We start from the raw sequence: 54,492 nt of genomic DNA on the forward strand, positions 1-54,492 counted from the left end.
AGGAAACGATGGTCTTCTCGTAGCGGGTGGCCAAGCGGCGATACTGCTTCATGCGTCCGAAAAAGCGTTCGATTTTGTTGCGGTCGCGGTAGGCATTCTCGTCCAGGGGCAGCGGTTGGGTGCGGTTGGGGTGGCTGGGGATGACGGCTTGAATACCGCGTTGAGCGCAATAGGCGCGGGTTTGGTCGCTGTCGTAGGCCGTGTCGGCCACTACCTGGCCCACGTCGAGGCCGTCGAGCAGGGGCAGCGCCTGCGGGCTGTCGCCGGCCTGGCCGGGGGTGGCGAGCAGGCGCACCGCGTTGCCCAGCGACTCGACGCAGGCGTGAATTTTGGTGCTCATCCCGCCCCGGCTGCGGCCGAGGCACTCGGTCTGAGCGTCGCTTTTTTTTGGCCCGCCGCGTGCTGGTGCGCCCGCACGATGGTCGAGTCGAGCAGCACCCAGTCCAGCTCCGGCGCTTGGACGACCTGGAAAAGGCGGCGCCAGACGCCTTTTTCGGCCAGCCGGCGGAAGCGTTTGCGGGCCGTGTCGGACTTGCCGAAGCGTTCGGGCAGGTCGGCCCACGGGCAGCCGGTGCGCATTATCCACACCACAGCGTTGAAAAACAGCCGGTTATCGACGGCCGTCGCCCCGCCATCGGCGGCCTTGCCGGAGAGGTGCGGGGCAACCAGGGCCCAGGTAGCATCAGAAATTTCGTGACGGCGCATGCTGAAAAGTAAATAAGCAGTAAACATATAGCTGATTTCTTATTGTCCTCACGCCCTAATGATAGGTCAACGGCGGGAATATGCCCGCAAAGGCAGCAAAAGGCTGCTATCAGGTAGTAGTAGGTACGGCAGAATGACGGGAGGCGGCCACACCAGCAGCTGAAATACTGACTTCACGCGGCTGCTTAGGCCACGTAAAGCTAAACGTAGCGCCCTGTCCCTCCGCCGATTTCACCCCAATACGCCCCCCCTTGCGCTCCACAATTTTTTTCACAATGGCCAGTCCTACGCCGGTGCTTTCCAACGTATCCCGCTCGGTCAGGGTCTGAAAAATAACAAAAATCCGGTCGTGATATTCGGGGTCAATACCCGGCCCATCGTCTTCCACCGAAAAAAGATAAAACTCACCCGCGTCGTCGCAGGAAATTTTTACGGTACCGGTTTCCGGATGGTCGTGGTACTTGAGCGCGTTGCTGATGAGGTTAGTAAACACCTGTTGCAGCTGCACCGCGTTGGTCGTCAGAGTGGGCAGGAAAAAAGGTAGCTCAACGTGGAAGCCGGGCGGTGGGTTGAGGCTGTCGATGACTTCGCGCAGGAGCGTGCGCACAAACACAGTTTCGTCGGCCTGCGTGTTCCGGCCGATGCGGGCCAGGTCCAGAATGCCGGTAATGAGTTTTTCCATGCGCTGCACGCGCTGCCGCATCAGCTTCAAAAACTCGCGGATGGCCACCGGCAGCTCCTCTTTGCCCATGTCTTCCTCTATCCATCGGGAAGCGCTTTCGATGCCGCGCAAAGGAGCTTTCAAGTCATGCGACACAACATAGGCAAACTGGTCCAGCTCCTGGTTGCGGCTTTCGAGCTGGCTGATGTTGGCCCCCACGGTGCGCGCCATCACGTTGAGTGCGGTGGTGAGCTCGCTCACTTCGTCCTGCTCGTTGTCCACAATCTGGCTGCTGTAGTCGCCGTTGGCCATTCGGTGGGCCAGGTCCAGCATGCTGCGCAGGCGCCGCGAAAAGATGCGTACGATGTAAAAGGCCCATGCCAGGCCAAACACGAGCGCGGCCACCGCCAACCCCGCCGACAACCACTTTGCCCGCGCAATGCTGCGGTCCAGATTATCGCGCAACAGCTCCCGCTTCTTCGCTTCGCGCAGCTCGAAAGTAGCCAGCCGCTGCCGGATGTTGTCCATCACTTGCTTTCCGGAAAGGCCCTCGGCCAGGCCGCGGTGTGCCATGCCTTCGAGGCTACTCTGCTGGGGGTTGAGCCGGCGCACCTCCCGCTTCTCCAGTATCAGCATGTGGCTGTAGCCCGACCATTGCTGAAGCAGCCGCTGGGCCTGGTCAATCAACTTCACCTGCTCCGGTGAGCTGCTTACCAAGGTCCGAAGCTCAGCAAAACGGCCAATTTGCTGCCTTTGGCCATCATAGTAAGTACTCAGCGCCGCCTCATTACCAATGAGCAGGTAGCCGCGAAATCCGGTTTCCATATTGATAATGTTGCGCATCACATTCGACGCGTGGTTGGTGACCCGCTGGGAGGCTTCCACTTTGTGCGTATTCTGCAAAACCTGCCCGGCCAGCTGGTAATAGAAGAGCACCACTACCGCAAAAAGCGCCAGCAACATCACAAATCCGGCAAAAAGCTTCGTTGTAAGCGTAATTTTCATGCATTCACACGGAGATGTAGTGTTAAGGCCTGCCTACGTAGCTGAGCTTTCATGGTTGGCAGCAGGGCCGAAATCCGGTCATTTTGGGCGCCCCAATACCGCGCTTTGACTGGCCGTTTTGAGTCGTTCGTTTAAATCAGGACCGACTGATTCCTGTTTCTCACAAGGGTTGCGGACGTGAAATGAGGAAATACACGGAGGGCCGGAAGCAAAGCCTACGAACCGCTGTATTTCACTTCCGCGAACCCTTGCGAGAGAACCCGTTAGAAAGTCGGCTGCGTAAATCCAATTCAAAAAAAGCAGTCCTTTGGACCGAGCAGTGGCATGACGGGGCAGAATTCGGTACTTTCGTGCTCAATCCCACTCGTTGGGAGCGGCTCAGCCGCGTTTTAAGGCCCTCGCGCCTCCACCCTATTTTTCCACCATGACTCAGGACCAGATTAAGGACTTGAAGGGCCGCGTTGAGGCCCTGAGGAGGTATCTTTGACTACGATGCCCGCAAAGAACAAATAGCCGCCGCTGAGGCGCAAACCACGTTGCCCGGCTTCTGGGACGATTCCAAGGCCGCCGAGGTCACGCTACGCGAAATCAAGGCCATCAAAACCTGGACCGACGATTTCGAAGCCGTTCAACAAGCATTGGCTGATACTGAGGTGCTCTTCGATTTCCATCGGGAGGGCGACGTGCCGGAAGCCGAAATGCTGGCCGACCACGCGCTGACACTCAAAAAAGTAGAGCAGCTGGAGTTCAAACGCATGCTCTCCGACGAGGAAGACCAGCTCTCGGCCATCATCGATATCAACCCCGGCGCCGGTGGCACCGAAAGCCAGGATTGGGCCGAAATGCTCATGCGCATGTACATCATGTGGGCCGAAAGCCACGGTTTTAGCGTGCGGCAGGTCAGCTACCAGCCCGGCGAAGGCGCGGGCATAAAATCCGCGTCGTTGGAAATCGACGGTGACTTTGCTTACGGCTACCTCAAAAGCGAGATTGGGGTGCATCGCCTGGTGCGCATGTCGCCGTTCGACAGCAGCGGGCGGCGCCACACGTCGTTCGCATCCGTTTTTGCCTACCCGGTAATTGACGACACCATCACCATCGATATCAACCCGGCCGACATCTCCTGGGATACGTTCCGAGCGGGCGGTGCGGGCGGGCAGAACGTGAACAAGGTCGAAACCGCGGTCCGGCTCACGCACGCGCCATCCGGCATCATCATCGCGGTGCAGATTGAGCGCAGCCAGCTCATGAACAAGGAGCACGCCCTGCGCATGCTCAAGTCGCGCCTCTACCAAATTGAGATGGACAAGCGCCATGCGGAACGCGACAAAGTGGAAGCCACCAAGAAACGCATCGACTTCGGCTCCCAAATCCGCAACTACGTGCTGCACCCCTACAAGCTCATCAAGGACCTGCGCACCGGCATCGAGCGCACCGACGTGCAGAACGTGCTGGATGGGGATTTGGATGAGTACATCAAGGGCTTTTTGATGCAGAGCTGATTTTTTTCAGAAGCTGCATGGCATTTGCGGAAGCAGCGCGATGGGCTTATCCTTATCTTAGCCTTATTGCCTTGACAGCCAATTACCAAGCTACTTGGTAAACTGCTAGTTTAATCGAATAGAAATAATCTGTTAATGAATTGATTATGTGCCATTAAAGACATTTGTCAAATCCTGTTTGCAAGTATTTGACTCATATTTTCGTTATACTTGCCGGTAACTTCCACACTTTAAGTTTTTGTTTCCACTCACTTTTTACTCTTTTTCTCTTTTCACTCACCAAACTTCAGTACGCATGAAAAAATCATTATTGTTGGTTTTTGCGCTTTTTATGGCCCTGTTGCAGCAGGTCCAGGCGCAGGACCGCACCATTTCTGGTAAGGTGACCGACCGGTCAACTAATCAAGGATTGCCCGGCGTGACGGTGCTTGCCAAAGGCACTACCGTGGGCACCAGCACCAATGCTGACGGCGGCTACACCCTGACGGTGCCTGCAACTGCCAATGCACTGGTTTTTAGCTTCATTGGTTACGCTTCGCAGGAGTCGGCCATCGGCAACGCCAGCTCCATCAACATTACCCTCGCTACCGACTCCAAGCAGTTGAACGAGGTGGTGGTAACGGCACTGGGCGTTGAGCGGAATCGCAACACGCTGGCTTTCTCCGCCACGCAGATTGACGGCTCCGACATCACAGTGGCCCGTAACCCTAACCCAATCAATGGCCTTTCGGGCAAAGTGGCCGGTCTGGCCATCACCCAGAGCAATACCCTGGGTGGTTCGAGCAACGTGGTTATCCGGGGCACGAAGTCGCTGTTTGGCAACAACCAGGCCTTGTTTGTGGTCGATGGCGTTCCCATCAGTAACCTGAACTCCAATGGCACTGCCCAGCAAACCGGTGGCTCCGGCTACGACTATGGTAATGCGGCATCCGACATCAACCCCGATGACATTGCCAGCACCACTGTGCTGAAAGGCGCGGCTGCCACGGCCCTCTACGGCGAGCGGGCCGCCAACGGCGTTATCCTCATTACGACCAAGAAAGGCCGCAAGGGCCTGAACGTGACGGTGAACACCGGCGTAACTGCCGCCCGCATCGACAAGAGCACCTTCATCAAGTACCAGAAAGAATACGGCGGTGGTTATCTGCAGGCTTTCCGTACTGCTGCCGACGGCTCGAAAGTGGTACGCACCGGCGACGACGCCTCGTACGGCCCCAAGTTCGACCCAGCTTTGCAAGTAAAGCAGTGGGATGCCTTCACGCTCGGTTCGCCCACCTTTGGCCAGGCCCGCCCTTGGGTTGCAGCCGACAGCGGCCCCGAAGATTTCTTCGAAACCGGCGTTTCGACCCTGAACAGCCTCTCGCTGGACGGTGGCAACGACAACGGTACGTTCAAGCTCGGTTACATCAACGACGTTCAGCGCGGGGTATTGCCGAACAGCAAAATCACCAAAGACATCGTCAATTTCGGTGGTTCCTTGAATTTAACGCCCAAGCTGACTACCAGCGCCTCGGTTAACTTCACCCGCATCAAAGGCCTGGGCCGTTATGGCACTGGCTACGGCTCCGAAAACCTCATGTCTAACTTCCGTCAGTGGTGGCCGGTCAATGTTGACATCAGCGAGCAGGAAGATGCTTACAACCGCAACCAGAGCAACGCGACCTGGAACTTTGCTAACCCAGTAACGAACCGGTTCAACGCCATCTACTGGAACAACCCTTACTTCACGCGCTTCGCTAACTTCGAGAACGACACGCGTTTCCGCACGTTCGGCAACGTTTCAGCTACCTACAAGCTGGCTGACTGGTTCAACATCGTGGGTCGGGTATCGCTCGACACGTACGACGAGCAGCAGGAAGAGCGTTCGGCTGTTGGTAGCACCACCGTCAGCTACCTGCCCTACTACTCGCGCTTCAACGCCACCTACCGCGAATCCAACTACGACCTGCTTGGTAACTTTAAGTTTCAGCTGAACGACGCTTTCTCTTTCGCGGGCCTGATTGGTACCAACGTGAACCGGATTCGTCGGGAGAGCATTTTTGCCAGCACCAATGGTGGCCTGGTTGTACCAGGGTTGTACTCCCTCAGCAACACGCAGGACCCCTTGACGCCTCCTATCGAGAACCTGTCGCAAATCGGTCGTGATGGCGTCTTCGCCAGCACCACGTTTGGCTTCCGCGACCGGGTGTATCTGGACCTCACCGTTCGTCGGGACAAGTCTACCACCCTGCCCACTGCCAACAATTCCTACGTTTACCCTTCGGCCGCTATCAACTACGTTTTCTCCGAAGACCTGAAAGAGAAGGCCACTTGGCTTTCCTATGGTAAGGTGCGAGCCAACTATGCACAGGTAGGCGCTGGTGCACGGGCACTCGCCGTGAACGACGTATATGCCAAGCCAACTGCTTTCGGCTCTATTCCGCTCTTCTCGCTGCCCGCAACCAAGAACAACCCCGACCTGAAGTCGGAGCAAACCCGCAGCGGCGAGATTGGCATCGAGGCTGCCTTCCTGGATAGCCGTATCGGCTTCGACGTGACGGGCTATCAGTCGAACTCGTTCGACCAGATTATTCCGGTTAACATCTCGACGGCTACCGGCTACGATTCCCGCTTCGTTAACTCCGGCGAGATTCGCAACCGTGGCGTGGAAATCGCTGCTTTCGTGGTGCCCGTAAAAACGGCTAGCTTCAACTGGCGCGTTAGTGCCAACTACACCCGCAACCGCAATGAAGTGCTCTCCTTGTACGACGGGGTAACCAGCGTTGAGTTGGCTAGCTACCAGGGCGGCGTTTCGTCGAACCTCACGGTGGGCAGACCTACTGGTATGCTGCGCGGCACCGACTACGTGTACCATGAAAATGGCCAGCGCATCATTGACCAGGAGACGGGAATCTACGCTACGACCAGCGCCGATGCCGAAATTGGTGACCCAAATGCCGACTGGCGCGGTGGCCTGACCAACGCACTTACTTTCAAGAACGTCTCACTGTCGTTCCTGATTGACGTGAAGTCCGGCGGCGACGTTTTCTCGCTCGACCGTTACTACGGCTTGTCCTCGGGCCTGCAGCCCGAAACCGTTGGCTTGAACGATTTGGGCAACCCTTCGCGTAACAGCATTGCAACCGGTGGTGGCATTATCCTACCCGGCGTGGCCGAAGACGGCACTGCCAACACGATACGTATTGAGAACAACGGCAACCAAGCTCCTTACGGCTACGGTGGCAACCCTAATGCTGGTTTCGTTTACGATGCCAGCTTCGTGAAGCTCCGTGAAGTAAACCTGTCGTACTCGTTGCCCTCGGCACTTGTTACCCGCTTTGGCTTCGTGAAGGGTGTTGACCTTTCCATCATCGGCCGTAACCTGTGGATTATCCACAAGAACCTGCCTGATGCTGACCCCGAAGAGGGTTTGAGCTCCGGCAACCTGGGCCAGGGTTACCAGTCGGGTTCGTACCCAACTGCCCGCACCGTTGGCGCAAACATTCGTTTCAGCTTCTAATCTCATTCGCTTAATTATATGAAAAGAGCCTTTTATTTGCTATCAAGCCTGATGTTGGTATTCACCACCAGCTGCGTTGATAGCTTGGACGAATACAATGTGGATGCCAAACGGCCATCCAACGTGCCTGCTGTTACCCTCGTAACTACGGCTGAGCGGGCGCTGACTCGTGCCGTTGTCACCCCCAACGTGAATAACAACCCCTTCCGTCTTTACGTCCAGTACTGGACCGAAACGACGTATACGGATGAGTCAGACTACCTTATCCAGCCGCGCCAAATCAACGACCAGTTCTGGAATGCGTTGTACCGCCCGGCATTGGGCAACCTCAATGAAGCCAAACGGCTGATTGCGGCCGATGCAACGGTTACTGACAAAGTGAAAGCCAACCGGCAAGCCTGCGTCGAGATACTTTCCATCTATGCCTGGAAGACCCTCGTTGACACCTACGGCAACATTCCGTATACGGAGGCACTGGACTTTAACCAGCCTCAGCCTGCCTACGACGACGCCAAAACCGTTTACACCTCGCTCTTCACCCGTTTGGATGCCGCGCTGGCCTCCATCGATGCCGCGAGCGCTGGCTTGGGTGGCGCCGACATTATCTACAATGGCAACATGCCTAAGTGGGTTAAATTCGGTAATTCGCTGAAGTTGCGCATGGCGCTTACCATCGCGGATGTTGACGCGCCCAAAGCCCAAGCCGCTGCCGTGCAAGCCGCTACAAACGTATTCAAGTCGAATGCGGACAACGCGCAGTTCACCTTCCTCGAAGCTCTTCCCAACCAGAATCCAGTATTCGAGGACTTGGTGAACAGCGGCCGTGAAGATTTCGTTGGTGTGGACTTCTTCATCAACAAACTCAATAGCTTGAACGACCCTCGTCGTGATTTCTACTTCAAAGAAGCTCCAGGTGGTGTCTTCAAAGGTGCCCCCTATTCGATAGTAGTCGACTATGGCGATTTCTCCGCTCCCGGCGAAGCCTTGGAAGACCCGACGCTGCCCGGCATGCTGCTTTCTTACTCGGAAGTTGAGTTTCTTTTGGCTGAAGCCGCAGCACGCAGCTTCGCAGTTGGGGGCACTGCTGCTTCCCACTACGAGGCCGGCGTTACTGCGTCTATCCTCAATAACGGGGGCAGCGCCGCCGATGCTACTGCGTACCTGGGACAAGCCAGTGTAGCTTATGCTACTGCCAGTGGCAGCGACTATAAGGAGAAAATCGGCATTCAGAAGTGGATTTCTCTTTACAACCAGCCGGTAACGGCCTGGACGGAGTGGCGCCGCCTGGATTTCCCGAAATTGACCCCACCTGCTACCGCTGTGAGCGTTATCCCGCTACGTTTCCCCTATCCTACTCCTGAACTCAACATCAACGGTGCCAATGCGAAAGCTGCTGGCACTGCTATTGGTGGTGATAAGGTTGACACGAAAATATTCTGGGACAAATTCTAGGTTCGTTTCCAAGAATTAAAAAGGGCTGCCAGTTATGGCAGCCCTTTTTTTGTGGCAGCAAACCGAAGTAGCAGGGACTTGCTTCCGCATTCGGCAGTTTAGACCAACCCTGACGATTATGACTTACAACCAGTATTCGCGCCCATGCTAACCCAAGATGCAGACTACAAACCAACATGATGGTAGGCGTTGGCAAAAAATAGAAAGGGCATTTTTTAAAGCGAAGTCGGCTGCTGTTACGGCATGACTCTGCTTAAGAAAGCGCGCGGCTAGGCGGCTGGCGGTGGTCTCGCTACCCTTGCTCAAGTAATTAGAGCAGAAAGTTCTGGGCCGGATGGTGAGGCCGCTTGCTGTTTTTGTGCCGCGCACTCTACTGGCGACTGCTGCTCGCTTCTTCAAACACGTCCTTGGCTAAGTAGTTCGAGTAGCCCGAATCGGTGTGAGTACGTTGCCTGGGGGCAGGTTCAGAGGCAGCTCCGCAAGCCTTTGTTGTCGGCCTCGCCTCCGGCGTGGAGATGAAACTTGACGGGGACACACCCGTGCTGGTGACCACAACCTAGACTCTGAGGCCGTAAAATCAATAGGGCTTGCTGGTGCAACGCCCATAGTACGCCTTGCCTCGCAAGAGCTTACACCGCGGGATGTGCGTATTATGGCACATGGCCACGGGGGCTAATCCACGGCGCAACGGGCCTCGGAACGCAGGTTTTTGAGCAGGTAGTCGAAAGTAACGAAGAGCGTGTGGAACGTGTCGCTCAGCGCGTGCAGCCGCTCTTGTGCAGGCGGTTATACTCCAGTGGTACCCGGTTAAATATTCGATTATAAATATTTTACTTTCAAAAAAAGAAAATGGCCACCAGTGCCGTGTTAAGCACTTGGGCATCGGTCAGGCGTCGGCCCGAAGGCGGGACAGGCATCGCCGCGGGTAAAACGAATTGAATCATCGAGCACACAGTAATTGCACTGGTCTTTTCGCGCATGGCAAGTAGAAATAGAGGGCGTCGAATACCTCAGGCTTAGACTGTTCACGCAGAACAGACTTTTTTTTTGCCCTTAGTCAATACCACGCAATCTGGGTTTATTAGTTGGCTTTTGGCTGAATTCGGGTTGTAAGGCAGGTCTTCTCCAAAACCGAATCACCATTGTCTGACTTATTTTAGTATCGCCAACCATACACTAGACGCGGAGCAGGCCACCTGCTTGGTTTGCAACCCAGTATGCGGCTCTGAAAACAAAAGACAACGTCGGCTAAGAAAAATTCTATCTGAAGCAATACATGCCCCAACGAGGTACCCGATAGGATAGATTAACTAAGCACACGGCTCAGACCAATTTGTAGTTAAAATTCCGATTTTATGCGTTCTAAACGTGCCGTAAGTAGTGAAATCAGCCTATTTGGTGCTACTTTTAGCCCGGAAGTTTTGAGGAGGGCAAATTGATAGGTTTAAAGCATCATTTGTGTAACTCATACTTTTGCGGTGAACCACTTTTTTCGGCACAGTTTCGGTGCTTTTTATTAACCTTTTTTTTTACCAGATGAAAAAAACCCTACTCATGGGCTTAGTGCTCATGTTTACCCTCTTCCAAGTGGCAATGGCGCAAACGCGAACCATCTCGGGACGGGTAACTGACCAAAAAACAGGTGATGGCCTGCCAGGCGTCACCATCCTCGAAAAGGGAACAACTAATGGCGTTTCGAGTAACTCGGATGGTAGTTTCACCATGAGCGTGCCAACAAGCGGGGGTACGCTTGTAATCAGTTCAGTGGGCATGGCTACGCAGGAGCGTGTCATTGGCACTGAGTCGCAATTCAGCATCGCGCTGGCGCAGGATGCTAAACAATTGGCAGAGGTGGTCGTAACGGCCTTTGGCCGCGAACAGGAGAAAAAAGCACTGGGTTTTTCGGTTTCCGAGGTTAAAAATCAGGAACTAACTCAGGCCCGTGCCACCAACATCTCCAACTCGCTGACGGCCAAGGTGGCAGGTGTGCGGGTGCAGGGTGCCAGCGGCATGGTGGGCGCTTCGTCGAGCATCTTCATTCGTGGCTTAACGACTTTCACGGGCAGCAACCAGCCCCTATTCGTGGTAGACGGTATTCCAATTGATAACGGTGGTGGTACCAATGCCCTGCAAAATGGCGTGGCCAACTCCAACCGTGCCATTGACCTCAACCAAGACGACGTGGAAAGCATCTCGGTGCTGAAAGGCCCGGCCGCAGCCGTACTTTACGGTTCACGGGCTGCTTCGGGCGCCATTCTGATTACGACCAAAAAGGGCGCTACGCTGGGTACCAAGAAGCAGAGCGTTTCGGTGAGCTCCAACTACAACATTGTGAAAGTGGGACGCCTGCCTGAGTACCAGAATACTTACGGCCAGGGCAACCGGGGCAACTTCAGCGCGGTGAGTAACGCCTCGTGGGGGCCTCGCGTAACGGGCCAGACGGTACAGAACTTCCGCGGCGAAGATGAAGTGCTGACCATTCAGCCCGACAACGTGAAGGACATCTTCAAGACCGGCTCCAACTTTCAGAATAACATTGCCCTGTCGGGAGCAACTGAGAAAACCCGCTATTACGCGGCGTATGGCAACCTCAACGAAACGGGCATTCTGGACAACAACAACCTGAAGCGTAACACCCTTACCTTCAACGGCAACGCCCAGCTTACCGAAAAGCTGCGCACAGGTGTTAACCTGGTGTACACCAATAACCGCTCGGAACGCACGCCTCAGGGCAACGCGCTGGTAAACCCTTTCTTCCGCACCTGGTTTCTGCCCCGCACCTACGACCTGAAGCGTTACCCCTTTGAGCTGCCCAATGGCGGCCAGCAGGGAGCTGCCGTATTTGGCATTCTCCCCGATAACACGTGGTATAGCAACGATGACAACCCCCTGTGGACCATCAAAAACAACACGTACAACGACCAACTTAACCGCATCGTAGGCAACGCCAGCATTGGCTATGACTTCACGGATTGGCTGTCGGTCGACTACAAGCTCGGCACTGACACTTACAACCAAATCATCAAGTCGGTGAACGCCCTCGACAGCCGCGGGTCGAACATTGCTAACGGGGCCGGTGGTGCAGTTGGTAATATTCTGGACGAATCGTTCAGCCGCACCGAAACCAGCTCTTATCTGAACCTGACGCTGAAGCGTGATATCACCGAAGACTTCAACGCGCGCCTGCTCTTAGGTAACGAAATTAACCAGCGCGCTACTACCGACATCGGCACCGTAGGTACCGAAATTCAGGTACGCGGCTTTGATAACATCACTAACACTAAATCCTATCTGCCCTTCGGTGATAAAACCAAGCGCCGTCTGATTGGATTCTACGGTGACCTGCAGTTGGGTTTCCGCGACTTCGCTTTCCTGGGCCTTTCCGGCCGGAACGACTACTCTTCGACCTTTGGGGCAAAACAGCGGAGCTATTTTTACCCCGGTGCTTCGCTTAGCGTGGTGCTCAGCGATGCCATTCCCGTGCTGAAACAAAGCACCGTGGTGAACCAGGTGAAGCTGCGGGCAGCAGCGGCACAGGTTGGGCGCGAGGCCCCTACCTACGTAACCGATACGTACTTCTCCTCAACCAATACGCCGGCCGACGGCTTTGGTCCGCAGTTGACTTTCCCTTTCCGCAACCAGCTTGGCCAGTCGTTGGATAATACCGGCGGCAACGCCAGCCTGGGCCCGGAATTCACGACCAGCTACGAATTTGGTACGGATTTGCGATTCTTTGGCGGACGTGTGGCAGTGGAGGCGACCTACTACGAGCAGAAAAGCAAGGACATCATTTTCGCAGTTCCCGTGGCGTCGGCATCCGGCTTCACCAACGCGTTCCAGAACATCGGCAAATCGGAGGCTAAGGGCGTTGAGTTCATGATTAGCACCATTCCGGTCAAGCTCAGCAACTTTACCTACAGCAACTCCTTCAACTTCTCGCGCGTGCGCAACAAGGTTCTGGAGCTGGCTCCGGGCGTAACCCAAATCACCCTCGGTGGTTTTGTAACGCCTAGCACCCGTTTGATTGCCGGCCAACCTTACGGGGTTATTTTCGGCAGCGTGTTTCAGCGCGAAAGCGTAGACGAGAAGGGTCGCCCTACCGGCCGCTTGCAGGTGACGCCTCAGGGCCGCGCAGTATTGGCATCCGACAACCAGATTGTGGGCGACCCCAATCCAAAGTGGACCGGTGGCTTCACCAACAACTTCACCTTCAAGGGACTAACCCTGAGCACTTTGCTTGACATCCGTTATGGTGGCGACGTCATTTCGCGCAATATCAGCGACGTTCGTCGCCAGGGCGCAGCCGTTGAAACTGGTGACCGTGAGAAAACTTTCATCATCGATGGGGTAATCGCCAACGTTGGAACCGATGGCCGCCCTAATGGCACATTCCGCACCAACGACGTACAGATTTCGGCAGAAGATTACTACAACGACCTGTACGGTTTTGGCCGGGCTGAGTTTGTGGTGTTTGATGCCTCGTGGATACGCCTGCGTGAGCTGGCACTGACGTATTCATTGCCAAAGACACTGACCGATAGAACCTTCCTGGGTGGTGTAGAACTGGGCCTCAATGCCCGCAACGTGTTCCTCTACGCACCGAACATTCCGCACATCGACCCGGAGGTAAACGCCCAGGGCCAAAGCAATTCGCAGGGCCTGGAGTTCAACGCTCTGCCACAGTCGCGCACGTACGGCGGTTCGATTCGGCTCACTTTCTAACTTCTACTTTCTTCAAAATCATGAAAGTTAATAACCGGACCACTTCGTTCGCACTGGTAGCAAGTCTTCTTGCACTGAGCTCGTGCGACAAATTCCTCGACGTCAACCAAAACCCGAACGCTGTACTGGAGGCCCCGGCCCCCAACGTACTCGTTGCCGGCCAGGCGCACCTCGGCTTCCTGATGGGGTCGGACCTGCACCGCTATTCTGCCCTTATCGTGCAGCAGTTTGCCGGGCAGGGCGGCTCGGGAATTCAGACGGCTGAGTACGACCGTTACAACATCACGGCCACGGACCTTAACAATGCGTGGCGGGGCAACATTTTTGGCGGGGCGCAGGCCGATTTGCAAAAGCTAATCGACCAGTCTGCAGCCACTAGCCCTGCCTATTCGGGCGTGGCCAAGATTATGCAAGGCTTCTTGTTTTCGGTAACCACGGATGCTTTTGGCGATATTCCTTTTACAGAAGCGCTCAAATTCGACCAGAACCTACAGCCCAAGTACGATGCCTCGGCTGCTGTGTATACCGGTATCATCGAGTTGCTCAACTCAGGTATCGCGGACCTGAAGAAGACGTCGGTTACTAGCCCGGCTGATGACGACCTGATATACGCCGGCGACCTGGTGAAATGGGAAAAGTTTGCTAACACCTTGAAGCTGCGCTTGTACCTGCACAACTTCCCCAAATTATCGCAAACCTCCGATGCGAGCTTTGCGGCCGTTCTGGCTGCGGGACCGGTGATGACTGGCAACGAGGACAATTTCGAACTCGACTTCGAAGCGGCAGCTAACAAAAACAATTCCATCGACCAGTTCGAAAAGTCGCGTCCCAGCACCTTCTTCCCCAGCACCACGCTGGTGAACCTGATGAATGCGAAAGAAGACCCCCGTCGTACGACTTTCCTCACCGAACAGCCCAGCTTGGCTGCACCAGCACCACAGAATCCTGCCGGTACCTACGTAGGGGCACAAAATGGCACCGGCGCGGCTGGAGCTCCCCAGATACGGTTTTCGCGGATGGGTACCTATTTGCGGGGCATTCGCACTGGTACCGGTATCAACAGTTACGACGGTTCGGCACCCATCCGGATGCTGACTTTCGCCGAGCACAACTTCATTCTGGCCGAGTATTACGCCCGCACCAATAATCTAGCGCTCGCTCAAACATCATTCAACGCTGGCATTACGGCTTCAATGACTGCCGCCAGTGTTGCCGGTAGCGACGCTACGGCCTACATCGCAGCCCGCCCGCCATTGACGTCCGCCAACGCCATTCAACAGATTATCGAGGAGAAATTTATTGCCAATTTCGGTGTGGCGGTAGAACCCTGGACGGACTACCGGCGCACGGGCTTTCCCGTGCTGCCGCTGCCAGTAGGTGCTTTGCAGCCGCAGGTACTGCGCGTACTACCCTACCCCGACCTGGAGCGCGTGGCCAACCCAACCAACACTCCAGCCCGGCCTGACCTGACGGCTCCCACGGTATTCTGGGACCCAGGCCGCTAACCGATAATTTCCGGGGACGGGAAGGCAACAGCTGCCGTCCTCGGATTTTTTCCTCTTTTCAATCTTTCTCATGAAAAAAATCTCATTAAACCTGTTGCTTTTACTGCTGAGCATAGTCACTTTGTCCAGCTGCGAAAAGGAGGAGCCCAACTTTAACGTTGGCTCCAAGTTTAGCATTATCTTCGATGATGCTATTAATAAAACCACCGCCGACTACATAGTTGGCAGCACCATAACACTCAAAGTTGGGGCTGCTGGTGCCAGCACGGTAAACGTTATATCCAATTATACCACTGGCACGGTTAGAACGGTCAATCTGGGTAGCTTTCCGGTAACCAACGGCGTGGCTACCATTACTATTCCTGCCAACAGCCTGCGTGCTGATGCCGATGGTGCCCCTATTGGCGCGGGTACTGCCCCGGCCTCGTCGCGTGGTGCCAACACCTACACGCTAACGGTGGAAGCAGTAGGAGGTGGTACTACAGAGCGGCGCTTTTTCACAGCGGTTCTCGTGCGGTAGTACGTTTATCGCTCTCGGCTGAAATAACCGTGTTATACAAAAAAAGGCCCAATCTTAACGATTGGGCCTTTTTTTGTATAACATATCGCTCTGGGACGTAGCATCATATCCGCACCCAGTGTTACGCTTGCTATCCTCTTCAAAAAGCTTATTGGTATATCAGAATATGAGGAGAGGCCGTATTGACCTCACTCTGGCGCACACAGCTCACCTGACACAATTAACTCCCTGCGGGACGCTACGCTGTCTGTTAAAAACTATCGGCTTGCTCCCACCCTGCTGGAGCTCACCCCTAGGTAAAGCTCCAGCGCTGTGGTCCGGCACCTAATAGGTACGCCATGATGCTGTATCAAAATGCACCATCAGTTTTACAGCCAACCGTGCACCGGCCAGCAACTGCATAAGGTCCGCGCTCGGCGCACAAAGCGCCAGTAGAACCAAATTAATGCGGTAGCTAGCCGCCCGTTATCCACAAGCAATAAAAATCCGGTTGGCCCAAGACATCCTTAATGTCCATACCTGGAGCACAGTTTACAACTATTTGCCTGCTGCCGACAAGGCCCAACGTATGGCGGAGCGGTTTGAGGTCGACGATAGTTTCAGGTGTGGCTCTTAGCTTAATCTGATTGAGAAGGCTCTTGCTACCTCGCCAAATTTTATGGAAAGCACATGCTAGAGGATATACTGGCTCAAATCCCGGTTTTTTACCATGTCATTCAGCCGCTCGTTCACGAGGTCGGCGGTGATGAGGATGCGGGCGTTGGGGCCAATCTTGTCGGGCACGTCGTACAGAATGTCGTTGAGCAGGCGACTCATGACGGTATGCAGGCGACGGGCGCCGATGTTTTCCACTTCCTCGTTGACCTGCGAGGCGATTTCGGCAATACGCTCCAGCGCTGCGTCATCGAAAGTCAGCTCCACTTCTTCGGCCTTGAGCAGTGCCTCGTATTGCTTGGTAAGCGCGTTTTTGGGGTCCTTGAGGATGCGGAAGAAGTCGTGTTTGGTCAGGCTTTGCAGCTCGACGCGGATGGGGAAGCGGCCCTGCAGCTCGGGAATCAGGTCGCTGGGCTTGCTGACGTGGAAGGCGCCAGCGGCAATGAACAGAATGTGGTCAGTGTTGACGATGCCGTACTTGGTGTTCACGGCCGAACCTTCCACGATGGGCAGCAGGTCGCGCTGCACGCCCTGGCGGCTCACGTCGGGGCCGCCGCCGCCGTTGCGGCTGCCGCTGCTGGCCACTTTGTCAATTTCGTCGATGAAGATGATGCCCGCGTTTTCAGCCTGCCGGATGGCTTCGTCCTTCACCTCATCCATGTCGATGAGCTTGGCTGCCTCTTCGTCGAGCAGCAGCTTGCGGGCTTCGGCCACGGTCACTTTGCGCTTGCGGGTTTTCTTGGGCATCATGTTGCCCAGCATGTCCTGCAGGCCCGAGAGCGTGCCTTCGTCCATGCCGGGAGGCGCACCCATCACGCCAAGGCTGGGCCCGGCCTGCGCCACTTGTATCTCGATACGACGGTCTTCGAGCTCGCCGTTCTTGATTTTCTGGCGGAACCGCTCGCGGGTGCGCTCGTTAAGCTCGGCGTCGGACTGCGGCATGTCGTCGGCCCCACCGCCGCCAAAGCCGAGGCCGGACTTAGTGCCGGCGGGGCGGGACACGGCGGGAATCAGCGCACCCAGAATCAGCTCTTCCACGGCGTCGGCGGCCTGGGCTTTCACTTCTTCTTGGCGACGGGCCTTCACGCGGTTCACGCTTTGCTCGGCCAGGTCGCGCACCATGCTTTCCACGTCGCGGCCCACGTAACCAACCTCGGTGAACTTGCTGGCTTCCACTTTCACAAACGGAGCATCGGCCAGGTGCGCGAGGCGGCGGGCAATTTCGGTTTTACCCACCCCGGTGGCCCCAATCATGAGGATGTTGTTGGGCACAATTTCGGCCTGCATGTCGGCGGGCGCGTGCAGGCGGCGCCAGCGGTTGCGCAACGCAATGGCCACGTAGCGCTTGGCATCGTGCTGGCCGATGATGTATTTATCAAGCTCGGCCACAATTTGGGCCGGAGTCAAAAAATCCTGGTTGAGCATGTAGTTGAAATGAGATAAAGCACAAAAGACCGGCATGCTCATCCGGCGGCCGCTTGCCGAAGCATTCCCACCGCGCAAGCAATTTATTTTACTGCTACGATAGAGCTGCTTCGGCAAGCAGCCGCCGGATGAGCATGACGTTTTAGCTGTTAACAAAGAATGGGCTATTCCTTCTTCTTAAACAACGAATCGAGGTTGCGCGACAGCGTGAAATACTCGCTGGACCCGGCGGCCTGCAGCACCGCGTGCGTATAGTCAAGCTGAAAGCCGCTGATTTTCAGCATCACGCCGAAGCTGAGGCCAGCGCTACCGCTGGTGTTTTCGAGGCGCAGTTCGCGGCGTTGGAGGTGGTTGTAACCCACGCGCAGGTTGAAGTTGTTGCTGAGCACCAGGGCAGCGCTCGCTGTGAAGTGCCGGGCCAGGTTGTCACCAAAACTCTTTTTGGGCTTTTGCTCCACATTGTTGCCATCAATCGGGCCGCGCTGGTTGGGGTCGAGGTACTGAATGTCCCACTGTTGCAGGTGGTGCGCGGTGAGGGAAATGCGCAGCGGCATGTGCTCGGGCTTGATGGTGGCGCCCAGCTGCACATCGAGCGGCAGCGGGCCACGGTCGGTGCCGGGGTAGGGCGAAAACTGGAACCCCAGGTTTTTGGCCGCCAGTCCCACTGTAAAATCCTGCGTGGGGTTCTTAAACACAACGCCCACGTCGCCCACGCCGGCAAACGAGCGGTCGCCGGCAATGCTGGACACGGCCAGCTTAGCGGTGGCGCCAAACGTAAACTTGCCCTTGGTGTAGGCGTCCGACACGCCCACGGTATACTCGTTCACCCCAAAAGTGCCGAGGCTGTTGCCGGCCGCGTCGTAGCTCTCCAGGCTGCCGTAGTTGAGGTAGGTGATGCCCACGCCCAAACGACCGTACTTCTCGGTATTGAACACGTAGGCACCGGTGCTTTGCTTGATGTCGGCCACGTAGGCCACGTAGCTCAGCGCCAGCCGGCCGTCCATGTCCGGGTTTAGCAGGGCCGGATTGGCAAAGAGCATGCTCGGGTCGTCGTTGCGACTCGACACGTTGTGCCCGCCCAAAGCGGCTTGCTGGGCGCCCACGGGCAGGTCGAGAAACGGAAAAACCTTGCCGCCGCCCAACTGCTGCGCGGCGGCGGGCTCCCACCCGACCATTCCCAACAATAAGCAAAAACCGGCCAGCCGGTATGCGAAAATGTGCTTCATATGGCTAAGTTAAGCGGCAAGGAGCCCTTGCAAAGGCACCAAACGCTCGCGAACGGGCAGAAAGTACTTCGGAACGGGAATTAACCCGTTCCGAAGCACTTTCTGCCCGTTCGGAGCAATTGAAAAGAGGCTCGGAACGGGTTATTGCTCCCTCGGAACGGGTTACTACTCCCTCGGAACGAGCAACAGGCAGCTCAGACCACCTAATAAGTCACTCCGAGGGAGTAATAACCCGTTCCGAAAGAGCAATCGGGTGCTCGGAGCAACTAATCGGTTTTTTTACTGCACTTCTACGCTGGGGCCGGCGGCGGGCACGGGCTCGTCGCGCACGGGCAGCTTCTGCGGGCGGGGCACCAGCTCGTCGAGCAAGGCCACACGCAGCACGTCATCCACGCGGTCGGCATAGTGAATGGTGAGGCCCTTGAGGTATTCCTCCTGAATTTCCTCAATGTCCTTGCGGTTTTTGGGGCACAGAATAATGTCCTTCATACCCGCGCGGCGGGCGGCCAGCAGCTTTTCCTTGATGCCGCCCACGGGCAGCACCTTCCCGCGCAGGGTAATTTCGCCAGTCATGGCTAGGCGCGGGCGCACCCGACGCTGCGTGAAGGCCGAAGCCATGCTGGTGAAAATGGCGATGCCCGCGCTGGGGCCGTCTTTGGGCACGGCGCCCTCGGGGAAGTGAATGTGCAGGTCGTACTGCTCGAACAGGCGCCAGTCGATGCCGATTTCATCGGCCCGCGAGCGCAGGTAAGACAGCGCGGTAATGGCCGATTCCTTCATCACGTCGCCCAGCTGGCCGCTCAGCGTGAGCTTGCCCCGACCGCGGCTCAACAGGCTTTCCACGAAGAGAATATCGCCGCCCACGCTGGTCCAGGCCAGGCCCGTGACCACGCCAGCGGTTTCGTTGTCCTGGTACTGGTCGCGGTCGAAAATGGCCGCGCCGAGGATTTTGCGGATTTCGGCCGGCTCCATCACGGCGGGCAGCGGCTCTTTGCCGGCCTTGCGGCGGGCCAGGTTGCGCGTCACGGCGGCCAGCTTGCGCTCCAGGCCACGCACGCCGCTCTCGCGGGTGTAGTCGTCGGCCACGCGATGCAGGGCGGCGTCGGTTATTTTCACTTCGGCTTCGCCCAGGCCGTGGTCCTTCAGCTGCTTGGGCCAGAGGTGCTTGCGGGCAATCTGCACCTTTTCTTCCTGGGTATAGCCGGTTAGGTCGATGATTTCCATGCGGTCGCGCAGGGCGGGCTGAATGGTATCGAGCGAGTTGGCCGTGGCAATAAAGAGAACCTTGCTCAGGTCGTACTCCACTTCCAGGTAGTTGTCGGTGAAGGTGGCGTTTTGTTCGGGGTCGAGCACTTCGAGCAGGGCCGAGCTGGGGTCGCCGCGGAAGTCGGTGCTCACCTTGTCAATCTCATCGAGAATGATGACGGGATTCGACACGCCCACCTTCTTAATCTGGGCAATAATGCGGCCGGGCATGGCGCCCACGTAGGTTTTGCGGTGCCCGCGAATCTCGGCTTCGTCGCGCACGCCGCCCAGGCTCATACGGATGTACTTGCGGCCCATTGCTGCCGCGATGCTGCGGCCCAGGCTGGTTTTACCCACGCCGGGCGGGCCGTAGAGGCACAAAATCGGCGCCTTCAAATCCTGCTTCAGCTTGAGCACGGCGATGTACTCCAGAATCCGCTCCTTCACTTTTTCCAGGCCGAAATGGTCGGCGTCGAGGATTTTCTTGGTTTGCTTAAGGTTGAATTTGTCCTTGGTAAACTCGCCCCAGGGCAGGTCCAGCAGAAACTCCACGTAGTTCAGGCTCACCGAATAGTCGGGGGCCATGGGGTTGGTGCGGGCCAGCTTCTCCATCTCCTTTTTGAAGTGGAGGGCCACGCTCTCGGGCCATTTCTTGGTTTCGGCGCGGGCGCGCAGGCGGCTCACGTCCTCGTCGGGGCCTTCCTGGCCCAGCTCGTCCTGCAGGGTTTTGAGCTGCTGGCGCAGGAAATACTCGCGCTGCTGCGCATCAATCCCAGTGTGGGTTTTGGAACGGATATCCTGCTTGATTTCGAGCAGCTCGGCCTGGCTGAGCAGGGCTTCGAGGAGTTGGCGGGCTTGCTGCTCGGGGTCGGCCAGCTCCAGCAGCTTCTGCTTGGCGGGCAAATCAAGCTGCACATTGCTGGACAGAAAATGGGTGAGAAAGGCCGGCGACTGAATGCCATCAAGCATGGCCCTGGCTTCCATCGGAATTTCGGGGCTAAGCTCCAGCACCTTGGTGGCGGCTTCGCGCAATGCTTGCAGCAGCCCAAACTCGCCCGGCACGTCGGGGTTGAGGGCCACTTCCGGGAAGTAGCTCACGCGGGCCGTGAGCAGCGGCGTGAAGGTGAGCTGCTCTTCAATGGTGAAGCGCACCTGCCCCTGCAAAATAATGGTCACCTGCCCGTCGGGCTGTTCCAGTAGCTTGAGAATGCGCGCCAGCGTGCCCACAGGGTGCAACTCCTCGGTGGTGGGCTCGGCATCGTCGGGGTTGCGCTGGGTTACTACGCCCAGCAGCTTGTCGGCGGTGTAGGCCTTGCGCACCAGTTTGATACTCTTTTTACGCGTGACCGTGACCGGCAGCACCACGCCCGGAAACAGCACGGTGTTGCGCACGGAGAGCAACAGCAGCGAAGGCGGCGCGTCGTCGCCGCGCAGGAGGTGGTCGGGGTCGGCGGCCATAATGGCGATGGCTTCGGGTTGAGAATTAGAGTCGCTGCCACTCCGCATAGGAGTTAGAACAGAAGAGTGAATTGATGCCAGACGCATGGAAGAGGATAAGGCCAAAAGCAGGGCGGGCAAATGCCACATTGGCAGCCCACGGCTCCGGGAAAGGGCCTGTACAAGGTACAGCTTCCCGGCCCGATTTCGCGTCAAGGGCCGTGCCAGCGGGGGGCCACCCGCCAAAGCGGCGCACCGGCGCGTTCCCACCAGCGCAAGTATTGTTAATAAATCCCTAATTTTTTGGCAACTTGCGCATCTTTATATTTTTAGTACTCTACCAATGTCCCTATTCTTGCGCCGATGCCAGTTTATTTTCCTGGTGATGCTGGGAATGGCTGCCGCGCCGCGCGTGCAGGCCCAGCGCCGGCCGACGAAACCGATTCCTGCCGCCGCCTCGCCATCGGCCGATACTACCAGCGGTGGCGCCTCGGCCACGCCCGCCACCAGGCCCGCTCCCGCCGCCGCTAAAACCCCGCCGGCCGCCAAGCCCGCTCTGCCGCCCACCGGCATCGGGGGAAACTACCGCGTGCGGGCCCTAAATAGCCGCCAGAGCCGCAAGCTGAGCCTGCGGCCCGACGGAACGCCCGATTTCGTCAACATCAACCAATACCCTTACTACGAAAACAAGAAGGAACTGCGCGACATTTCCAAGGCTGAGCGCCGCCGCCAGTACCACCAGGCCCGGCTGCTGCTCGAAGACTACGTCGCGCACTTCGGGCCCGTCAATTTTGCCCGCAACACCGACATGCTCTGGCGCCTGGGCCAGCTGCTGGAGCGCGACAGCCAGCAGGTGAAGGCCAAAGCCTACTACCGCCTCGCCCTCAAGCACCACCGCACCGACATCAAAAAGGTGCAGTTGTATTATGACTCACTGGAGCAAAAAAACCAGGACCTGTACGTGCCCCTGAAAACGTACTACGACCTGGTGGAGTACCGCAAAAACCTCAACACCTTTCATCCGCCCCGCGGCGTGTACACCACCATGGGCGACGCCGTGAATACGAAATCGCCCGACTACGGCCCGGCCATGGGCGGCAACGACTCCCTTATCCTCTTCAGCAGCAAACGCAAGCGCCGGGGCCTGACCGGTGTGCTGGATGAGGACCTGTACTTTTCGCGCCGCGAGGGCGTGAGCTGGAGCGACGCCGAGCCCATGCCCAAACCCATCAACTCGCCCAACAACGAAGGCTCGGCCTGCCTGAGCAAAGACGGCCGCACCATCTTTTTTGCCCGCTGCGAATGCACGACCTGTCGCGGCAACTGCGACCTGTTTACGGCCACCAAGGGCCCGGATGGCAAGTGGAGCGCCCCCAAAAGCCTGGGCAGCGCCGTGAATTCGCCGGCTTGGGACTCGCAGCCCACGCTGTCGCAAAATGAGGACACGCTGTATTTTGCCTCGGACCGGCTGGGCGGGTTCGGCTTGTCGGACATCTACTTCACCCACAAGCTGAAAAACGGGCAATGGAGCCCCGCCCAAAATGCGGGGCCGGTGGTGAACACGCGCGAGAGCGAGGTCAGCCCGTTCTACCATCCACTCTACCACGTGCTGTATTTCAGCTCGCGCGGGCAGCTGCTGAACTTTGGCGATTTTGATATTTACAAGACCTACAAAGTGGGCGGGCGCTGGCAGGAGCCGCGCAACATCGGGCCGCTCGTGAACGGCAAGGGCTCGGAATATTACTTTACCATCGACCGTGACAGCAAAAACCTCTACTACGCCCGCTCTGAGGCGGAGGACCTGAACAACCTGGACCTTTATTCCTTCCCGCTGCCCATGGAAGCGCAGCCCCTGGCCACCACCCGCGTCGAGGGCACGCTGCTCGATTCGGTGTCCAGCAAACCGCTCAAGGGCATCGTCAGCATCATCGATTTGGACAATGGCGTGGAAGTCGCCAGCAAATTTATCCGGCCCGACGGCACGTTTGATTTCGAGCTGATGGAAGGCTCCCGCTACGCCATGCTCATTCAGAGCACCGATTTTTTTAGCGTGGAGAAGCAGTTTGAGCTGAAAGGCGACACGGTAATGACCCTGCTCACCAACAGCATTGATTACAAGCTGCCGCTGATTTTCAAAAACATCGAGTTCGAGCAGGGTAAGTATGCCATTTTGCCGGCCATGCACACCACCCTCGACCGCATCGCCATTTTTCTGGTCGACCACCCCACGTTCCGGCTCAACATCGGCGGGCACACCGACACCAGCGGCGACCCCGACGTGAACGAGCGGCTGTCGCAGGACCGCGCCGAGGAAATTCGCAAATACATCGAGCGCAAGGGCAAGCTCCAGTCCGGCCGCATCGAAAGCCTCGGGTATGGTGCTTCGCGTCCCCTCAAAGATGAGATAACCGACGCCGACGCCAAAGTGAACCGCCGGGTCGAGTTCCGCCTCGTGAAACCCGACAACGAGGCGCCCGCCGACGGTGGCGGCGACTGGAAATAGACGGGGCGCACCGAGAACTTCGCGACGCCTGCCCTGGCCTGCAACCGCAACCATTGACCCCGCAAATCTGAAGCACGTATTTCCATCCGAAGGCATCGAAGATGCGTTATTTTGATAATCAGTAGCATTCCCGATTTTCGTTTGCAACACGATGAGGTCCTGGGTCTGCTACGGCTCGAATGGGTTTCCGGGGCGGCCACGCACACACTGCGAGCCAGCGCCACGCAACTGCTGGCCCTGGCTCGTGAGCGGGCGGTACGTGTGTTGCTGCTCGACATGAACAGCGTGCCCAATATTTCGCTGGAAGATGAATGGTGGCTGGGGGCGCACTGGATGCCCGAAATAGTGCGGCTGCCGCTGGCGCACCTCATCCTGGCCATCGATAGCACTAGGCTGCACAATCAACTGGCCATCGACGCGCTCCACGACCTGATAAAGCCCGCCATTAGGTTCGAATCGCACTATTTCGACGATACCACTTCGGCCGTGCAGTGGCTCGCCGAAGGCAGCGGCCGGCTGCCCGCCCTGCAAGCAGAGTGGCTGGCCCGGTAGGGCAACTCCGCTCCTACTCCACGGCCAGCACCCGCACGGCTTTGCCGTTGAACACGGCTTGCTCGCCGGCCCGCAGCCCTTTGAGCGCCACGGCCACCGGCGCGGCCGGCGACACGGCAAACACCTCGGACCCCGGCAGCTGCCCGGCGCTGATGCTGATGTAGAACTGCCCCATGCTCGTGGCTACCAATGCGCCAAGGCGCACGCTGTCGCAGGCTGCTTCGGGGTTGAGGCGCGCTAGCTCGGCTTGCAGCTGCTGAGCCTGCTGCATGTGGGCGGCGTTGCGGTCGCGCTCGGCGTTGGCCATTTCGCGGCCGGTTTCATACTTGTCGCCGGCACTGCTCTTGGTTTCGGAGCTGGACGACTCCTGGGCCGCCTGCATGGCGGTGCGGGCGGCGCTGATGCGCTGCTCGATGAAAGCGTGGCAGAGGACGTGGAGGGCGGATTTGGTCATAGCTATTTCAGAAAGTCCCATTCTACGAGCAGAAAGTTTTCGGGCTGCAATCCTGCTTTCAATCCTGCTTCCAGCCAAGCAGGTTGCGTGGTTTGCAGCCGGTCTTTTTTGAGGCGTTTCAGTTCAGCAAAGATGGCCGTATCGTTATGCCAGCCCAGCACGTCCCAGCAGCCGCCGTAGCGGCCGTTATTGTGCGCGGCAATAGCGGCCAGCAACTCGGCTACCCAAGCTTCGGTCAATGGCTGGTGTTGCTGTTGGCTCCGGTGGGTGTTGAGCCAACTGGTGAACATTTTGGGGCTTTTGGCGGGTGCACCATAAGTTTCAACCCAGCGAGCATCCCAGCCGGAAAGCCGGAACAGCTCGTAAACACACAACTCGGCAAAAACCGGACGGCCACCGAAATCAATCAAGGGCTTGTTACCGAACGTATCCTCAAGCGCCGGTCCATCCCAAGCCCGAAACTGAAGCTGCGCTTTGGGTACCGCTACGGTTTGGCCCCATACGATGAGTATTTCAGTGCAGGTCGGCAGCAACAAGCTGGGGTAGTTCGGCATTAGGTAAAAACAAAAAAGCTTTGGCAGCAAGGTAAGTTAGAACGAATCCAGCGCGGCCCGTACCTTCTCCGCCCACTGCACATCCTCCGGCCGCACCACCAGCACCCGGAAGCCGTGCCGCTCGCCTTCGATGCGTACGCCCTCGGAGTCGTCAATCAGTAAGTCGATGCTGAAGCTGGGCGGGTGCTTAGTGCAGCGGGCGCGGGCTTCGCGCTCGTGCCGCTGCTGGTTCACCACACCATCGAGCCGGATGCCATGGAGCCAAAACAGCCGCCGGATGCGCCAGGCACTGCGGTACGACGTGGTGCACACCCACACTTCCCAGCCGCGCTGCCGGCAGTAATCGGTCAGTTCTTTAATGCCGTGACGGAGACGTTCATTACTCAGCAGCCTGGCCAGCATGCGCCGTTGGGGCGTTGCGAGCGGAAAGTAGTGGCCGCAGCGAATAAGGGTGTTATCGAGGTCGAAGGCGAGGCGCATTATTCCTCATTGGGTTTTTCTAAGCTTAGCAGCCGCAAATCTTCCTGGTTTTTAGCACGGCCGGTACTGGCTTTGTTACGGCGCAGGTCGTGGATGCTGATGACAGCAAGGGGCACTCCATCTAGCACCGATTCCTGCCGGTTGGGGTAGCACTCCTCAAAGCTCACCCCATCAATAACCGTAAGTACAGCAATCCGAAAAGGCTGAAACCCAAGTTGGACGATAATATCTTTTTCCATAAAATCGTCAACAGTATAACCCAGACTAGTCAGGCCAAAATCGGCCAGCACCTGTACCAGCCGCGCCGCATTTTTCGGCGTCTGCCGCATCCACACATCAATGTCACCGGTGTTGCGCACTACCCCATACCGCGCTACGGCGAAGGCACCGACAATCAGATACTCAACTTCGTGGGCGTTTAATAATTCGACAAACTCTTTGAAGTCGGGGCTGAGCTGATTGGCCTTCATCGGTGTTGAAGAGGTGAAATGCGAATGTCTGTTGGCGAATGGTTTCAATAGCTGCCATGCGCTCCTCGGGGGTTTTAGTCAGCCAGAACAGCACATCTTCCGCATCCTGGTTGGCGTGCAAAGTGGTTTTGCGGGAAACAGTTTTATCGAGACGAAGCATCCTACAAGTTACGGATTTTACCCCGCAAGCAGCAGCCCTTCGGCCACCTTTCTATCGTTGCCCAGGCGCGGCACTTTGTTTTGCCCACCCAGGCGGCCCAGACTTTTCATGTAGCGCCGAAACGCCCCGGCCGGTAGCGCTGTGAGTTGCAAAGGCACCAGGATGCTGCCCTTCCGCAAATCGTCGTAGTAAGTGTTGCGGCGGCGCAGCGCGGCATCTAGCGCGGCGGCGAAAGCGGCGGCATCGTGCGGCGCGCGGGCAAATTCCACCAGCCATTCGTGGCGTGAGGGCATGGCGGGGTCGTCGCTCACGAGCGGAGCTACAGTGAATTCGGTCACTTCCACTTCGGGCGTTTGGGCCATTACCTCGCGCAGGGCCTGCTCCACCTCCTCCCCTATCACGTGCTCGCCGAAGGCCGAGAGGAAGTGCTTGATGCGGCCGGTGACTACCACGCGGTGCGGCGCCAGGCTCACGAAGCGCACGGTGTCGCCCAGCGAGTAGCCCCACAGGCCGGCGTTGGAGGTGAGCACCACCGCGTAGTTGCGGTCCAGCTCCACGTCGGCGATGGTAAGGCGGGGCGCGCCGGGCTCGAAAAACCGTTCGGCGGGCACGAATTCGTAGAAGATGCCGCTGTTCAGCAGTAGCAGCAACCCGGGGTTGCCGGGCTCGTCCTGAAAGGCCAGGAAGCCTTCGGAGGCCGGAAACAGCTCGATGCTGTCTACCGGCCGGCCGATGCTTTCGAAGAGTTTAGCGCGGTAGGGCTCGAAGTTGACACCGCCGTACACGAACAGGTTGAAATCGGGAAAAATGTCCTTGATGGGCCGGGCGGTGCGGGCCGTGAGGCGGTCGAAGTACATCTGCACCCAGGGCGGAATGCCGGAAATCAGCGTCATTTTTTCGCCCAGCGTTTCATCTACGATGCGCTCCAGCTTGGTTTCCCAGTCTTCGATGACGTTCGTTTCGTAGCTGGGCAGCTGGTTGCGGCGTAAGTATGCTGGCACGTGGTGGTTGGCAATGCCCGAGAGCCGGCCGGTGCGCAGGCCGTGGTGCATTTCCAGTTCCGGCGAACCCGACAGAAATATCAGCTTGCCATCCAGAAACTGGCTACGACCGGTGCGGAAGATGTAATAAAGCAGCGCGTCGCGCGCGCCATCGATGTGGTTGGCAATGCTGGCCCGCGTGATGGGAATGTATTTGGTGCCACTGGTGGTGCCGCTGGTTTTGGCCAGGTACAGCGGGTGGCCGGGCCAGAGCACGTCGGCCTCGCCGGCCTGGGTGCGGTCGAAATAAGGCTTGAGGGCTTCGTAGTCGCGCACGGGCACTTGCCGGGCCAGCTCGGCAGGCGTGCGAATGCCACCCAGGTCGTGAGCGCGGCCAAAAGCCGTGTTGGCCGCCGTAGCCGCGAGGGTTTGCAGCAGCGCCAGCTGCGTGGCTTCGGGGCGGTGCTGCCACCGGTGGTACCGTCGGACAATGTAGCGGGCCAGCGGCTGGCTCAGGGTTGCTTTCAGTCCCATAATTCCGAAGTAAAGGGCCGTTGGAAGGGCTGCGAAGGTACGTTGGCCGAATCCGGCGGGTAGCGTGGCGGCAACCTGCGTAGCGGGCTCGCGTTAAGCTTTGGGCTGGCCGTATGGCGGCAAGCCAACGCCTACCTCACAATTTCACCAATTCACCAACTCACTACATCATGGCAGACCACAAAGGCACCGCCGCCTGGACCGGCGACATCAAAGGCAGTGGCACGCTCAGCACCGAAAGCGGCGCGCTCAATGCGCCCTATTCCGTTGGCAGCCGCTTCGAAGGCAAAGGCGGTACCAACCCCGAAGAGCTGATTGGCGCGGCCCACGCCGGCTGCTACACCATGTACCTGACCAGCGTGCTCACCAAGCACGGCCATCAGGTGGAAAGCATCACCACGACCAGCACCGTCACGATGAACCCCAACAACGGCCATCCCGTCATTGAGCGCATCCACGTGAGTACCGAAGGAAAAGTGAGCGGCGGCAATATCACGGCCGAAGACTTCCAGCAGCACGCTGAAGATGCCAAGGCCAACTGCCCCGTCTCGAAAGCGCTGGGCGCCGTGCCCGAAATGACGCTCGACGCGAAATTCGTTGGCTAGGTTTCTGGTGCCTTAACCTCCCCAGAACGTCATGGCTTCCCTTGCGACTACGCAGTTGTAGGGAGAGCCATGACGTTCTTTTTAAGCCTGACAGCCGACAACCAACAACTAGCTACTAAATTTGCCTTCATGCCCACTGGTACCACCCGCATCCGCCTCCGCCCCGCCAACACCTCCCGCGTCCCTTTTTGGGGCCAGCTCGCCATCGGTTTATTTTGGCTGGCCTACGTGCTGTTTGGGATATTGAGCGATACTGGCGCGCAGGACTACCACTTCCTACATTGGGTGTTTCTGGTGTTCACCTTCGTGTACCTCGGCTACGTGCTGGTCAACAACGCCCCCATTTTCGGCACCCAAAGCTACCTGGAGTTTACGCCCGGCTACATCGTGCACAAAAACGGCCTTTTCCGCCCCAAACAGGTATTCGCCGCCGAAAACATTGCCGGCCTGGAGCTGAGGACGGGCGCGCTGCGGGTGCGTCAAAAAGACGGCGAAATCTACTCCCTCAACCTCCGCGAGGTGAAGGGCAAAATGCGTAAGCAAAGCTTTCGCGAGCAGGTGCGACAGTTTGCGGCCACTCACGGTGTGCCTTTGCAGGAAATAAGCCCAACAGCCACGACGGCTTAGAGCTAGTCAAACAGCTGGCTTACCACAATTTCGGCCCCTGTTACCGGGTCGGCCAACGTCTGGCCGTTGTAGAAATACTTGTATTTGCCAGGTTCGGAGAATACGGCCACGGCCCGCAATTCGGGCACCACCAACCAATACGACTGCACCCCGGCCGCGAAATAGCGCGCGGCTTTCTCCAGCAGCTCGGCAATCAACTGCGTGGGCGAGAGGATTTCGATTGCCGTGCGCGGCACTTGCGCCACGGCAATCTGCTCAACCGCCAAATCAAGCGCTGCACGCAGGAAAACGGATACATCGGGCACCGCTTTCTGGGCATCCAGCGCCAGACTAAGTTCGGGCAGCACCAGATAATCATTACCCAGGTTAAGGCGCAGAAACTGAATTAAATTTCCTTGAATGAGTGCATGTTTCAGGCTGGGACTGGGCTTGCCGCGTTCGAGCTCGTAGTCGGAAATTTCCGGGGCAAGGGTTTCCATAAGGCAGAGGCTTTCCCAAATGTAACGACGCAGCCCCGGAAACGGTGCCGCTATTTCTTCGCGAACTTCTTCCGCAGCTCGTCTACCTGGTCGCGGAATTTCTTGTCCGAATCCACCAGGTCCGACACGGTTTGTACCGAGTGCATCACCGTGGTATGGTCGCGCCCGCCGAAATGGAAACCAATGGTTTTCAGCGTGTGCGCGGTGTGGTGCTTGGCAAAGTACATGGCCACCTGCCGGGCCGTTACCACTTCCTTCTTGCGGGTTTTGTCTTTCAGCAGCTCCACCGGAATGCTGAAGTACGCAGCCACGGTTTTCTGAATGAAGTCGAGGTTTACCTCGGCCTCCACTTCCTCGATGATGTGGCGCAGGGCCTGCTTCACCATTTCCAGGTCGATGTCGCGCCGCGAAAGGCTGCTTTGGGCCACCAGCGAGGCAATTACGCCTTCCAGCTCGCGCACGTTGGTATGCACCGAGTTGGCGAGGTAGTCCACCACGTGGTCCGGCGGAATATCGATGCCGTCCTGCTCCATCTTGTTGCGAATGATGGCCACCCGCGTCTCAAAATCCGGGCTTTGCACGTCGGCCGTCAGGCCCCATTTGAAGCGGTTCAGCAGCCGGTCTTCCAGCCCTTGCAGGTCCTTGGGCGGCCGGTCGGAGGTCATCACAATCTGCTTGCCGGACTGGTGCAAGTGATTGAAGATGTGAAAGAACATCTCCTGGGTCTTGCCCTTGTTGGCCAGAAACTGCACGTCATCCAGAATCAGGGCATCGACTTGCAAATAGAAGTTCGCAAAGTCCTGCACCTGCGCGCGCTGCACGCTGTCAATAAACTGATTCGTAAACTTCTCCGCCGATACGTAGAGCACGAACCGCTCGGGCGCGGTGGCCTTGATGTGGTTGCCGATGGCCTGCACGAGGTGGGTTTTGCCCAGGCCCACGCCGCCGTACACCATCAGCGGGTTGAAGCTGGTGGTGCCGGGCTTATTGGCCACGGCGAGGCCCGCCGAGCGGGCCAGGCGGTTGCAGTCGCCCTCAATATAGTTGTCGAACGTGTAGGAGCCGTTGAGCTGCGAGGGCACGAGGTTGCCGTCCACGGGCTTGGCCGTGTCGAAGGGGTTGCGGGCGGGAGTCAGCGTATCGGCCCCGCTGTTGCTGAAGTTGTTGCCGCGTGGAGTGGTGCGCACCGCGGCCGAGTTCACGTAGCGCGCCGAGGCGGCGCGGGCACTACCAGCCAGCGGATTGCCCACGGGCGTGGGCACGGGAGCCGTGGGCATGGGCTGGGGTGCGTCGCGCGGGTCGGGGGCGGCCTGCTTGCGGGGCGGCGGCAGGTGCAGGGCGCGCGGCGGCGCCTGCTCGTTGCCCTGGTCCACCACCACGCTGTATTCGAGGCGGCCATCGGCCCCAAGCTCCCGGTAGAGGGCCCGGCGCAGCTCGTCCACGTAGTGCTCCTCCAGCCAGTCGTAGAAGTAGGCGCTAGGCACCTGAATGGTCAGCACATTGCCCTTCAGCTCGACCGGAACAATGGGTTGGAACCAGGTTTTGAAACTCTGCTCCCCGATTTCCGCCGAGATGCTGCGTAAACAGCTAGCCCAAACCGTGCGAAAATCTTTGAGCATGAGTTAATTGAGTGATGACCGAACGAAAATCCGGAGCAAAAACAGTGATAAAACCCAGGGCAGTCGCCGCCGGCTTTTTCTTAGAGGGGGACAAAATTGTGGAAAACTCTGCACTTAAAAAAGCCGGAATCAGCTTGTTTATTCCGAGCTTTTAACAGGCGGCGCGAACGGGCACCACAGAGGCACTTGCTAAACCGCCTCGTTTTGTTTTCGGCGAAAATTCATAATCCAGCCTTCCCAGGTTTATACCCGACCAGCCCACTTGATTTATTAAGGTGGGCCGGCCATCGGGGCTGGCAATAGGCTCAGGCGCGTCGAGGAACGTGTGGGTGTGCCCGCCCAGTATCAGGTCGATGCCCGAAACCTGGGCCGCGAGTTTGCGGTCGTCAATTTTGGCGCCTTCGTACTTGTAGCCCAAGTGCGAGAGGCAGATAACCAGGTCGCATTTCTCGGCGCCGCGCAGTTGGGCCACGGTTTCCGTGGCTTTCGCCACCGGGTCGAGGTATTGGGTGGCACCAAAGTTCATATCGCCCACCAGGCCTGCGAGCTGAATGCCCAGGCCGAACACGCCAATGCGCACGCCCTGCTTCTCAAACACCTTATAAGGCGCGAAACGGCCCGCCAAAGGCGTCTTGGAGAAGTCGTAGTTGGCCACGAGGAAGGGAAACGTGGCGTTGGGCAGCTGGCGCAGCAGGCCATCCAGGCCGTTGTCGAAATCATGGTTGCCGAGCGTGCTGGCGTCGTACTTCATCTCGCTCATGAGCTTGAGCTCCAGCTCGCCGCCGAAGAAGTTGAAGTACGGCGTGCCCTGAAAAATGTCGCCCGAGTCGAGCAGCAGCACGTTCGATTCTTTGCTGCGAATATCTTTGATGAGGGCCGCGCGCCGCGCCATGCCGCCCAGCCCGGCCCACTGCCCGCCATTGTCGGGAAAAGGCTCGATGCGGGAGTGCATGTCGTTGGTGTGCAGAATAGTGAGCTTGGTGGGCGCTTTGGCACCAACGGCGGCCTCGGCGGAGCTGGTCAGGCCGCCGAGTACGGTGAGGCCGGCGGTACCGAGCAGGGATTGACGGAGAAAATCGCGGCGGGTAGTCATCGAATAGTTATATAGTGAGGTTCCGAAGCTTTACTGCCGCACGCGGCCTTCGACTTTGGCCGTCACGGGCTGGCCGGCCTGAGTGAGGCTGCGGACATGGTCGGCAATGGCGGTGCGCAGCAGCACGCCGGTGGGCCGGGGCGGCAGGGTTTTGAAGAAGGCCATATCGTCGCCGCCCGAGGCCAGGTAATCGGAAATGGCAATGCCCCAGGTCCGGTTCTGGTTGGGGTCGAAAGCCTGATTACCGATGCGAATGTCCTTGGGTAGGCCGTCGAACGTGAGGGCGTAGGTAGCGCCGGAAACGGCCATTTTGATGCGCGCCGCGTACTCAAACAGCTGCTGCACCACCGGGCCGGGCGCATCGAGCACCACCAGCTGATTCTCAAATGGCATCAGCTCAAACACGGCGCCCAGCGTAACCGGGCCCGCCGCGAAACCGGCGCGCAGGCCGCCGTTGGTCATCACGCCCAGGGGCACGGCCTCGCCCAGCACCTGGCTGGCGCGGGTGCGCTGCAGGTCGGCCACAAAATTGGCGAGCGGCGACTCACCCGGCGTTTTGACCAGGGCCACGGGCGCCATGCCCAGCACCTCCGTCATCTGGGCGGTCACCTTATCGTGGTAAGGCGCGATCAGGGCCGCTACGGCGGGGTCCTCGGCCTGGGTTTTGCCCACCGGCTGGCTGGTGACCGGCACCAGCGTGGCACGGGGCTGGTAGGCGGCGCGCTGGCAGCCGGTGGCCAGCGCGAGGCTCAGAAGTGGCAGCCAGGTACGAAAAGTCGAATTTGAAGAAAACTTAAACATTATTGGTACGACCTGTTACTTGGTTAAATCGTAGCTGAGCAGGGCCGAAAAACGCTTTACGGTGGTGCCGGAGCTTACAATGGCGCTGAAACCGTTAGTTATCTCGGCACGGAACTCGGCGCCAAAGCTGCGGCCCGCTAACCGGCCAGCGCTCGCACCTATTCCGGCCACGAACCCTTGTTCAATTTTACGGGTTTCGAGTGCCGGTTTCCACACGCTGAATTGAGGATTACTACCGAAATCAACCAAAATATTGCGGGACTCCACTTGCCGTTGCAGGGCGAAAGCCCCGCTTATTCCAACCTGCACAAACGGACGAACTGCTCCTTTGGGAAGGGAATAGCGAAAAAGAACGGGAATGCGGATGTACTGCAAGCGCAGGCGCGCTTCCTCCCGAAAGGTATTATTAGTGGACCGGGACTGGTAGGTGTACACCCCGTCGTAGGCCTGACGGTCATAGAGCGCTTCCAATCGAAAAGACAGCTTTTTACTAATTTTTGAAAGGTTGTAGCCAGCGGCCAGCCCCAAAACCGGACTAAAGCCGGATTTGTACGGCCCGTTCAGACTGAGTTGGTCGTTGTCGACGCGCAGGGTGCTGCGGTGTACTCCAGCCAGCACTTCAAGGTGCAACCGGCCGCTACGGCTTGCCAAAGTTGGGTTCTGAGGCAGCAGGCTGTCAGGCGTGGTGTTCACGCACGCATTGTAGCGGGTTACGGCATCAACAAAAAACCGCAGCCCGAACTGCACTTGGTTAACTCGCAACTGTTCCTGCGGGCAGCTCTTAAACGCCTGCGCCAGCACCGCGACGTACTCGTTGTTGTAGCGTTCAAACTTCTGCCCTTTGGCATTGATTATGGTTTCGTTTAGCCGGCGCAGTTCCTGCAGGGGTTCTGTGCTGCTAGTGGCCCCGGCCCCGCGGATGTAGTAATGGTCGTGACGCTGCAAATCGCGGCGAGCGTACAGGGAAATAGGCCCGTGCACGATTATCTCAACAAACTGCAGCTGGGCGGGCAACGACGGGGCTGCCACTTCCGCCAGCGGGGTGAGGCGCGCCTCGTAGCGGCTGGCTCCGACAAAGCCGTAGCCCAGGGCCGTGCCCGGTACAAACTCCTGCACGGCCTGCGCGGCATCCGTCCTGAAACGACACCCCACCGCGCTACGCTGCGCGCTCTGGTAATCAACCAGTCCCCGCAGGGTATCGCCTTCGGGCCGCACCACGTAGCCCGGCCGGAAATCGGACTGCGCCAGGGTTTCAACACAATTAAAAAGCAGGAATAAAGAAGCAATGAGCGTAGCTTTTAGCATTACAATTCGAAGTATTTGGCAGAAGTAAAAATCAGCGCATTAACGGAGTGCCAACGCAGGACAAAATTACGTCTGCTTTCTGGCTTCAACGGGTACAGCATGGTCCCCTTCCGCTTGGTAGCGGTATCTTTCCGACACTTTTATCCTGCTGCCGCGCGACCCCGTGCTGGCGGCCCCCTCCGTACCGCCATGTCCGATACTCCGGTTGCCACGCCCGTTTCCTTTGCCGAATTTCCGGCCGTGACCACTGCCGAATGGCAGGCCCGCCTTGCCCGCGACCTGAAAGGACGGGACCCGGCCACCCTGCGCTGGCCCCTGCCCGATGGCTTTAGCGTGGAGCCCTTTTACCACCGCGAGGCGCTGACGGCGCTGGGTGGCGCCCCCGCGCCCCTGCCCCACCCGCCGGCGCCGTGGCGGAATATGCCGACCATTGAGGTGCCGGCCGGCGAGGGCCGGGCGGCCATCGACCAGGCCGCGGCGGCCCTGGCCAGCGGGGCCGACGGCATCCACTTTGTACTAGCCGACGCCACCACGTTTGCCACGCACTACCTGGCCGAACAGCTGCCCCTGGCCGATACCTACATCGGCTACACGCTGACGGCGGCGCCCGATGTGTGGCTGGCCCAGCTGCTGGATGCGGCCCCTGGCACGCCACTGCGCGGCTTTTTACGCTTCGCGCCCGGCTCCGCGCCCGAGGGTGCCGAGCTGGCCGACTACCGCCCGGCGCTGCGGCGCTGCGTGCACCTGACCACCGGCATGCCCGAGTTTCAGGCGCTGGCCATCAACGCGGCGTTTTTTGGCAACCGCGGCGCCACGGCCACCCAGCAGATTGCCTTTGGCCTGAACACCGCCGCGGCCCTGCTGGCCGGACTGCCCAACGAGGAAATCGACGTGGCGCAGGTGGCGGCGGCCATGCACTGGCAGGTGGCCATTGGCCCCAGCTACTTCGTCGAAATGGCTAAGCTGCGCACCCTGCGGCGGCTGTGGACCACGCTGCTGCACGCCTTTGGCCTGCCCGCCGCGCTCGGCCAACACCTGCGCGTGCATACCGCCACGGCCTCCTGGACGCAAACGACCCTGGACCCGCACACTAACTTACTGCGCCACACCACCGAGGCCATGAGCGCCGTGCTCGGCGGGGCCGATTCGGTGGCGGTGGCGCCGTTCGATAGCCTTTACGCCGAAACCAACGACTTTTCGGGGCGGCTGGCCCGCAACCTGCCGGTGCTGCTGCGCGAGGAGTCGGCCCTGGGCCGGGTGCACGACCCTGCCGCCGGCTCTTATTATCTCGAAACCCTGACCGACTTGCTGGCCCAGGAAGCCTGGGGACTGTTTCAGCAGATGGAGGCGGCCGGGGGCTTGCCCACCGTGCGGGCGCAGGTGCTGGAGGAAATCAAGGCCGTGGCCACCGAAACCTTCCGGCGCATTGCCGGCGGGCAGCAGGTGGTGGTGGGCACCAACCGCTTTCAAAACCGCGGCGAACAGTTCAGCTTCCACCCCAAGCAGCTGCTGCGCTCGGCCAGCTTCGATGTGAGCCGCGCCACTTACCCCACCGAAGTGCTGCGGCTGGCTACGGCCCTGCACTTTGAGCGCCGGGAAAAGAAAAGCAAGCGCGCGGCCGTGGTGCTGCTGGGCGCCAACACCAACCAGATAATCCTGGACACCTTCCTGAACATGCTGCTGCCCAATGAGCGGCCCGAAATAGCAGCCAGCCACCCGAACGGGACGTTGTCGCTGCTGTATTCGTCGCCCGAGGAAGCCACGCTCATGTACGCCACGCCCGAGCAGTTTCAGCGCTTCGCCCGCTTCATCTACCAGATTCCGACGGAGAAGCAGGTGTTTGTTCCGCCCACCCTGCTCAGCTCCGACATGCCCACGCTACAGGAAGCGGTGCGGGTATTTGGCTTTCAGGAAATGAAGGTGCAGGGCTACACCACCGAACAAGTGCTGGACCGCATTCAGGGCCGCTAGGCTGGTTGTCAGTTGGGAATTGTCGGTTGTCAGGGATTCTGACTTTGCCGGCATTTAGCAGCAGACAACCGACAATTCCCAACTGACAACAACTATATGAAGCCTGATTTTTCCACCATTTCTTACAACGCGGCCGTGGTGCCCGCCGCTGCCGCGCCGGAAACGGCCGCTACGCCCACGCCCGAAGGCATTGCCCTCAAGCCGGTGTACACGGCCGACGATGTGGCCGGGCTCGACCACCTGGGCTTTGGCGCGGGGCAGGCGCCGTATTTGCGCGGGCCCTACGCCAGTATGTACGTGCAGAATCCGTGGACCATTCGGCAATACGCGGGCTTTTCGACGGCCGAAGCCAGCAATGCTTTTTACCGCCGCAACCTGGCCGGCGGGCAGAAAGGGCTGAGCGTGGCCTTCGACTTGGCCACCCACCGGGGCTACGATTCGGACCATCCGCGCGTGCAGGGTGACGTGGGCAAGGCCGGTGTGGCCATCGACTCGGTAGAGGACATGAAAATTCTGTTCGACCAGATTCCGCTCGATGAGATGTCGGTGAGCATGACCATGAACGGGGCCGTGCTGCCCATTCTGGCATTCTACATCGTGGCGGCTGAGGAGCAGGGCGTTGGTCCCGAAAAGCTGGCGGGCACCATTCAGAACGATATTCTGAAGGAGTTTATGGTGCGGAACACTTACATCTATCCGCCCGCGCCGAGCATGCGCATCATCGCCGACATTTTCAGCTACACGGCGGCGCTCATGCCCAAGTTCAACTCGATTTCCATCTCGGGCTACCACATGCAGGAAGCCGGCGCCACGGCCGATTTGGAGCTGGCCTACACCCTGGCCGACGGCTTGGAATACGTGCGCGCCGGGTTGGCGGCGGGCATGAAGATTGACGAGTTTGCGCCGCGCCTGAGCTTCTTTTGGGCCGTGGGCATGAACCATTTCATGGAAATTGCCAAGCTGCGGGCCGGGCGGCTGCTTTGGGCCAAGCTCATCAAACAGTTCAACCCCACCAACCCCAAAAGCCTGTCGCTGCGCACGCACTGCCAGACCTCGGGCTACTCGCTTACCGAGCAGGACCCTTACAACAACGTGGCCCGCACCGCCATTGAGGCGCTGGCGGCCGTGCTCGGCGGCACCCAAAGCCTGCACACCAACGCCCTGGATGAGGCCATTGCGCTACCCACCGACTTCTCGGCCCGCATTGCCCGCAACACCCAGCTCTACCTTCAGCACGAAACCGACGTGACCAAAGTAGTGGACCCTTGGGGCGGCTCCTACTACGTGGAATCCCTCACCCACAAGCTGGCCGACAAGGCCTGGGCCCTCATGCAGGAAGTGGAAGAATTGGGCGGCATGGCCAAAGCCATTGAAACCGGCCTGCCCAAGCTGCGCATCGAGGAAGCCGCTGCCCGCAAACAGGCCCGCATCGATGGTGGCCGGGAAATCATCGTGGGTGTAAACAAGTACCAGACCACCGAAAAAACCGAGGTCGAAGTACTGGACATCGACAACGACGCGGTGCGCGAAAGTCAGATTGCCCGGCTAAAAAGCATCCGCGCCAGCCGCGACAACGTGGCCGTGAAAGTAGCCCTGGCCGCCCTCACCGAAGCCGCCGGCATCCGCATCGAAGACCTGAATCCCAGCGAAAACGAAACTCAACCCTCAACCCTCAGCCCTCAAAACTTACTCGCTCTGGCCGTAACCGCCGCCCGCGCCCGCGCCACGCTCGGCGAAATCTCCGATGCACTCGAAGCGCAGTTTGGCCGGCACCAGGCCACCACGCGCACCGTATCGGGCGTTTACTCGCAGGAAATGAGCCACAACGAAGCCTTTGAAGAAGCCCGGGCGGCAGCCGAGGCTTTTGCTGCCCGCGAAGGCCGCCGCCCCCGCATGCTGGTGGCCAAAATGGGCCAGGACGGCCACGACCGGGGCGCTAAAATCATCGCCACCAGCTTCGCCGACGTGGGCTTCGATGTGGACATCGCCCCCCTCTTCCAAACCCCCGCCGAAGTAGCCCGCCAAGCCGCCGACAACGACGTGCACGTGGTGGGCGTGAGCAGCCTGGCCGCCGGCCACAAAACCCTACTCCCCCAGCTGCTCACGGAGCTAAAGCAGCTCGACCGCGAAGACATTCTGGTCATCGCCGGCGGCGTAATTCCGGCCCAGGACTACCAGTTTCTCTACGATGCCGGCGTGGCCGGCGTGTTCGGGCCGGGCACAGTCATCGCCACCGCGGCACTGGAGATTCTGGCGAAGCTGGGGGAGTAATTATTTAGAGCAGTATGTTTACGAAAGTAGACAACCGTTGATGTTTAACAAAATCTATTTTTAAACATGATTTCTAGACTCGAAATATCAGGCTTTAAAACCTTCACTGGGTTTAGCATCGACTTTATGCCTTTTACAGTTATCGCGGGCACTAACGGCAGTGGTAAAAGCAATCTATTCGATGCTATTCAATTGCTGGGTTCTATTGCCGATACTGATTTACAATCTGCTTTTGATGTTCAAAGAGGGGAAGCACGAGAGCTTTTTACTTTACGACCAGATGGTACCTATGCGACTGAGATGCGTTTTGCAGTTGAGTTATTACTCAATAAGCAAGTGCAAGACAAATTTGGCGGTCAAGCAACTCTAAAATATACCCGACTTCGCTATGAAGTGCAGATTCAGCGATTAACTGATAGTCGTGGATTTGACCGCCTAACAGTCGCCTACGAACGCCTTGTGCCAATCGCAAAAGCTACAGACGAGTGGTTCAAAGACAACACGCCACGTGGCGGAGCCGATGTATGGCGCCCTTCCACCCATGGGGGAGCTACCCCTTTTATCAATACACGGGACTCCGATACTACGCTGAATGGTGCCGCACTGAAACCACAGCAAGAAATTTACATGCGGCAGGATGGTACGCGTGGCGGACGGCCTAGCCCCGCGCTCGAACTCGAACAGACAGTACTTAGTAGCGTCACAAAAACAGATTTTCCGCATGTCTTCGCGGCCAAGCAAGAAATGTTGAACTGGCGCTTTCTTCAGCTTAATCCTGTTGAATTGCGCAAACCTAGCTCCTTCCAATCGAATGGCAAAGGCATAGTAGCTGCTGATGGCGCTAACCTGCCTGCTGCCCTAGCCCGAATGATGGCCGACGACCATGGATTACTGCACCGCCTTTCAAGAGAAGTCCATCGATTATTACCCAGTATCCGACAACTGGAATTAGAGCGAGACGAACCCAAACAACAACATGTGCTTTATGCGACCATGAGCGACGGCCGCAAGTTTAGCTCCCGGGTGTTGTCTGAAGGCACCCTGCGTCTCATTGCCCTATGTGCCTTTAAATATGATGACCGATATGAAGGCGTATTGTGCTTCGAAGAGCCTGAAAACGGTATTCATCCCTATCGGCTACACAATATGATAGAGTTGCTACGCGACTTAGCGACGGACTTTAGCGACCCTAGCGAACCTGTCCTTCGGCAGTTGCTGGTAAATACCCATTCACCCGGCCTGCTGGCAGCACTGGTAGCGATTGAACAGGAAACACCATTTACGGCACTTTTTGCTTCGCTTGTTCCGCGTACTGCTCCCAACACGTTGCCTAGTTTACACACGGTAATGTTACCTATTTCTTTTTCTCGACAACAAGCTCTTGACTTCGATGGCGGCAGTATCAGCCGGTATACCTTACAGGAAGCCATTAATTATCTACAATCTGAGGATGTAGAAAAGGCCATCGAACAGCTTACCACAATTCAGCAGGCATGAAGCAGCTTGTTATTGCTTTCAGCCCGGAGGGCCCGACCGATATCCGGTTCCTGAGCGAAATCATCAAACGGACGGCGACGGAATAACTATCATCTCCTCAAGCGAAAGGGGAAGCAGAAGTATTGGACCCCATTCCACTGCCCCGTGAAAAAGGAAGTGCCGCCGCAATGATTTTGCAACTGTCTCGGGATGCACGAGGATATCATTGTCTGATTATCCATGCCGATGCGGACCATGACACCCCTGTCCCGGCCTTGGATGAGCGCATTCTACCAGGCAAAGAATTGGTTGCTAAAGAGCCAGTCGCCAGCGTTTGCCAACTAATTGTTCCGCTCATTCCCGTCCACATGACAGAGGCTTGGATGCTGGCAGACCCTGACGCACTGTTAAGAGCAACTGACACGCCACTATCAGCAGCCCAGCTTCACTTACCTACTGCCGCAGGAGCAGAGCGCAAAGCTCGGCCAAAGGAGTTTCTAGAAGAATTTATCCGCGAGTCGCAAGCCCATTTAAGCCGCAAACGTGACCGAATCGACTTGGGGGATTTATATGCTCTGCTGTCCGACAGCATTTCTGCCGTACGCCTAAATGCATTGCCCTCTTATCAGCAGTTCAAAGCTGATTTCTCGGTTGCATTAACGAGCCTAGGATTTTTGTAAACAGATGGTTCTATCCATTTCCCTGCCTCATGCCGCTAAAAACCATCTCGCAACCCCAGGCCCGCCCCACCCGGCGGGCCTTTTGCGTGCCTGCCGCAGCCCTAGCAGCCCGCACCGCCATCAATTAAGTAAGTTGGACGCTCCAGCTTCCCTTCGCCGTTATGCACCTGCTCGCCCAAGTCCTCATTGCCCTTGTGGCCCTTATTCATCGGTATATCTTGTGGCTGGAGATGTTTGCCTGGACCACGCGCGGGCCGAGAACCTTCCGTTCGCTACGGCCCGAGCTATTTGAGCCAACCAAGGTGCTGGCGGCTAATCAGGGGCTGTACAACGGGTTTCTGGCGGCCGGGCTGATTTGGGCGCTGCTGATATCGGACCCGGCCTGGCACCGCAACGTGGCCAGCTTTTTCCTGGGCTGCGTGGCGGTGGCGGGCGCGTATGGCGCGGCCACGGCTGGCGGGCGCATCCTGCTGGTGCAAACGGTGCCGGCCCTGCTGGCGCTGGTGGCCGTGTGGCTGGCGTGATTTAACCAGCGGCTACCGGCGCGCGAACTCAATTACCCACACCCACTCGTTGCGCGCCCAGGCGCTGGGATAGATGGAATCGAGCAGGCCCCGAAAGGCGGCGATGGGGCTGCTGTACCAGCAAAAAGCATCGGCTTGGGTGGCGTGGGGCTCTACGCCGCCCCATTGCGGCGGGCCGGCCGCCAGCCGGGCGCGGATACCTTCGGCCATAGCGTCGGCCTCACTGAGGCAGCGCACCTGCTCGGCCTGCACGCCAACGATTTGCAGCACGAGCGATGGGGCTTCTTGCACCCGTAGCAGTTCGCCGGCCGCGCCGAAGGGCAGCGGTACCGGGGGCAGCCGCGTGGGCTGGGTCGTTTGCCGGTCTTCAAATAGCGCTGTCCCCTGCGCGCCGAGGCCGACAAACCGGTACCGGTCCGGCTCCTGCTGCATGGGGGAGTCGGCGGGCAGGCGGCGGCGGGTTACGGTTTTGCGGCCGGCTTGCACGGCCGCCAGCATGGCCGGGTTGAACGAGATGCTGCGCATACGGCAAAGTAAGCCGCTAAGCGGACGGCAGGCTGGGCGCGGGTCGTTAGCCTATCTTCGCTTTGTGATTCCAACCGTACATTATTTTAGCAACGCAGCTGCTGTTATTTCCTACGCGCCGGCAGGTTACGTGCGGCTCGATTGGCAGCCGGTGGCAGCTTCGGCTACTGAGCTGCGCGCCATTTACGAGCACGTGCTTCGCGCCCTGCACCACCACCGCAGCACGGCCCTGATGTCGGTGCACAACCAACGCCCACCCATGCCGCCCGACGTGCAGGAATGGCTGGTAGAAAGCTGGATTCCGCGGGCGGTGACCGAGGTGGGCTACGGCCGCTGCGCCATCGTGGAGGCGGCCGCACCACTTAGCCGGCTGGCCGCCCGCGCCGTGGGCACCGGACTGAAAGGGCAGTTGAGCTACGCGTTTTTTGCCACCGATGCCGAGGCCGATGCCTGGCTGCGGAAGTAACCGAAGGCACTAAAAAAGCCGGCTGCCAGACCTGCCACGGGCGCCGGGCAGCGCAGCGCCTTGCGTTATGAGAGCAGGGCGAGGGCTTCCTCGTTGCCCTTCTGCAACGCCAGGCCGCCGGCCGTGAAGCCGCGGGCATCGGCAATGGTGCGGTCGGCGCCGGCTTCGAGCAGGAGCTGCACGAGGTTGTTGCGCCCAAACATGGCGGCAAACATGAGGGCGGTGCTGCCAGTAGCGTTTTGATGGTCGAGGCTGGCGCCGTGTTGGATGAGGAGGCGGGCCATTTCGGGGTAGCCTTTGAAGCCGACACCCATCAGGGCGGTGTTGCCGCTCAGGTCCTGCCCGTTGGGGACGGCACCAGCTTCGAGCAGGAATTTGGTGGCATCGAGGTGGTTTTCGTAAGCGGCCAGTACCAGGGCCGAAAAGCCTTTTTCGTTGGTCATGTTCACGTCGAGGCCGGTGGCCAGCAGCTCGCGCAAGGTGGCTACATCGCCGCGGCGGGCGGCATCAAACAGCAAGTCTTCGGAAAGGGGGGAAGTCAAATCCATAAAATCAAAAAGAGGACGTTAAGTTATCAGTCATTAGCTGTTGGCACTAAGGCAATCATCTGACTAACAACCAACAACCCGTTTACTTTTGAACAACTGCTAACCCGGCCGAAACCAATCCGTGCGGCCGGCGGCAGCTATCACCGGACAACACTACTCCAAACGAGCGGCAATGTTTGCTTCCGGCTGCTAAAACCAGAGCAAAACTACCAGCACCAGCACCGCCAACAGCCCGCTTACGGCGGCGGTATTTACTACGGTTTCGGGCGCGCGGCCGGGCCACACGCCCACGCCCGCCACCAGGCCCAGCAGCAGCGGCAGCAGCGCAAACGCGCCGTAGATGCCGCCGCCGTGGGGCCGAAATGGCGCCGAACCATCTGGCGAATCCGGCGAGCTAACGAATTGCACCACGCCAAGCAAGGGCGTCTTCCAAACCGTGATTTGCTGGTTTTCGCGCACCCGGTGCCCAATGCTGCTGGGCAGCCGGAAAGTGGCGTGCGCGGTATGCACCCGGTAGGCAATCTGCGGGTCGGAGAGCGCCGAGGACACGGCCACCGGCGTACGGGAACGCACGGTTTCGCCAGCAAACTCGCGCTGGGGCAAGGCCCAGTCGAGGGCCAGCACCAGGCAGCCGAGCAGCAGGGCCGCGTTGAGGCGGCGACCCACGCGGGCGTAGCCAACCAGCCGGTCGTCGGGCCGGGCGGCGGGCGTGTCGCCTTCGGGCTGCTGGGCCAGCAGCAAGTCGTAGGCCATACGCCGGCGGGGGTTGCCGAGAATATCAAACCCGGTTTCTACTTCGGCCAGCCGGGCTTTCATGGCGCGGTCGGTGGCCGCGAGGCGCTTGAGGCGGGCCCGCTGCCGCGCATACGCCTGCTCAATCTGAACAGCCGTGGCCAGGGGGCCCACGCCCAGAATGCGGTAATAGTTCTGCATAAGCCAACTGCGGGAAGGCCCTAAAGTACAGCCCACGCGCGACTTCAAAACGCCCCACACCCCGCCCCTATTGCTTGCTGGTGCCGGGTGGGGGCGTCGATGCTACCCGCTGCCCCACGGCTGCATAACCGCCAGTATTGGTTTGCCAAGGCCAGCCCCGTACTTAGCAGGCCGTTTTCTGGCCCCGACAACTTCATACCCTCAACTCACTCCTCGGCCCGCATGAACGCATCGACGGAATGGAGCATGCTGGAAGTGGCGCAGGTGCGCGGCCGCTCGCGGCTGGTGGCCTGCAAAAACATCCAGCCGCTGAAGCTGCTGCAACCGGCCTCGCCCGGCAGCGCCGTACACGTAGTGCTGAGCAGCTACGGCGGCGGCCTGGTGGCGGGCGACGTTATCCGGTTGCGGGTAGCGGTGCGGGCCGGCGCGCAGCTCGTGCTCAGCACCCAGGCCAGCACCCGGGTCTTCCGCTCCATTGATGGGGCCGTGGCCGAGCAGCGCACCGTGGGCGAGCTGGCCGATGACGCACTGGCCGTGGTGTTTCCCGACCCGGTGGTGCCGCAGGCCGAAAGCCGTTACCGGCAGGTGCAGGAGTGGCACTTGCAGCCGTCTTCCCTCCTGCTGCTGGTCGATTGGTTGCACTCCGGCCGCATGGACCAGGGCGAGCGATTCGCCTTCACCTCGTTGCATTCCGAATTGCGGGTGCGGGTGGCGGGCCGGCTGCTGGTGCTGGACCGGTTTGCCTTTGCGCCAGCGGAAAACATAGCCACCGCGCCAGCCAACTTCGCGGCGTATCAGAGCTTCTTCTCGGTTTTCCTGGTGGGCAGCCCCGACGATGCGCGGTTTACTTTTCTGGGCGAAATGCTGGCGCGGCAGCAGCTACCCGGCAGCACAGAACCGCATTTCAGCATCAACAGCCAACCATACGCGGTTTCGGTGGTGCGGGCGCGGGCGAATGTTTGGGTGCTGCGAGCCGCCGCACCAAGCCGCATGGCGCTGCAGCCGCTGTGCGACGCGCTGCTGGCGGCATTAGCAGCAGAAGAGGTATTGGGGTTTAATCCGTTGGCGCGAAAGTATTGAGGGAAGGGCCGAGGTAAACGTACCCCCGGCTAATTGCCCACCCGGCCTTCCTCATCGGCACTGGCGGCGGCGCGGCGGGCCTGGGTTTTGCCGCTGCCGATTTTGCTGGAAAAGGTGAGCGTCACGCGGCGGCTTTCCCACTGGTTGTTCCAGGTCTGATTCACGTTGGCGTAGTTGAGGGTGCTGCGGAAACGGTTGGTGTTGAACACGTCGGCCACGCGCAGGCTAAGGGTAGCGCGCTCGGCCCAGATTTGCTTTTTCAGGCCCAGGTTCACGGCCCCGCTGGCTTTGGTGTGGAACAACCCTTGCACGGCGGGCGAGTTGTAGCCGCCACCTACCAGCAGCTTGTAGCTGCGGGGCAGGATGAAAGTGTGTTCGGAGCTGGCCTCCCAGCTGTAGCGGGCCAGGCGTACGGGCTGGTCCTGAATGGTGGTACTGACCTGCGTGTAGCTGCCGCTCAGCTGGTTATCGACGCCCCACCACTTTTTAATGTCGGTGTGGCCGCCCGAGCTTAGCGTGAGGGTGCTGGTTTGGGCCAGGTTCTGCGGGGCGCTGGTCGAAACGTTGGTGTCGTCGTTCTGGCTGATTACTTCGTTCACCGAGTTGGTTTCGTGCAGGTAGCTCAGGCTCAGCACCTGGAAGTCCTTATGCAGGTAGTTCAGCACCAGCGACTGCGAGAGCGAGGGGGCCAGAAAGGGGTTGCCCTGATGGGCGGTATAGAAGTCGGTGTAGTTGAGAAAAGGGTTGAGGTTCTGGTAGGCGGGGCGGGTAATGCGGCGGCTCACCGAGGCGCTTATCTGGTTGCTTTCATCGAGTTTGTAGCTGGCGAAGGCGCTGGGAAACAGCTGGAAATAGTTGCGGGCGACGACCGGGCCCACGGCCGGCGTACCGGTGGTTTGAGTCAGCTCGCCGCGCAGGCCGGCTTTCAGCTCCAGGGCGCCGTAGCTGGTGTTCACGCTCAGGTAGCCGGCGGTGATGTGCTCGTTGTAGGCAAACTGGTTGGTGCGCAGACCGTCGAGCGCCCAGCCGCCGGCCTGCATCTTATCGAACTGAATGGCGCTGCGCGAGGTAACCCAGCTGGTTTTGGCCCCGGTTTCGGCCCGCCATTTGGTACCAACGAAGGGATGCACGTAGTCGATTTTGGCGGCCCGGATGGTGGTTTCCGACGAGGCATTGCTGCGCAGCTGCTCGGCCGGGCGGCCCTGCTCAGCACCGGCCGCAAACACCACGTTATTAAAGCTTTGGTCTTTGGCGCTGCGGTAATGCACGTAGTCGGCGGCGGCACTCAGCTCGCGGCCGGTGCTGTCGAGGGCGAAGCGGTAGTACAGGTTCAGGGCCTGGTTGTTGCCGTTGCTGCTTTGGGGGTTTAGCATCTGGCGGCGGGCGCCGGGGTTGCCGGCCCGGTCGGTGGTCACGGAGTTGCTGGTGCTCAGGGCATCGGTTTGGTCGAAGCCGCCGCGCAGCTGCACGCCCAGGCTTTGCCGGGCGGTGAGGGCCACATCGGCGCCGGTGGTGTAGGTGCCGGCATAGGTGAGGGGCCGCCACACGTTTTCCTGGTTGAAGAGGCTGTCGCGGATGCTGCGAATCATGGTGAGGCGGTTGAAGGAATTGTAGCGGCCGGCATCGAGGCGGGCAAAAAGGCGCACTTTGCCCACGTTATAGCTCAGGTTGGTGCCGGCCCAGCTTTTCTCGTAGCGGCCCTGGCCGAGTCCCAGGTTGTAGGTACCACTCAGGCCCGCCAGCTGGCTGCGCTTCAGCTTGATGTTGAGCACCCCGGCCGTACCAGCGGCATCCATAGAGGCGGGCGGGTTGGGCATCAGCTCAATCTGGCTGATGGCCGAGGCGGGCAACGATTTCAGGTAGCTGCTCAGGGCCGCGCCGCTCATGTAGGTGAGCTTATTATCAATCATCACCGTTACGCCGGCGCTGCCGCGGTACACCACGTTGTCGTCCTTGTCGAGGGTCACGCCGGGGGCTTTCTTGAGGATGTCGAGGGCGGTTTCGCCGGCCGTATTCAGGCGGTCCACGTTCACGATGGTGCGGTCGGCGTGCTGCTCCAGCATGGGCGTGGTGCCGGTTACGGTCACTTCCTTCAGGGCGGTGGCAGCGGTCGCCAGGCGCAGGGCCGGCACCGAAACCGGCGCATCGGCCACCACAAAAGCTGCACTGCGGGCGCTGCGGTAGCTCAGCAGCAGGGCCTTCACGCAGTAGCGGCCGGGCTTGATGCTGCTGAATATGTAGCCGCCCTGCTCGGTGGTGGTTTGGGAGTCGGCAATGGCCGAATCGGGCAGTTGCACGAGCACGGCGGTGGCGAAGGCCAGCGGCTGGCCGGCGCGGTCGAGCACGGTGCCGGTGGCAGTAGTTTGGGCGGTGGCCCGCTGCGAAAAGGCCGACAGAGCCAGCAGCAGCAGAACAAAAAGGCGGCGGAAGCAGGAAAAGGTGTTCATAGCAAAGGGCGTTGGCGGATTGATGGCTCAAAGGTGCGCCGGGCCATTTCCGGGGTCAAAAACATTATTCCAACGCCCCAAAATCCGCTGCTACTGCCCGTTTCGGGCGTTTTCCGGTTTCGCATTCCAAAACCGGGCTTTCGCATAAAAAAGGTGCGGGCGCTGGCGGAGGGCGGTAGTTTTGGCCCTGCAATTACTCTTCACATTCCTATGGCCAATCTGCTCACCAAATCCGCTCTTCGCTGGCACGTGCTGGGCTGGCTGCTGTATGGCGGCTACGAGTTTCTGGGCGTATTTCTGCACCCTGGAGCGCACCCGCGCATCAGCTACTGGCTCACGGCGTCGGTGCTGTTCATTCGCATCTGCGAGTTTTACCTGTGCTTTCTGGTGGTGTATCCGCGTTTGTTGCGCTCGGGCCGCGCCCCGCAGCTGGCCGCCGCGCTACTGGGCGTGCTGGCCCTCTACATCGGGGCGCGGGCACTGATTGAGGAAGTGATTTATCCGGCCGTGCTGGGCTTCCATAACTACTCGCCCGACACGACGGTGACCTATTACATCTTCGATAACATGTTTTTCGGCAGCCCCATGATTGTGGTGAGCGCGGCGCTGTGGGCCGGTAGCGCGGCCGTGCGTCGCGAGCGCGAAAACCGCCAGCTGCGCGAAGAAAAGCGCGCCGCCGAAGTGGCCTTCCTCAAAACCCAAATCAACCCGCACTTCCTCTACAACACGCTCAACATGCTCTTCAGCATGGCCTACCCGGTGGCCAAGCCCGTGGCCAATGCCATCCTGAAACTCTCGGAGCTGATGCGCTACATGCTGCACGACACCCCCGATGGCCAGGTGGATTTGGAACAGGAAATTGAGTATCTGCATAACTACCTCGCCCTCTACCGCCTGCGCTTCCCCGACAGCTTCCACGTCGATTTTCGCGTGACCGGCGAGCCCGCCGGCCGTCGCGTGGCCCCGCTCGTCCTCATTCCCTTCGTCGAAAACGCCATCAAGCACGGCGTGCTCGACGAACCCGAAAATCCGGTTCACATTCGCCTCAGCATCGAAGGCGAACAAGTACAGTTTGAAGTCGAGAACCACCGCAGCGACACCAACAAGGATGCCACCACCGGCATCGGCCTGCCCAACCTGCGCCGGCGCCTGGAACTGCTGTACCCGGAGCGCCACACGCTGCAAGTGACGGAGCGGGACGGGCAGTTTCGCACGTCATTGCGGTTGGTTGGGTAATGTTCGTGCGCCTCGCCTTGCGCCGGGACCGCCCGCCGTACTTTGCTCCTCCAAAAAACAACTCTATGATTCGCTGCCTCGCCGTCGATGATGAAGCCCCGGCCCTGCTTATCCTGGCCGATTACATCGGGCAACTGCCCTTCCTCACGCTGGTGGGCACCACCACCAACCCCATTGAGGCCCTGACGATGGTGCAGCAGGGCCAGGTCGATTTGGTGTTTCTGGACATTCAGATGCCCAAGCTCACCGGCCTGCAATTCCTCAAGCTGGCCGGCAATAAGTGCCGGGTCATCCTCACCACCGCCTACCCCGAATACGCCCTCGAAGGCTACGAAAACGACGTGGTGGACTACCTGCTCAAACCAGTTTCCTTCGAGCGGTTTTTCAAAGCGGCGCAAAAGGCGCTGGCGCTACTGCCCGGCCCGACAGCGCCCGCGCCAATGGCGGCGCCAATGGCGGCGCCGGTGGCCGTGGCCGCGCCCGTTGCGGCCGTAGCAGCGCCCGCAGCCGGCCACATGTTCGTAAAGGGCGAGAGCAAAAACAAGTTTCTACGCGTCAACCACGCCGATATTCTCTACATTGAAGGCCTGAGTAATTACGTGTCCATTCAGCTGCCCACGCAGCGCGTGGTGACGTACCAAACCCTGCGGGAGCTGGCCGAAACGCTGCCGCAGCCGCCGTTTCTGCGGGTGCATAAGTCCTTCATCGTGTCGCTGGACAAGATTCGGATGGTCGATGGCAACACGATTTACATTCAGGACAAGGAGATTCCGGTGAGCGAAACCTACCGCGAGCAGCTCTACCGGCTGATTCGGGAGCAATAGCCCCTGGCTTGTGCGGCTACCGCCGGTCCTCGCGCACGGCGGCCAGCGCCCGCGCCTTGGCGGCTTTGATGTGACCAATAATTTCCTCCAGCCCAAATCCATCCGTGGCCCGCGCAAACAGGAACGGGCCGTCGCCGCGCATCCGTTTCGAGTCGCGCTCCATCACGCCGAGGTCGGCCTTTATCAAATCTTTCAGGTCGATTTTGTTGATGATAAGCAAGTCCGACTGCGTGATGCCGGGGCCGCCTTTGCGCGGGATTTTATCCCCGCCCGATACGTCGATGACGTAGATGGAGTAGTCGACCAGCTCGCGGCTGAAGTGGGCGGCCAGGTTATCGCCGCCACTTTCCACGAACAAAAAATCCAGCTTGAAGTCGAAGCGCTGCATGAGCCCTTCCAGCGCGTCCATGTTCAGGGAAATATCCTCGCGAATGGCGGCGTGCGGGCAGCCGCCGGTTTCGACGCCCACAATCCGGTTTTCATCTAACGCGCTGTTGCGGATAAGGAATTCGGCGTCTTCGCGGGTGAAGATGTCGTTGGTGACTACGCCCAATTCTAACTCGTGGCGCAGGCGCTCGCACAGGGCCTTGAGCAGCGCCGTTTTGCCCGTGCCCACCGGCCCGCCAATGCCCACCGTAAATGCCCGCTTGCGGAAGTTGCGGTAGGAAGGCAAGCGCCGGGTTTCGCGCTCGTTGAAGTCGCCGGGCGATTCGTAGGCTTCGTGCTGGTGGCCGTGGAGGAGCAGGGCGAGTTTTTCGACGAAAGCCATTTTGGATAGTGGTTAATGATTAGCGGTTAGTGGTTAATGTTACACGTCATGCTGAGCTTGTCGAAGCATCTCTACCGTGCAAGTAACTCAATACATTCAACGAAGCGGTAGAGATGCTTCGACAAGCTCAGCATGACCGTTCTACCAGCGCTATTCTAATTCTGAAACAGCCGCGAATACATATCCTCGTGCAGCACCTGCGCCACATCGAGCATAAAGGCCGAGCGGTGGGCTTCGCCGAAACCCCTCCCCTCCTGCCCCGCCAGCAGGTGCTCGAACACGGCGTAAAAATCGTGTTGCAGACGGTGCCCCGCCAGCGGCCCCAGAAACCCGAGTCGGATGGCGGCGCTGAGTTGGTCGCGCAGCAGCATGTGCAGGTACATGGTTTGCACGTCGGCCAGCGGGTAGCCCGCCCGCTGCAAAGCCATTGCAAATACAAGTGTGAAATGCGGCGGCAACTGCTGGTCCTCAAACCAATTTCCGACCTGCTCTGTGCTGGCTTCGGGGTAAAAATCAGCCAGTAGCTTCAGCCAGGTGCGGCCCTGCACGGCGCTGGCCCGATGCAAGGCGGGCACCAGCAGCTGGGCATCGTATTCGGCCGCCATTTCGGCCCGGTTAGTGTTGGGGTGAAAGCAGGAATTGAGGAAGGGGATTTCGAGGCTGGCGGCCTGTTGCAGGTAGGCATACAGGTAATTCCGCAGCCCGGCATCGTCGCGGATGAGGCCGAGGCTGATGCTGCTTTCCAGCCCGTAGGAATAGGCGAACGAGCCGGTGGGAATGGCCGAATCGACGAGGTGCAGGAGGCGGGCGAAGTGCATGTGGGACCCCACCCCCGGCCCCTCCCCTCCGGGAGAGGGGAGCCAGCCAACTCTTGTGCCGAAAGGCTCCCCTCTCCCGGAGGGGAGGGGCCGGGGGTGGGGTGAACGCCTCAAAACAAATTATACAGCTGCGCCAGCGGCAGCACCTCCGCCGGCTCGCAGGTCAGGTGCACGCCGTCTACCATCACGCGGTACGTCTCGGGGTCGACGGAAATATTGGGGAGGTAGTCGTTCAGGGCCATGTCCTTTTTGCCGATGTTGCGGCAGTTTTTCACGGCCACTACCTGCTTGGTCAGGCCGTAATTAGCCCGCACTTTTTCAACCGAAGCGCCTGACACGAACACCATCGAACTCTTGCCGATGGCCCCGCCCAGCGCCCCGAACATGGGGCGCGAAAACGACGGCTGCGGCGTGGGAATGGAGGCGTTGGCGTCGCCCATTTGCGATTGGGCGATGATGCCGCCCTTAATAATCATCTCCGGCCGCGAGCCGAAAAAGGCGGGTTTCCAGAGCACCAAATCGGCCAGCTTGCCGATTTCGACGGAGCCGACTTCGTGCGAGATGCCGTGGGCGCGGGCCGGGTTAATGGTGTACTTGGCCACGTAGCGGCGCACCCGGAAGTTGTCGGCGGTACTGGCGGCGTCTTCGGGCAGGGAGCCGCGCTGCTGCTTCATTTTGTGGGCCGTTTGCCAGGTGCGGGTGATGACCTCGCCCACCCGGCCCATGGCCTGCGAATCGGAGGAGATGATGCTGAGCGCGCCCAGGTCGTGCAGGATGTCTTCGGCGGCGATGGTTTCGCCCCGGATGCGGCTTTCGGCGAAGGCCACGTCCTCGGGGATGTTGCGGTCGAGGTGGTGGCAGACCATGAGCATGTCGAGGTGCTCGTCGATGGTGTTCACCGTGAAGGGCCGCGTGGGGTTCGTGGACGAGGGAATGACGTTCGGCTCGCCGCAGATTTTGATGATGTCGGGCGCGTGGCCGCCCCCCGCGCCCTCGGTGTGGTAGGAGTGGATGGTGCGGCCCTTGAAGGCGGCCGTGCTCGTTTCCACGAAGCCGGACTCGTTCAGCGTATCGGTGTGGATGCAGACCTGCACGTCGTACTCTTCGGCAATGGTCAGGCACTGGTCGATGGCGGCCGGGGTGGTGCCCCAGTCCTCGTGCAGCTTGAAGCCCAGCGCCCCGGCCTCGGCCTGTTCGCGCAGGCCCTCGGGCTTGCTGGCGTTGCCCTTGCGCAGGAATCCGAAGTTGAGCGGGTAGGCTTCGGTGGCCTTCAGCATGGTTTCGAGGTAGAACGCGCCGGGCGTGCAGGTGGTGGCGTTGGTGCCCGCCGCCGGCCCGGTGCCGCCCCCAATCATGGTGGTGACGCCCGAGGCCAGCGCCTCCGGAATCTGCTGGGGGCTGATGAAATGGATGTGGCAGTCGATGCCGCCGGCCGTGAGCAGCTGGCCTTCGCCGGCAATGACTTCGGTGGTGACGCCCACCACCATGCCGGGCGACACGCCGGGCATGATGTGCGGGTTGCCGGCCTTGCCGATGCCCACAATGCGCCCGCCCTTGATGCCGATGTCGGCCTTGTAAATGCCGGTGTAGTCGAGCACCAGCGCGTTGGTAATCACGAGGTCCAGCGCGTCGGCCGGGCCGATGCCGGCGGCCTGGCCCATGCCGTCGCGCAGCACCTTGCCGCCGCCGAACTTGCATTCCTCGCCGTACACGCAGTAGTCTTTTTCGACCTGAATCAGCAGGTCGGTATCGCCGAGGCGCACCCGGTCGCCGGTGGTGGGGCCGTACATGTCGGCATACGCGCGGCGGGAGATGGGGAGGGACATAAAGTTAATAAAGTTTCTTATTGCGAAATTCTATGGCTAATTCCATCATTTTTCGCATCATTGACTGCTTCTCTTCATGAGTTATATTACCGTGCGATTTATGCTTAGCGTAGAATTTACTAAGCATATTATGTGCTTCAATATTATTTTTATCTGGTTTTATATCTGTCACTATTTGCTCCAAAAGGTCCATTATTAGTTTGCTCGACGCTTCATCAAGGGACTTATCCAATTCAAAATATTCATCAAACAGCTTTTTAGGGCCAAACAAAAATCTTGAACTTTGCTTATAAATTACTGAGTTCAGAATATGTATACTTCCATTAGGTATTACCTGTCTTTTAATACTATACGGCTCAATAGTATTGTCATGCAATATTCTTAGCATATGTCTATTATCTAATGGGAATGTAAATTCAGAAGATCTCGCTAGTGGGTTTTCAAGTTTAGTTGTATAATCTTCTGTTGCCAGGGGATTATCACTCGTTATAAAAAAAGACCCTTCTTGAGCAATATTCACTTCTAACTTCGCAAATTCATGCATATTCCCGATTTGCGCTGTTCCTACGACGTGCTTTTCTTTGAAAATCCTAACAATTTTTGGCGGTGGTCTAATCTAAGGTGAAATGATTAATTTTAGGGATGGTTTTTACGCAACATTTCTGCGCTGCTTGCGGCAGTGAACATATTCGCCGTAACGGCAGCGCTGGGGGCCATGCCAAATACCAGTGCAAAGGCTGCGGGCATCAAGCCCGTTTTACCCCCGCCGCCGTGGCCAAAGCGCTGCAGTATGCGCAGGTGGACGAGTTGCTGGGCGAGCGCAACTCGCAGCGCAGCATTGCCCGCGTGACGGGTATCTCGCGGGTGACGATTGCCAGCCGGATAAAAAAAAGCGCAAGCGGCTTCGCCGGCGCTCCCGCGCTTGCGCCCCAAAAAGGACCAGAAAAAGGAGTGGGAAGCGCTGGAGCTGGATGAAATGTGGACCTTCGTGGGCCGCAAGAAGCGCAAAGTCTGGCTGTGGTTGGCCGTCGAACGGGCCAGCCGGCGCATCGTGGCCTGGGTGCTGGGCCGACGGGACGCGGCCACGGCCCGGCGCTTGTGGTTGGCTCTGCCTCCGCGCTACCACCGCCATTGCTGGTATTTTACCGACCTGTGGGAGGCCTACGTGGAGGTGTTGCCCCGCTGGCACCATCGCCGCTGCCCCAAGGGCAGCGGCGGAACAAGTATTGTCGAAGCCATCAACTGTTCGCTACGCCAGCGCTGTGGGGTGCTCGTGCGAAAATCTTGTTCCTTCAGCAAGTCGCTGAGTATGCACACCGCCCGG

44 protein-coding genes and 1 pseudogene are annotated in these 54,492 nt (G+C 59.0%); 21 read left to right on the forward strand and 24 right to left on the reverse strand.

Going from position 1 to position 54,492, the window contains the following annotated elements:
- Positions 1-732: pseudogene (locus GM79_RS26550) on the reverse strand (IS5 family transposase); the annotation flags it as partial.
- An 82-nt stretch (positions 733-814) separates the two neighbouring features.
- On the reverse strand, positions 815-2,371 hold the full coding sequence (locus tag GM79_RS15485) for a sensor histidine kinase (protein ID WP_081867803.1): 1,557 nt from the start codon (positions 2,369-2,371) through the stop codon (positions 815-817).
- Between the two features lie 424 nt (positions 2,372-2,795).
- Between GM79_RS15485 and prfB the strand changes: the two genes are divergently transcribed.
- The 3 genes from prfB to GM79_RS15500 all read left to right on the forward strand — a co-directional run bounded on the left by prfB (position 2,796) and on the right by GM79_RS15500 (position 8,824).
- Positions 2,796-3,873 (forward strand): peptide chain release factor 2 gene (gene prfB / locus GM79_RS15490; RefSeq protein ID WP_152560022.1). Its coding sequence is split into 2 segments (ribosomal slippage): positions 2,796-2,855 and positions 2,857-3,873, totalling 1,077 coding nucleotides; the frame shifts between segments, so codons are not numbered across the junction.
- A gap of 295 nt (positions 3,874-4,168) precedes the next feature.
- Positions 4,169-7,372, forward strand: coding sequence for a SusC/RagA family TonB-linked outer membrane protein (locus tag GM79_RS15495; protein ID WP_035565591.1), 3,204 nt, complete (start codon positions 4,169-4,171; stop codon positions 7,370-7,372).
- A gap of 18 nt (positions 7,373-7,390) precedes the next feature.
- The gene (locus GM79_RS15500) at positions 7,391-8,824 is read left to right on the forward strand and encodes a SusD/RagB family nutrient-binding outer membrane lipoprotein (protein WP_035565593.1); all 1,434 of its coding nucleotides are present in this window, start codon (positions 7,391-7,393) and stop codon (positions 8,822-8,824) included.
- 836 nt (positions 8,825-9,660) lie between these two features.
- Here GM79_RS15500 and GM79_RS25540 read toward each other — a convergent pair.
- A complete protein-coding gene (locus GM79_RS25540; RefSeq protein WP_161787193.1) occupies positions 9,661-9,804 on the reverse strand; it encodes a hypothetical protein in 144 nt (47 codons plus the stop codon).
- A 556-nt stretch (positions 9,805-10,360) separates the two neighbouring features.
- Here GM79_RS25540 and GM79_RS15505 point away from each other — a divergent pair.
- From GM79_RS15505 to GM79_RS15515, 3 genes are all read left to right on the forward strand, one after another.
- Positions 10,361-13,546, forward strand: a complete 3,186-nt coding sequence (locus GM79_RS15505) for a SusC/RagA family TonB-linked outer membrane protein (protein WP_152560023.1) — start codon at positions 10,361-10,363, stop codon at positions 13,544-13,546.
- 20 nt (positions 13,547-13,566) lie between these two features.
- Positions 13,567-15,051: a SusD/RagB family nutrient-binding outer membrane lipoprotein gene (locus tag GM79_RS15510; RefSeq protein ID WP_035565599.1), complete on the forward strand. Its 1,485-nt coding sequence runs from the start codon at positions 13,567-13,569 to the stop codon at positions 15,049-15,051.
- Between the two features lie 70 nt (positions 15,052-15,121).
- Positions 15,122-15,571, forward strand: a complete 450-nt coding sequence (locus GM79_RS15515; protein WP_035565602.1) for a hypothetical protein — start codon at positions 15,122-15,124, stop codon at positions 15,569-15,571.
- 672 nt (positions 15,572-16,243) lie between these two features.
- Here the strand turns inward: GM79_RS15515 and hslU are convergent.
- From hslU to lon, 3 genes are all read right to left on the reverse strand, one after another.
- Positions 16,244-17,650: an ATP-dependent protease ATPase subunit HslU gene (gene hslU / locus GM79_RS15520; RefSeq protein ID WP_035565605.1), complete on the reverse strand. Its 1,407-nt coding sequence runs from the start codon at positions 17,648-17,650 to the stop codon at positions 16,244-16,246.
- Between the two features lie 164 nt (positions 17,651-17,814).
- Positions 17,815-18,876 carry a type IX secretion system protein PorQ gene (gene porQ / locus GM79_RS15525; RefSeq protein WP_051718951.1) on the reverse strand — a complete coding sequence of 354 codons (1,062 nt, stop codon included), beginning with the start codon at positions 18,874-18,876 and terminating at the stop codon, positions 17,815-17,817.
- Positions 18,877-19,155: 279 nt separating this feature from the next.
- The gene (lon, locus tag GM79_RS15530; RefSeq protein ID WP_035565608.1) at positions 19,156-21,627 is read right to left on the reverse strand and encodes an endopeptidase La; all 2,472 of its coding nucleotides are present in this window, start codon (positions 21,625-21,627) and stop codon (positions 19,156-19,158) included.
- Between the two features lie 274 nt (positions 21,628-21,901).
- Here lon and GM79_RS15535 point away from each other — a divergent pair, with 274 nt between their 5' ends.
- Both GM79_RS15535 and GM79_RS15540 read left to right on the forward strand, forming a co-directional pair.
- A complete protein-coding gene (locus GM79_RS15535) occupies positions 21,902-24,061 on the forward strand; it encodes an OmpA family protein (RefSeq protein WP_051718953.1) in 2,160 nt (719 codons plus the stop codon).
- Between the two features lie 141 nt (positions 24,062-24,202).
- Positions 24,203-24,613 (forward strand): hypothetical protein, encoded by a 411-nt coding sequence (locus GM79_RS15540; protein WP_035565611.1) that lies wholly within the window; start codon positions 24,203-24,205, stop codon positions 24,611-24,613.
- A gap of 13 nt (positions 24,614-24,626) precedes the next feature.
- On the opposite strand, the gene GM79_RS15545 is transcribed toward GM79_RS15540, so the two are convergent.
- The 5 genes from GM79_RS15545 to GM79_RS15565 all read right to left on the reverse strand — a co-directional run bounded on the left by GM79_RS15545 (position 24,627) and on the right by GM79_RS15565 (position 28,245).
- Positions 24,627-25,067 carry a hypothetical protein gene (locus GM79_RS15545; RefSeq protein WP_035565614.1) on the reverse strand — a complete coding sequence of 147 codons (441 nt, stop codon included), beginning with the start codon at positions 25,065-25,067 and terminating at the stop codon, positions 24,627-24,629.
- 2 nt (positions 25,068-25,069) lie between these two features.
- The gene (locus GM79_RS15550; protein WP_035565617.1) at positions 25,070-25,621 is read right to left on the reverse strand and encodes a hypothetical protein; all 552 of its coding nucleotides are present in this window, start codon (positions 25,619-25,621) and stop codon (positions 25,070-25,072) included.
- Positions 25,622-25,657: 36 nt separating this feature from the next.
- Complete coding sequence (locus GM79_RS15555; protein WP_035565619.1) at positions 25,658-26,101, reverse strand: hypothetical protein; 444 nt, start codon at positions 26,099-26,101, stop codon at positions 25,658-25,660.
- On the reverse strand, positions 26,101-26,619 hold the full coding sequence (locus GM79_RS15560; RefSeq protein WP_152560024.1) for a hypothetical protein: 519 nt from the start codon (positions 26,617-26,619) through the stop codon (positions 26,101-26,103). The genes GM79_RS15555 and GM79_RS15560 overlap by 1 nt, the downstream gene beginning before the upstream one ends.
- A 129-nt stretch (positions 26,620-26,748) precedes the next feature.
- Positions 26,749-28,245, reverse strand: coding sequence for a GH3 auxin-responsive promoter family protein (locus GM79_RS15565; RefSeq protein WP_035565626.1), 1,497 nt, complete (start codon positions 28,243-28,245; stop codon positions 26,749-26,751).
- A gap of 170 nt (positions 28,246-28,415) precedes the next feature.
- Here GM79_RS15565 and GM79_RS15570 point away from each other — a divergent pair, with 170 nt between their 5' ends.
- On the forward strand, positions 28,416-28,850 hold the full coding sequence (locus GM79_RS15570) for an OsmC family peroxiredoxin (RefSeq protein ID WP_035565627.1): 435 nt from the start codon (positions 28,416-28,418) through the stop codon (positions 28,848-28,850).
- A gap of 129 nt (positions 28,851-28,979) precedes the next feature.
- On the forward strand, positions 28,980-29,477 hold the full coding sequence (locus GM79_RS15575; protein WP_161787194.1) for a hypothetical protein: 498 nt from the start codon (positions 28,980-28,982) through the stop codon (positions 29,475-29,477).
- 2 nt (positions 29,478-29,479) lie between these two features.
- Here the strand turns inward: GM79_RS15575 and GM79_RS15580 are convergent, their stop codons facing one another.
- The 5 genes from GM79_RS15580 to GM79_RS15600 form a co-directional block, all read right to left on the reverse strand.
- The gene (locus tag GM79_RS15580; RefSeq protein ID WP_035565633.1) at positions 29,480-29,956 is read right to left on the reverse strand and encodes a Uma2 family endonuclease; all 477 of its coding nucleotides are present in this window, start codon (positions 29,954-29,956) and stop codon (positions 29,480-29,482) included.
- Between the two features lie 50 nt (positions 29,957-30,006).
- Positions 30,007-31,575 carry a chromosomal replication initiator protein DnaA gene (dnaA, locus tag GM79_RS15585; protein ID WP_035565636.1) on the reverse strand — a complete coding sequence of 523 codons (1,569 nt, stop codon included), beginning with the start codon at positions 31,573-31,575 and terminating at the stop codon, positions 30,007-30,009.
- Between the two features lie 151 nt (positions 31,576-31,726).
- On the reverse strand, positions 31,727-32,668 hold the full coding sequence (locus GM79_RS15590) for a bifunctional metallophosphatase/5'-nucleotidase (RefSeq protein ID WP_035565638.1): 942 nt from the start codon (positions 32,666-32,668) through the stop codon (positions 31,727-31,729).
- A gap of 30 nt (positions 32,669-32,698) precedes the next feature.
- Positions 32,699-33,469, reverse strand: coding sequence for a 5'-nucleotidase C-terminal domain-containing protein (locus GM79_RS15595; protein ID WP_051718954.1), 771 nt, complete (start codon positions 33,467-33,469; stop codon positions 32,699-32,701).
- A gap of 15 nt (positions 33,470-33,484) precedes the next feature.
- Complete coding sequence (locus tag GM79_RS15600) at positions 33,485-34,774, reverse strand: porin family protein (protein ID WP_035565641.1); 1,290 nt, start codon at positions 34,772-34,774, stop codon at positions 33,485-33,487.
- 189 nt (positions 34,775-34,963) lie between these two features.
- Here GM79_RS15600 and GM79_RS15605 point away from each other — a divergent pair, with 189 nt between their 5' ends.
- The 5 genes from GM79_RS15605 to GM79_RS15620 all read left to right on the forward strand — a co-directional run bounded on the left by GM79_RS15605 (position 34,964) and on the right by GM79_RS15620 (position 41,696).
- Positions 34,964-36,745 carry a methylmalonyl-CoA mutase family protein gene (locus tag GM79_RS15605; protein ID WP_035565644.1) on the forward strand — a complete coding sequence of 594 codons (1,782 nt, stop codon included), beginning with the start codon at positions 34,964-34,966 and terminating at the stop codon, positions 36,743-36,745.
- Between the two features lie 96 nt (positions 36,746-36,841).
- Entirely contained in the window at positions 36,842-39,016 is a 2,175-nt protein-coding gene (gene scpA, locus GM79_RS15610; RefSeq protein ID WP_035565647.1) for a methylmalonyl-CoA mutase, read from the forward strand.
- Positions 39,017-39,082: 66 nt separating this feature from the next.
- Positions 39,083-40,513: an AAA family ATPase gene (locus tag GM79_RS23840; RefSeq protein ID WP_035565649.1), complete on the forward strand. Its 1,431-nt coding sequence runs from the start codon at positions 39,083-39,085 to the stop codon at positions 40,511-40,513.
- A gap of 254 nt (positions 40,514-40,767) precedes the next feature.
- Positions 40,768-41,172: a DUF4276 family protein gene (locus GM79_RS24965; protein WP_235184079.1), complete on the forward strand. Its 405-nt coding sequence runs from the start codon at positions 40,768-40,770 to the stop codon at positions 41,170-41,172.
- A 161-nt stretch (positions 41,173-41,333) separates the two neighbouring features.
- Positions 41,334-41,696, forward strand: a complete 363-nt coding sequence (locus tag GM79_RS15620; RefSeq protein ID WP_035565651.1) for a DUF1304 domain-containing protein — start codon at positions 41,334-41,336, stop codon at positions 41,694-41,696.
- A gap of 12 nt (positions 41,697-41,708) precedes the next feature.
- On the opposite strand, the gene GM79_RS23235 is transcribed toward GM79_RS15620, so the two are convergent.
- Positions 41,709-42,221: a hypothetical protein gene (locus tag GM79_RS23235; protein ID WP_051718957.1), complete on the reverse strand. Its 513-nt coding sequence runs from the start codon at positions 42,219-42,221 to the stop codon at positions 41,709-41,711.
- Between the two features lie 64 nt (positions 42,222-42,285).
- Between GM79_RS23235 and GM79_RS15630 the strand changes: the two genes are divergently transcribed.
- On the forward strand, positions 42,286-42,687 hold the full coding sequence (locus GM79_RS15630) for a hypothetical protein (RefSeq protein ID WP_152560026.1): 402 nt from the start codon (positions 42,286-42,288) through the stop codon (positions 42,685-42,687).
- Between the two features lie 65 nt (positions 42,688-42,752).
- On the opposite strand, the gene GM79_RS15635 is transcribed toward GM79_RS15630, so the two are convergent.
- The gene (locus GM79_RS15635) at positions 42,753-43,235 is read right to left on the reverse strand and encodes an ankyrin repeat domain-containing protein (RefSeq protein WP_035565655.1); all 483 of its coding nucleotides are present in this window, start codon (positions 43,233-43,235) and stop codon (positions 42,753-42,755) included.
- A gap of 189 nt (positions 43,236-43,424) precedes the next feature.
- Positions 43,425-44,168: a J domain-containing protein gene (locus tag GM79_RS15640; RefSeq protein WP_035565657.1), complete on the reverse strand. Its 744-nt coding sequence runs from the start codon at positions 44,166-44,168 to the stop codon at positions 43,425-43,427.
- Between the two features lie 222 nt (positions 44,169-44,390).
- Between GM79_RS15640 and GM79_RS15645 the strand changes: the two genes are divergently transcribed.
- Entirely contained in the window at positions 44,391-45,248 is an 858-nt protein-coding gene (locus tag GM79_RS15645; RefSeq protein ID WP_051718958.1) for an urease accessory protein UreD, read from the forward strand.
- Positions 45,249-45,277: 29 nt separating this feature from the next.
- On the opposite strand, the gene GM79_RS15650 is transcribed toward GM79_RS15645, so the two are convergent.
- Positions 45,278-47,695: an outer membrane beta-barrel family protein gene (locus tag GM79_RS15650; protein WP_035565659.1), complete on the reverse strand. Its 2,418-nt coding sequence runs from the start codon at positions 47,693-47,695 to the stop codon at positions 45,278-45,280.
- 210 nt (positions 47,696-47,905) lie between these two features.
- On the opposite strand from GM79_RS15650, the gene GM79_RS23240 reads away from it, so the two are divergent.
- Both GM79_RS23240 and GM79_RS15660 read left to right on the forward strand, forming a co-directional pair.
- Positions 47,906-48,931: a sensor histidine kinase gene (locus GM79_RS23240; RefSeq protein ID WP_152560027.1), complete on the forward strand. Its 1,026-nt coding sequence runs from the start codon at positions 47,906-47,908 to the stop codon at positions 48,929-48,931.
- A gap of 65 nt (positions 48,932-48,996) precedes the next feature.
- Positions 48,997-49,755: a LytR/AlgR family response regulator transcription factor gene (locus tag GM79_RS15660; protein WP_035565686.1), complete on the forward strand. Its 759-nt coding sequence runs from the start codon at positions 48,997-48,999 to the stop codon at positions 49,753-49,755.
- A gap of 16 nt (positions 49,756-49,771) precedes the next feature.
- Here the strand turns inward: GM79_RS15660 and ureG are convergent, their stop codons facing one another.
- The 4 genes from ureG to GM79_RS23850 form a co-directional block, all read right to left on the reverse strand.
- Positions 49,772-50,524, reverse strand: a complete 753-nt coding sequence (gene ureG, locus GM79_RS15665) for an urease accessory protein UreG (RefSeq protein WP_035565661.1) — start codon at positions 50,522-50,524, stop codon at positions 49,772-49,774.
- A 155-nt stretch (positions 50,525-50,679) separates the two neighbouring features.
- Positions 50,680-51,342, reverse strand: coding sequence for an urease accessory protein UreF (locus GM79_RS15670; RefSeq protein ID WP_035565663.1), 663 nt, complete (start codon positions 51,340-51,342; stop codon positions 50,680-50,682).
- Positions 51,343-51,452: 110 nt separating this feature from the next.
- The gene (ureC, locus tag GM79_RS15675; protein WP_035565665.1) at positions 51,453-53,168 is read right to left on the reverse strand and encodes an urease subunit alpha; all 1,716 of its coding nucleotides are present in this window, start codon (positions 53,166-53,168) and stop codon (positions 51,453-51,455) included.
- Positions 53,169-53,172: 4 nt separating this feature from the next.
- Positions 53,173-53,712 carry a DUF4238 domain-containing protein gene (locus tag GM79_RS23850; RefSeq protein ID WP_072008634.1) on the reverse strand — a complete coding sequence of 180 codons (540 nt, stop codon included), beginning with the start codon at positions 53,710-53,712 and terminating at the stop codon, positions 53,173-53,175.
- Between the two features lie 227 nt (positions 53,713-53,939).
- Here GM79_RS23850 and GM79_RS24970 point away from each other — a divergent pair, with 227 nt between their 5' ends.
- Positions 53,940-54,143 (forward strand): hypothetical protein, encoded by a 204-nt coding sequence (locus GM79_RS24970; RefSeq protein ID WP_152559931.1) that lies wholly within the window; start codon positions 53,940-53,942, stop codon positions 54,141-54,143.
- Positions 54,091-54,492, forward strand: a 402-nt coding sequence (locus GM79_RS15685) for an IS1 family transposase (RefSeq protein ID WP_152559932.1), incomplete at its 3' end; no start/stop codon positions are given. The genes GM79_RS24970 and GM79_RS15685, both read left to right, overlap by 53 nt.

It is taken from the genome of Hymenobacter sp. IS2118 (assembly GCF_000715495.1).
Lineage (GTDB): Bacteria > Bacteroidota > Bacteroidia > Cytophagales > Hymenobacteraceae > Hymenobacter.

Excerpts from the sequence above, each read along its gene's own strand:
- GM79_RS15605 (WP_035565644.1), top strand. The coding sequence starts at position 34,964 with ATGTCCGATACTCCGGTTGCCACGCCCGTTTCCTTTGCCGAATTTCCG.
- GM79_RS15570 (WP_035565627.1), top strand. The coding sequence starts at position 28,416 with ATGGCAGACCACAAAGGCACCGCCGCCTGGACCGGCGACATCAAAGGC.
- GM79_RS23840 (WP_035565649.1), top strand. The coding sequence starts at position 39,083 with ATGATTTCTAGACTCGAAATATCAGGCTTTAAAACCTTCACTGGGTTT.
- GM79_RS15535 (WP_051718953.1), top strand. The coding sequence starts at position 21,902 with ATGTCCCTATTCTTGCGCCGATGCCAGTTTATTTTCCTGGTGATGCTG.
- GM79_RS15670 (WP_035565663.1), bottom strand. The coding sequence starts at position 51,342 with ATGCACTTCGCCCGCCTCCTGCACCTCGTCGATTCGGCCATTCCCACC.
- GM79_RS15505 (WP_152560023.1), top strand. The coding sequence starts at position 10,361 with ATGAAAAAAACCCTACTCATGGGCTTAGTGCTCATGTTTACCCTCTTC.
- GM79_RS15555 (WP_035565619.1), bottom strand. The coding sequence starts at position 26,101 with ATGCGCCTCGCCTTCGACCTCGATAACACCCTTATTCGCTGCGGCCAC.
- GM79_RS15640 (WP_035565657.1), bottom strand. The coding sequence starts at position 44,168 with ATGCAGAACTATTACCGCATTCTGGGCGTGGGCCCCCTGGCCACGGCT.
- dnaA (WP_035565636.1), bottom strand. The coding sequence starts at position 31,575 with ATGCTCAAAGATTTTCGCACGGTTTGGGCTAGCTGTTTACGCAGCATC.
- GM79_RS15545 (WP_035565614.1), bottom strand. The coding sequence starts at position 25,067 with ATGACCAAATCCGCCCTCCACGTCCTCTGCCACGCTTTCATCGAGCAG.
- hslU (WP_035565605.1), bottom strand. The coding sequence starts at position 17,650 with ATGCTCAACCAGGATTTTTTGACTCCGGCCCAAATTGTGGCCGAGCTT.
- GM79_RS25540 (WP_161787193.1), bottom strand. The coding sequence starts at position 9,804 with ATGCGCGAAAAGACCAGTGCAATTACTGTGTGCTCGATGATTCAATTC.
- ureG (WP_035565661.1), bottom strand. The coding sequence starts at position 50,524 with ATGGCTTTCGTCGAAAAACTCGCCCTGCTCCTCCACGGCCACCAGCAC.
- GM79_RS15620 (WP_035565651.1), top strand. The coding sequence starts at position 41,334 with ATGCACCTGCTCGCCCAAGTCCTCATTGCCCTTGTGGCCCTTATTCAT.
- GM79_RS23240 (WP_152560027.1), top strand. The coding sequence starts at position 47,906 with ATGGCCAATCTGCTCACCAAATCCGCTCTTCGCTGGCACGTGCTGGGC.
- ureC (WP_035565665.1), bottom strand. The coding sequence starts at position 53,168 with ATGTCCCTCCCCATCTCCCGCCGCGCGTATGCCGACATGTACGGCCCC.
- scpA (WP_035565647.1), top strand. The coding sequence starts at position 36,842 with ATGAAGCCTGATTTTTCCACCATTTCTTACAACGCGGCCGTGGTGCCC.
- GM79_RS15595 (WP_051718954.1), bottom strand. The coding sequence starts at position 33,469 with ATGTTTAAGTTTTCTTCAAATTCGACTTTTCGTACCTGGCTGCCACTT.
- GM79_RS15550 (WP_035565617.1), bottom strand. The coding sequence starts at position 25,621 with ATGCCGAACTACCCCAGCTTGTTGCTGCCGACCTGCACTGAAATACTC.
- lon (WP_035565608.1), bottom strand. The coding sequence starts at position 21,627 with ATGCGGAGTGGCAGCGACTCTAATTCTCAACCCGAAGCCATCGCCATT.
- GM79_RS23850 (WP_072008634.1), bottom strand. The coding sequence starts at position 53,712 with ATGCATGAATTTGCGAAGTTAGAAGTGAATATTGCTCAAGAAGGGTCT.
- GM79_RS15645 (WP_051718958.1), top strand. The coding sequence starts at position 44,391 with ATGAACGCATCGACGGAATGGAGCATGCTGGAAGTGGCGCAGGTGCGC.
- GM79_RS15500 (WP_035565593.1), top strand. The coding sequence starts at position 7,391 with ATGAAAAGAGCCTTTTATTTGCTATCAAGCCTGATGTTGGTATTCACC.
- GM79_RS15590 (WP_035565638.1), bottom strand. The coding sequence starts at position 32,668 with ATGACTACCCGCCGCGATTTTCTCCGTCAATCCCTGCTCGGTACCGCC.
- GM79_RS15515 (WP_035565602.1), top strand. The coding sequence starts at position 15,122 with ATGAAAAAAATCTCATTAAACCTGTTGCTTTTACTGCTGAGCATAGTC.
- GM79_RS15600 (WP_035565641.1), bottom strand. The coding sequence starts at position 34,774 with ATGCTAAAAGCTACGCTCATTGCTTCTTTATTCCTGCTTTTTAATTGT.
- GM79_RS23235 (WP_051718957.1), bottom strand. The coding sequence starts at position 42,221 with ATGCGCAGCATCTCGTTCAACCCGGCCATGCTGGCGGCCGTGCAAGCC.
- GM79_RS15565 (WP_035565626.1), bottom strand. The coding sequence starts at position 28,245 with ATGGGACTGAAAGCAACCCTGAGCCAGCCGCTGGCCCGCTACATTGTC.
- GM79_RS15575 (WP_161787194.1), top strand. The coding sequence starts at position 28,980 with ATGCCCACTGGTACCACCCGCATCCGCCTCCGCCCCGCCAACACCTCC.
- GM79_RS15650 (WP_035565659.1), bottom strand. The coding sequence starts at position 47,695 with ATGAACACCTTTTCCTGCTTCCGCCGCCTTTTTGTTCTGCTGCTGCTG.
- GM79_RS15485 (WP_081867803.1), bottom strand. The coding sequence starts at position 2,371 with ATGAAAATTACGCTTACAACGAAGCTTTTTGCCGGATTTGTGATGTTG.
- GM79_RS15635 (WP_035565655.1), bottom strand. The coding sequence starts at position 43,235 with ATGGATTTGACTTCCCCCCTTTCCGAAGACTTGCTGTTTGATGCCGCC.
- porQ (WP_051718951.1), bottom strand. The coding sequence starts at position 18,876 with ATGAAGCACATTTTCGCATACCGGCTGGCCGGTTTTTGCTTATTGTTG.
- GM79_RS15495 (WP_035565591.1), top strand. The coding sequence starts at position 4,169 with ATGAAAAAATCATTATTGTTGGTTTTTGCGCTTTTTATGGCCCTGTTG.
- GM79_RS15660 (WP_035565686.1), top strand. The coding sequence starts at position 48,997 with ATGATTCGCTGCCTCGCCGTCGATGATGAAGCCCCGGCCCTGCTTATC.
- GM79_RS15510 (WP_035565599.1), top strand. The coding sequence starts at position 13,567 with ATGAAAGTTAATAACCGGACCACTTCGTTCGCACTGGTAGCAAGTCTT.
- GM79_RS15580 (WP_035565633.1), bottom strand. The coding sequence starts at position 29,956 with ATGGAAACCCTTGCCCCGGAAATTTCCGACTACGAGCTCGAACGCGGC.